The 54,676-nt window shown below is 67.6% G+C and carries 55 protein-coding genes and 1 rRNA gene (1 of these 56 cut by a window edge); 27 read left to right on the forward strand and 29 right to left on the reverse strand.

Features of this window, described 5'->3' with window-relative positions:
• A 16S ribosomal RNA gene (locus tag ACTF4R_RS04765) occupies window positions 1-74 on the reverse strand; the annotation flags it as partial.
• A gap of 992 nt (window positions 75-1,066) precedes the next feature.
• Window positions 1,067-1,375, reverse strand: a complete 309-nt coding sequence (locus ACTF4R_RS04770) for a non-histone chromosomal MC1 family protein (RefSeq protein ID WP_113276055.1) — start codon at window positions 1,373-1,375, stop codon at window positions 1,067-1,069.
• Between the two features lie 248 nt (window positions 1,376-1,623).
• Between ACTF4R_RS04770 and ACTF4R_RS04775 the strand changes: the two genes are divergently transcribed.
• From ACTF4R_RS04775 to ACTF4R_RS04785, 3 genes are read left to right on the forward strand one after another with little or no spacing between them, the layout of a single operon-like run.
• Entirely contained in the window at window positions 1,624-1,821 is a 198-nt protein-coding gene (locus ACTF4R_RS04775; RefSeq protein ID WP_007982308.1) for a hypothetical protein, read from the forward strand.
• Window positions 1,822-1,873: 52 nt separating this feature from the next.
• Window positions 1,874-2,926 carry a quinone-dependent dihydroorotate dehydrogenase gene (locus ACTF4R_RS04780; RefSeq protein WP_440006683.1) on the forward strand — a complete coding sequence of 351 codons (1,053 nt, stop codon included), beginning with the start codon at window positions 1,874-1,876 and terminating at the stop codon, window positions 2,924-2,926.
• Window positions 2,927-2,950: 24 nt separating this feature from the next.
• Window positions 2,951-3,631 (forward strand): haloacid dehalogenase type II, encoded by a 681-nt coding sequence (locus tag ACTF4R_RS04785; RefSeq protein ID WP_440006685.1) that lies wholly within the window; start codon window positions 2,951-2,953, stop codon window positions 3,629-3,631.
• Between the two features lie 8 nt (window positions 3,632-3,639).
• On the opposite strand, the gene pheT is transcribed toward ACTF4R_RS04785, so the two are convergent.
• Window positions 3,640-5,355, reverse strand: a complete 1,716-nt coding sequence (gene pheT / locus ACTF4R_RS04790; protein ID WP_440006686.1) for a phenylalanine--tRNA ligase subunit beta — start codon at window positions 5,353-5,355, stop codon at window positions 3,640-3,642.
• Window positions 5,355-6,863, reverse strand: a complete 1,509-nt coding sequence (gene pheS, locus ACTF4R_RS04795) for a phenylalanine--tRNA ligase subunit alpha (RefSeq protein ID WP_440006688.1) — start codon at window positions 6,861-6,863, stop codon at window positions 5,355-5,357. Before pheS ends, pheT begins: the two co-directional genes overlap by 1 nt.
• A 320-nt stretch (window positions 6,864-7,183) precedes the next feature.
• Here pheS and ACTF4R_RS04800 point away from each other — a divergent pair, with 320 nt between their 5' ends.
• Window positions 7,184-7,819 carry a class I SAM-dependent methyltransferase gene (locus ACTF4R_RS04800; protein ID WP_440006690.1) on the forward strand — a complete coding sequence of 212 codons (636 nt, stop codon included), beginning with the start codon at window positions 7,184-7,186 and terminating at the stop codon, window positions 7,817-7,819.
• A gap of 5 nt (window positions 7,820-7,824) precedes the next feature.
• On the opposite strand, the gene ACTF4R_RS04805 is transcribed toward ACTF4R_RS04800, so the two are convergent.
• Window positions 7,825-8,940, reverse strand: coding sequence for a DUF7118 family protein (locus ACTF4R_RS04805; protein ID WP_440006692.1), 1,116 nt, complete (start codon window positions 8,938-8,940; stop codon window positions 7,825-7,827).
• Window positions 8,933-9,307, reverse strand: coding sequence for a phosphoribosyl-AMP cyclohydrolase (gene hisI / locus ACTF4R_RS04810; RefSeq protein ID WP_113274428.1), 375 nt, complete (start codon window positions 9,305-9,307; stop codon window positions 8,933-8,935). Before hisI ends, ACTF4R_RS04805 begins: the two co-directional genes overlap by 8 nt.
• Before the next feature lie 133 nt (window positions 9,308-9,440).
• On the opposite strand from hisI, the gene ACTF4R_RS04815 reads away from it, so the two are divergent.
• Entirely contained in the window at window positions 9,441-9,896 is a 456-nt protein-coding gene (locus tag ACTF4R_RS04815) for a DUF5814 domain-containing protein (RefSeq protein WP_113274429.1), read from the forward strand.
• Between the two features lie 21 nt (window positions 9,897-9,917).
• Here the strand turns inward: ACTF4R_RS04815 and ACTF4R_RS04820 are convergent, their stop codons facing one another.
• Both ACTF4R_RS04820 and ACTF4R_RS04825 read right to left on the reverse strand, forming a co-directional pair.
• On the reverse strand, window positions 9,918-10,328 hold the full coding sequence (locus tag ACTF4R_RS04820) for a DUF8146 domain-containing protein (protein WP_113274430.1): 411 nt from the start codon (window positions 10,326-10,328) through the stop codon (window positions 9,918-9,920).
• A gap of 116 nt (window positions 10,329-10,444) precedes the next feature.
• Window positions 10,445-10,990, reverse strand: coding sequence for a CDP-2,3-bis-(O-geranylgeranyl)-sn-glycerol synthase (locus tag ACTF4R_RS04825; RefSeq protein ID WP_440006694.1), 546 nt, complete (start codon window positions 10,988-10,990; stop codon window positions 10,445-10,447).
• Between the two features lie 115 nt (window positions 10,991-11,105).
• Here ACTF4R_RS04825 and ACTF4R_RS04830 point away from each other — a divergent pair, with 115 nt between their 5' ends.
• Both ACTF4R_RS04830 and ACTF4R_RS04835 read left to right on the forward strand, forming a co-directional pair.
• Complete coding sequence (locus ACTF4R_RS04830; RefSeq protein WP_440006696.1) at window positions 11,106-11,309, forward strand: hypothetical protein; 204 nt, start codon at window positions 11,106-11,108, stop codon at window positions 11,307-11,309.
• A gap of 73 nt (window positions 11,310-11,382) precedes the next feature.
• Window positions 11,383-11,907: a metal-dependent hydrolase gene (locus tag ACTF4R_RS04835; protein WP_440006697.1), complete on the forward strand. Its 525-nt coding sequence runs from the start codon at window positions 11,383-11,385 to the stop codon at window positions 11,905-11,907.
• Between the two features lie 42 nt (window positions 11,908-11,949).
• Here ACTF4R_RS04835 and ACTF4R_RS04840 read toward each other — a convergent pair whose 3' ends face one another.
• Together ACTF4R_RS04840 and ACTF4R_RS04845 are read right to left on the reverse strand one after the other, a co-directional pair.
• Window positions 11,950-12,459, reverse strand: coding sequence for a twin-arginine translocation signal domain-containing protein (locus ACTF4R_RS04840; RefSeq protein WP_440006698.1), 510 nt, complete (start codon window positions 12,457-12,459; stop codon window positions 11,950-11,952).
• Window positions 12,460-12,493: 34 nt separating this feature from the next.
• Entirely contained in the window at window positions 12,494-12,856 is a 363-nt protein-coding gene (locus tag ACTF4R_RS04845) for a hypothetical protein (protein ID WP_440006700.1), read from the reverse strand.
• A gap of 268 nt (window positions 12,857-13,124) precedes the next feature.
• On the opposite strand from ACTF4R_RS04845, the gene ACTF4R_RS04850 reads away from it, so the two are divergent.
• Complete coding sequence (locus tag ACTF4R_RS04850) at window positions 13,125-13,955, forward strand: proline dehydrogenase family protein (protein WP_440006702.1); 831 nt, start codon at window positions 13,125-13,127, stop codon at window positions 13,953-13,955.
• Between the two features lie 13 nt (window positions 13,956-13,968).
• Here ACTF4R_RS04850 and ACTF4R_RS04855 read toward each other — a convergent pair whose 3' ends face one another.
• The 6 genes from ACTF4R_RS04855 to ACTF4R_RS04880 form a co-directional block, all read right to left on the reverse strand.
• Window positions 13,969-15,336 carry an aryl-sulfate sulfotransferase gene (locus tag ACTF4R_RS04855; protein ID WP_440006704.1) on the reverse strand — a complete coding sequence of 456 codons (1,368 nt, stop codon included), beginning with the start codon at window positions 15,334-15,336 and terminating at the stop codon, window positions 13,969-13,971.
• A gap of 102 nt (window positions 15,337-15,438) precedes the next feature.
• Window positions 15,439-16,848 carry an NCS2 family permease gene (locus ACTF4R_RS04860; RefSeq protein ID WP_440006705.1) on the reverse strand — a complete coding sequence of 470 codons (1,410 nt, stop codon included), beginning with the start codon at window positions 16,846-16,848 and terminating at the stop codon, window positions 15,439-15,441.
• 127 nt (window positions 16,849-16,975) lie between these two features.
• Window positions 16,976-17,692, reverse strand: a complete 717-nt coding sequence (locus ACTF4R_RS04865; RefSeq protein WP_440006707.1) for a phosphoribosyltransferase family protein — start codon at window positions 17,690-17,692, stop codon at window positions 16,976-16,978.
• A 92-nt stretch (window positions 17,693-17,784) separates the two neighbouring features.
• Window positions 17,785-19,734 (reverse strand): threonine--tRNA ligase, encoded by a 1,950-nt coding sequence (gene thrS, locus ACTF4R_RS04870; RefSeq protein ID WP_440006709.1) that lies wholly within the window; start codon window positions 19,732-19,734, stop codon window positions 17,785-17,787.
• 230 nt (window positions 19,735-19,964) lie between these two features.
• Window positions 19,965-21,287: a pyridoxal-phosphate dependent enzyme gene (locus tag ACTF4R_RS04875; protein WP_440006711.1), complete on the reverse strand. Its 1,323-nt coding sequence runs from the start codon at window positions 21,285-21,287 to the stop codon at window positions 19,965-19,967.
• 60 nt (window positions 21,288-21,347) lie between these two features.
• Window positions 21,348-22,304 carry a succinylglutamate desuccinylase/aspartoacylase family protein gene (locus ACTF4R_RS04880; RefSeq protein WP_440006713.1) on the reverse strand — a complete coding sequence of 319 codons (957 nt, stop codon included), beginning with the start codon at window positions 22,302-22,304 and terminating at the stop codon, window positions 21,348-21,350.
• 148 nt (window positions 22,305-22,452) lie between these two features.
• Between ACTF4R_RS04880 and ACTF4R_RS04885 the strand changes: the two genes are divergently transcribed.
• Entirely contained in the window at window positions 22,453-23,823 is a 1,371-nt protein-coding gene (locus tag ACTF4R_RS04885) for an MFS transporter (protein ID WP_440006714.1), read from the forward strand.
• A 47-nt stretch (window positions 23,824-23,870) separates the two neighbouring features.
• Entirely contained in the window at window positions 23,871-24,146 is a 276-nt protein-coding gene (locus ACTF4R_RS04890; protein WP_113274443.1) for a DUF7536 family protein, read from the forward strand.
• Here ACTF4R_RS04890 and ACTF4R_RS04895 read toward each other — a convergent pair.
• On the reverse strand, window positions 24,143-25,330 hold the full coding sequence (locus tag ACTF4R_RS04895; protein WP_440006716.1) for a potassium channel family protein: 1,188 nt from the start codon (window positions 25,328-25,330) through the stop codon (window positions 24,143-24,145). The genes ACTF4R_RS04890 and ACTF4R_RS04895 overlap by 4 nt on opposite strands.
• A 231-nt stretch (window positions 25,331-25,561) precedes the next feature.
• On the opposite strand from ACTF4R_RS04895, the gene citZ reads away from it, so the two are divergent.
• A complete protein-coding gene (gene citZ / locus ACTF4R_RS04900; protein ID WP_440006718.1) occupies window positions 25,562-26,701 on the forward strand; it encodes a citrate synthase in 1,140 nt (379 codons plus the stop codon).
• A 66-nt stretch (window positions 26,702-26,767) separates the two neighbouring features.
• Here the strand turns inward: citZ and ACTF4R_RS04905 are convergent, their stop codons facing one another.
• The 3 genes from ACTF4R_RS04905 to ACTF4R_RS04915 form a co-directional block, all read right to left on the reverse strand.
• A complete protein-coding gene (locus ACTF4R_RS04905; RefSeq protein WP_440006720.1) occupies window positions 26,768-27,439 on the reverse strand; it encodes an alpha/beta hydrolase in 672 nt (223 codons plus the stop codon).
• Window positions 27,440-27,505: 66 nt separating this feature from the next.
• Window positions 27,506-28,810, reverse strand: a complete 1,305-nt coding sequence (locus ACTF4R_RS04910; protein ID WP_440007566.1) for an MATE family efflux transporter — start codon at window positions 28,808-28,810, stop codon at window positions 27,506-27,508.
• 135 nt (window positions 28,811-28,945) lie between these two features.
• A complete protein-coding gene (locus tag ACTF4R_RS04915; protein ID WP_440006722.1) occupies window positions 28,946-29,764 on the reverse strand; it encodes a sulfite exporter TauE/SafE family protein in 819 nt (272 codons plus the stop codon).
• Window positions 29,765-29,844: 80 nt separating this feature from the next.
• Here ACTF4R_RS04915 and ACTF4R_RS04920 point away from each other — a divergent pair, with 80 nt between their 5' ends.
• The gene (locus ACTF4R_RS04920; protein ID WP_440006724.1) at window positions 29,845-30,234 is read left to right on the forward strand and encodes a CopG family ribbon-helix-helix protein; all 390 of its coding nucleotides are present in this window, start codon (window positions 29,845-29,847) and stop codon (window positions 30,232-30,234) included.
• Window positions 30,231-30,623 carry a gamma-glutamylcyclotransferase gene (locus ACTF4R_RS04925; protein WP_433628584.1) on the forward strand — a complete coding sequence of 131 codons (393 nt, stop codon included), beginning with the start codon at window positions 30,231-30,233 and terminating at the stop codon, window positions 30,621-30,623. Before ACTF4R_RS04920 ends, ACTF4R_RS04925 begins: the two co-directional genes overlap by 4 nt.
• A 206-nt stretch (window positions 30,624-30,829) precedes the next feature.
• Here ACTF4R_RS04925 and ACTF4R_RS04930 read toward each other — a convergent pair whose 3' ends face one another.
• A complete protein-coding gene (locus tag ACTF4R_RS04930; RefSeq protein ID WP_440006726.1) occupies window positions 30,830-32,236 on the reverse strand; it encodes an MATE family efflux transporter in 1,407 nt (468 codons plus the stop codon).
• A gap of 255 nt (window positions 32,237-32,491) precedes the next feature.
• The gene (locus ACTF4R_RS04935; RefSeq protein ID WP_440006728.1) at window positions 32,492-32,794 is read right to left on the reverse strand and encodes a DUF378 domain-containing protein; all 303 of its coding nucleotides are present in this window, start codon (window positions 32,792-32,794) and stop codon (window positions 32,492-32,494) included.
• 166 nt (window positions 32,795-32,960) lie between these two features.
• Here ACTF4R_RS04935 and lipA point away from each other — a divergent pair, with 166 nt between their 5' ends.
• The 4 genes from lipA (at window position 32,961) to ACTF4R_RS04955 (ending at window position 37,916) form a co-directional block, all read left to right on the forward strand.
• The gene (gene lipA / locus ACTF4R_RS04940; protein WP_440006729.1) at window positions 32,961-33,959 is read left to right on the forward strand and encodes a lipoyl synthase; all 999 of its coding nucleotides are present in this window, start codon (window positions 32,961-32,963) and stop codon (window positions 33,957-33,959) included.
• 293 nt (window positions 33,960-34,252) lie between these two features.
• Window positions 34,253-35,362, forward strand: a complete 1,110-nt coding sequence (pdhA, locus tag ACTF4R_RS04945; protein ID WP_440006730.1) for a pyruvate dehydrogenase (acetyl-transferring) E1 component subunit alpha — start codon at window positions 34,253-34,255, stop codon at window positions 35,360-35,362.
• A gap of 3 nt (window positions 35,363-35,365) precedes the next feature.
• Entirely contained in the window at window positions 35,366-36,367 is a 1,002-nt protein-coding gene (locus ACTF4R_RS04950) for an alpha-ketoacid dehydrogenase subunit beta (protein WP_440006732.1), read from the forward strand.
• A gap of 1 nt (window position 36,368) precedes the next feature.
• The gene (locus ACTF4R_RS04955) at window positions 36,369-37,916 is read left to right on the forward strand and encodes a dihydrolipoamide acetyltransferase family protein (RefSeq protein WP_440006734.1); all 1,548 of its coding nucleotides are present in this window, start codon (window positions 36,369-36,371) and stop codon (window positions 37,914-37,916) included.
• Between the two features lie 62 nt (window positions 37,917-37,978).
• Here ACTF4R_RS04955 and ACTF4R_RS04960 read toward each other — a convergent pair whose 3' ends face one another.
• Window positions 37,979-39,106 (reverse strand): methyltransferase, encoded by a 1,128-nt coding sequence (locus ACTF4R_RS04960; protein ID WP_440006736.1) that lies wholly within the window; start codon window positions 39,104-39,106, stop codon window positions 37,979-37,981.
• 511 nt (window positions 39,107-39,617) lie between these two features.
• Window positions 39,618-39,812 (reverse strand): hypothetical protein, encoded by a 195-nt coding sequence (locus ACTF4R_RS04965; RefSeq protein WP_440006737.1) that lies wholly within the window; start codon window positions 39,810-39,812, stop codon window positions 39,618-39,620.
• Window positions 39,813-39,929: 117 nt separating this feature from the next.
• Between ACTF4R_RS04965 and lpdA the strand changes: the two genes are divergently transcribed.
• From lpdA to thsB, 3 genes are all read left to right on the forward strand, one after another.
• Window positions 39,930-41,354: a dihydrolipoyl dehydrogenase gene (gene lpdA, locus ACTF4R_RS04970; protein ID WP_440006739.1), complete on the forward strand. Its 1,425-nt coding sequence runs from the start codon at window positions 39,930-39,932 to the stop codon at window positions 41,352-41,354.
• Window positions 41,355-41,493: 139 nt separating this feature from the next.
• The gene (gene pheA, locus ACTF4R_RS04975) at window positions 41,494-42,306 is read left to right on the forward strand and encodes a prephenate dehydratase (protein WP_440006741.1); all 813 of its coding nucleotides are present in this window, start codon (window positions 41,494-41,496) and stop codon (window positions 42,304-42,306) included.
• Window positions 42,307-42,536: 230 nt separating this feature from the next.
• Entirely contained in the window at window positions 42,537-44,186 is a 1,650-nt protein-coding gene (gene thsB, locus ACTF4R_RS04980) for a thermosome subunit beta (protein WP_440006743.1), read from the forward strand.
• Window positions 44,187-44,375: 189 nt separating this feature from the next.
• On the opposite strand, the gene ACTF4R_RS04985 is transcribed toward thsB, so the two are convergent.
• The gene (locus ACTF4R_RS04985; protein ID WP_440006745.1) at window positions 44,376-44,933 is read right to left on the reverse strand and encodes a hypothetical protein; all 558 of its coding nucleotides are present in this window, start codon (window positions 44,931-44,933) and stop codon (window positions 44,376-44,378) included.
• 222 nt (window positions 44,934-45,155) lie between these two features.
• Here ACTF4R_RS04985 and ACTF4R_RS04990 point away from each other — a divergent pair, with 222 nt between their 5' ends.
• Window positions 45,156-46,148, forward strand: coding sequence for an ornithine cyclodeaminase family protein (locus tag ACTF4R_RS04990; RefSeq protein WP_440006747.1), 993 nt, complete (start codon window positions 45,156-45,158; stop codon window positions 46,146-46,148).
• Here the strand turns inward: ACTF4R_RS04990 and ACTF4R_RS04995 are convergent, their stop codons facing one another.
• Window positions 46,149-46,370 carry a DUF7535 family protein gene (locus ACTF4R_RS04995; RefSeq protein WP_440006748.1) on the reverse strand — a complete coding sequence of 74 codons (222 nt, stop codon included), beginning with the start codon at window positions 46,368-46,370 and terminating at the stop codon, window positions 46,149-46,151.
• A gap of 90 nt (window positions 46,371-46,460) precedes the next feature.
• Between ACTF4R_RS04995 and ACTF4R_RS05000 the strand changes: the two genes are divergently transcribed.
• The 4 genes from ACTF4R_RS05000 (at window position 46,461) to ACTF4R_RS05015 (ending at window position 50,676) form a co-directional block, all read left to right on the forward strand.
• Window positions 46,461-46,907, forward strand: coding sequence for an Hsp20/alpha crystallin family protein (locus ACTF4R_RS05000; RefSeq protein ID WP_440006749.1), 447 nt, complete (start codon window positions 46,461-46,463; stop codon window positions 46,905-46,907).
• A gap of 60 nt (window positions 46,908-46,967) precedes the next feature.
• Entirely contained in the window at window positions 46,968-47,420 is a 453-nt protein-coding gene (locus ACTF4R_RS05005) for a peroxiredoxin (RefSeq protein WP_440006751.1), read from the forward strand.
• Between the two features lie 63 nt (window positions 47,421-47,483).
• Window positions 47,484-47,819 carry a DUF8070 family membrane protein gene (locus ACTF4R_RS05010; RefSeq protein WP_440006753.1) on the forward strand — a complete coding sequence of 112 codons (336 nt, stop codon included), beginning with the start codon at window positions 47,484-47,486 and terminating at the stop codon, window positions 47,817-47,819.
• Between the two features lie 166 nt (window positions 47,820-47,985).
• Window positions 47,986-50,676: a PAS domain S-box protein gene (locus ACTF4R_RS05015; RefSeq protein WP_440006755.1), complete on the forward strand. Its 2,691-nt coding sequence runs from the start codon at window positions 47,986-47,988 to the stop codon at window positions 50,674-50,676.
• On the opposite strand, the gene ribB is transcribed toward ACTF4R_RS05015, so the two are convergent.
• Both ribB and ACTF4R_RS05025 read right to left on the reverse strand, forming a co-directional pair.
• Window positions 50,677-51,336, reverse strand: a complete 660-nt coding sequence (ribB, locus tag ACTF4R_RS05020; protein ID WP_440006757.1) for a 3,4-dihydroxy-2-butanone-4-phosphate synthase — start codon at window positions 51,334-51,336, stop codon at window positions 50,677-50,679.
• On the reverse strand, window positions 51,333-52,037 hold the full coding sequence (locus ACTF4R_RS05025; RefSeq protein ID WP_440006759.1) for a DUF120 domain-containing protein: 705 nt from the start codon (window positions 52,035-52,037) through the stop codon (window positions 51,333-51,335). Before ACTF4R_RS05025 ends, ribB begins: the two co-directional genes overlap by 4 nt.
• Window positions 52,038-52,227: 190 nt before the next feature.
• Between ACTF4R_RS05025 and ACTF4R_RS05030 the strand changes: the two genes are divergently transcribed.
• Window positions 52,228-52,590, forward strand: coding sequence for a cupin domain-containing protein (locus ACTF4R_RS05030; RefSeq protein WP_440006761.1), 363 nt, complete (start codon window positions 52,228-52,230; stop codon window positions 52,588-52,590).
• 3 nt (window positions 52,591-52,593) lie between these two features.
• On the opposite strand, the gene twy1 is transcribed toward ACTF4R_RS05030, so the two are convergent.
• Window positions 52,594-53,571 (reverse strand): 4-demethylwyosine synthase TYW1, encoded by a 978-nt coding sequence (gene twy1, locus ACTF4R_RS05035; RefSeq protein ID WP_440006763.1) that lies wholly within the window; start codon window positions 53,569-53,571, stop codon window positions 52,594-52,596.
• Window positions 53,572-54,598: 1,027 nt separating this feature from the next.
• Between twy1 and ACTF4R_RS05040 the strand changes: the two genes are divergently transcribed.
• Window positions 54,599-54,676 carry the 5' portion of a DUF8159 domain-containing protein gene (locus tag ACTF4R_RS05040; RefSeq protein WP_440006765.1) on the forward strand. 261 nt of this gene lie beyond the right edge of the window, so 78 of the gene's 339 nt are visible here — the first part of the coding sequence; it begins with the start codon at window positions 54,599-54,601; its stop codon lies off the right edge, out of view.

Raw genomic sequence — 54,676 nt, forward strand, 5'->3', positions numbered from 1 at the left:
AGTGTGAACTCGTGCGACTAGCATGGCTAAATCGAACTCCGATAGCAATGGCCTCCGGCAGGATCAACCGGAATGGTTTCCGAGCACAAAGGCTCGGTGGGTCTGGCGGAGACACTATGCGTAATGCATGTGCTATGTGGTCCGTCAGTTCGACGACCCCAGACCAAGCTGCTGGTCGGGTGTCACCGAACTGCCAAGGCTAACATCAGATTCCATCGTGTACGGCGGACCGCAGGGGTGGAATCCTCATTTCCTCCGGACTTGAGTAGAGACGAGGAAGGGTATTAAACCCTTCGAAGCGCCTCCAACAGGTGGGCAACCCCCACCTGATCGGCCCGGGATTGCGGAACGAATTGAACGTTCCGCGAATCGCGTCGAGTCTTTCTTCGCGTCCTTATCCAACGCCCCCAGTTTACTTAAGGGCGTCGGATTCCGCTCGCCTTCGACGGAACCGTCGAAGGCGCGTTTCCATCCATTCCGAGTACCCTGTTGTACTTAAGGGCGTCGAATCGAACGTATCGCCGTCCGACGGTTTCGGACGATGATGACAGTTCGGTTGCGCCGTGCGGTCGAGGGCACCGGAACGGTGTGCTTCCGCCCGCCGAGCGCCATTTAAAGGCTCCGGAATCGGGCGGCCACCCGGCGGGGAAAACCACCGGGCGGCGTTCGCATCTGTACGAATGGCAGGGATACATTTAACCTCGTCGAACGAGACTCGCTTCGGGACGTATTGACTAACACCGTCGACCCACCCGCTGGCGAGAGCTCGTCGAGAACGACCCCGTCGTACACGGTGATCGAAGCGGTGTTTGGTGTCGACGTGTGCTGGCGGAGTCGGACCTCCGGAGTCCTCGTCCAGTCACGATGGGGAGATCGTAGAACGATGTTAGTGCGCGGGTGGAGGCCGAACCGATCATCCCACGCGTCGTGCGTTCGGTGCGGTCGGATGTGCCCCGCGCAACGGGTACGTATGCAGGGAGCTCTAAAAAACGCTAGCTGACTGTTCGGTGTGTCTACACGAAGAGAAGTCAGTGAAGGCTCGACTCGGACAGACGAGCGCGGTTCGTCATTCCTCCAGGTGTTCGATACCTTGCTTGGCGACGTTCGCCTCCGTGATCTCGTCGGGCATCCAGTCCGGCTTGTCCGAGGGTGCCTCTTCTTCCCAGGCCCAACCCTCGTAGATGTGGACTTTGTCGGTTCCTTTCTCTCGCAAGCGGAGTTCGATTCGGTCGGCTGCGTCCTCCGAACTCGCTGGTTCGAGACGACGCGCTGCTTTCAGTGCTGCTTGTCGGGGAGTGTTACCCGAGAAGACACTTGATTCGGTACCGTCGGTTTCGCGGAGTGCGAAATTTCGCTTACCATCGTCACGTACCATGGTTTTTCTCCTCCATGCCAACCCAGCACAGGGGCCGTTATAAATATATCGCTGATATGAGCGGTTTCGTTCGATAGGTTTATAATATTTGATGAGCCGCTCGGATACAATACTGCGTTGGCGGCCGAAAAGCCAGACAAAGTAAGTGGTTCGGAACCGTACGCGTGACAGAGGGACGCCAGCGGAGAACAGTATGGTAGAAAACACTTAAGTACATGCTGTAGCGAACCACTGCATACGATACCTCGATGGTACGGAAAAAGAAGCTCAGCCCGAGTGGCGCGAAAGACGAAGACGGCGAATACCACAACGTCCACGTGAACCTCCACGAGGACGAACTGGCCGTCGCCGGCATGGAGATCGGCGACGAGGTGTTCGTCCGCGTCCGGGAAGACAAGATCATCATCCAGAAGGCCGACAAGGACGAGGTCGAGCACGAATTCTGAACTCGTCGTGGAAGGTCCACGCGAGATGTCCGTCGTTTCACCTACGAGATTCATGAACGGATACGACGCCGTCAAACCACTGTTGTTCCGGCTACCGGCCGAAACCGCCCACGGAACCGTCCACGCGCTGCTCCGGGGAGTCCAGGGAACGCCGGTCGAGCGACTGCTCGCGTCGCGGTATCGAGTGGCCGACCCGCGACTCGAGATCGAGGCGTTCGGTCAGTCGTTCCCGAACCCCGTCGGCGTCGCCGCCGGGTTCGACAAGAACGCACAGATTCCCTCGGCGCTGGCCAGCCTCGGCTTCGGTCACGTCGAGGTCGGCGGCGTGACCGCCGAGGCCCAGGAGGGGAACCCTCGTCCGCGGATGTTCCGCTTGCGGGAGGACGACGCCATCGTCAACCGGATGGGGTTCAACAACCACGGTGCGGACCGCATCGGCGCGCGCATGGCGAGCCAGTCGCTCCCGGAGGTGCCGGTCGGCGTGAACATCGGCAAGTCGAAGTCGGCCCCACTGGAGAGCGCCGAGGAGGACTACCGCTACACGTACGAGCGCGTGGCCGCACACGCGGACTACTTCGTCGTCAACGTCTCCAGTCCGAACACGCCGGGGCTCCGGGAACTCCAGAACAGGGAGAACCTCGAACGCATCCTGACGACGCTACAGGACGCCGGCGCGAGTCCGCTGCTCGTCAAGCTCTCGCCCGACCTTCCCGATCCCGCGGTCGAAGACGCGCTGGATCTCGTGGGAGAACTCGGCCTCGACGGCGTCATCGCCACGAACACTACCACCGAGCGCCGGAACCTCCACAGCGAGCACCGCGACGAGGAGGGCGGGCTCTCCGGACGTCCGCTCGAATCCCGGGCGACGGAGATGGTCCGGTTCGTCGCCGAGCGCGTCGACGTCCCCGTCGTCGGCGTCGGCGGCGTGTTCACCGCCGAGGACGCCTATCGGAAGCTACGCGCGGGCGCGCACGTAGTTCAACTGTACACCGGACTGGTCTATCGCGGCCCGTCCATCGCGCGCGACGTCAACGCGGGACTGCTGGAACTGCTGGAGCGCGACGGCTTCGACTCGGTCGAGGACGCCATCGGCGAGGACCTCTAAGGGACTCGGGCGTCTACCGCCGGTATGTTCGACCCGGACGAGGTCACGACCGTCACCTTCGATTCGTACGGCACGCTCGTCGACGTGGACGACGCCGAGCGTGCGCTCGCCGACTACGTCGAGACGCCGGAGTCCGTCTCGCGGCTCTGGCGCACCCGGTCGCTCGAATACTCCTTCCTCGCCGGGCAGATAGACGCCTACGAACCGTTCTACGAGCTGAACCGCCACGCCCTGCAGTACGCGCTCGACTCGCACGGCGTCGACCTCTCGGCGGACGAGCGCGACGAGATTCTCTCGGTGTACCACGAACTCGACGTCTTCGACGACGTTCGCCCCGGAATGGAGCGCCTCCACGAGGCGGGCTACGACCTCTACGTTCTCTCGAACGGCAACCCGGAGATGCTCGATTCGCTGGTCGACCACGCGGATATCGAGGACCTGGTCGAGGACACCATCAGCGCGGACGAGATTCGGCAGTTCAAGCCGGCCGCCGACCTCTATCGCCACGCCGCCGGACGAACGGGGACGCCCATCGACCGGATAGCGCACGTCGCTGGCGGGCAGTTCGACGTGATGGGCGCCGACCACGCCGGAATGAGGACCGTCTGGGTGAACCGCGACGACAGCCCGCCGGAACCGTTCGACGGCGAACCGGACGCGACGGTCGCGGACATCGAGGCGGCCGCGGAGAAACTGACGAACTGAGGTTCACGTTACTCCAGCGCGTCCAGCCGGAACTCGAACGCCGCCACCGGCAGTTCCAGGTCGTGGTCCACGAGCACTGCCGGATGAATCTCGCCGACGACGCCGACCGACCGGCCGTCCAGGACCACTTCCGCGGCGCGACCGTCGATGAAGCTGGGATGGTCGGTGGCCGGCGTCGCCAGTTCGACGTCGAAGTTGCGCGCGACGGCCTGCAGGCGCGCCTTCGCGTCCTCGTAGGAGGCGTCGTGGCGCGCGAGCACGCCGGCCACGGTGCGGTGCTCGGCGACGCCGGTGTTCTCGCTCTCGTCGACGTGGGCCGCCAGTCCGATCTCGGCGAGGTCCTGGGGGTACGAGCGGTGCGTGTTGTTCTCCAGGACGACCAGAAGGGACGGAAGCGCCCACGTGCGGAGCATCGTGTAGTCCTCGCTGTAGGGGTTCTTGATGGTCGCCGGCTCGTCGGCCCCGAGCACGTCGTCCCCGGGCGAGACGTTCATGCGCTCGAAGTTGTCCGCCTCGCTTATCATGTGGAAGTTCAGCATGTCCTCGAAGCCCAGTCCGACGAGCACCTCGCGGGCGGCGTCCTCGAGGTTCGAACGCTCGTGGCGGCCGCCGACGGTCCCCACGTCGGGGTAGCGCGGCGAGAGGTCGTTGAACCCGTACGCCCGCCCCACGTCGTCGACGACGTCGACGGGGTGGAGCACGTCGACGCGGTAGGGCGGAATCTCGACGTCGTAGACGAGGTCGCCGTCCGCGCTCTCGGCCGTCTCGCCGTCGAGGCCGGAGCGTTCGAGCAGGTCGACGACCTCGTCGGGACCGAGGTCGATTCCCAGCGTCCGCTCGACCGCGTCGTGGGTGACCGTCTTCGACCGGACCCGGAGGTCGGGCCGGACCAGGGTGCGGTCCGGATAGTCGACCTCGACCGACTCGACGGTCGCCCCGCGGGCGTCGAGCGCGTAGCAGATGATGGTGCACATGTGGTCGATGGTCCACTGGTCGGTGCCCGTGAGTTCGACGAACAGGTTGCGGGACTCGGTGGACACCTCGGTCCGGCGGCCGTTGATGACCGGCGGGAACGAGAACAGCCCGATGTCGTCGTAGATGGCGGGATACCGGTCGTGCTCCTCGACCAGCGGCGCGTACGTCTCGCCGGTCGGGTGCGAGCGCAGGACCTCGGCGGGCGTCATCTCCGCGTCCGAGTCGAGCGGGACGAACCGGTCGCCGTCGGGGTCGATGCCGCGGTAGGTGATGGAGTTCCCGACGTCGTCGTCGGTCGCCGTCTGCCCTTTCAGCATCGTCAGGTCGTGGATGCCGATGGCGCCCTTGGCGCGCTTGCGGCCCATCGTGGCGTGGAGCTTCTCCTGCAACTGGATGAGCGAGTCGAGCGCGGCCTCGTCCAGGTCGACGCCGCGGACGACCGCGCCGGTGACGTACGGGCGCTCGTCGGGGACGTCCTCGACCTGGATGGTCCAGTCGCCGTCGTTGGTCTCGGGGACGTAGACGCCCCGGTCGTCGCCGTACTGGTAGCGCAGCGAGCGCGCGACGCCCTCGACGGAGAGACGATCGAGGCGGTCCGGGGCGAACTCCAGTTGCATCTCCCCGTCCTCCGTCTCGCCCTCGTACTCCAGGCCGAGCGCGAACAGGTCGTCTTTGAGTTCTTCGTCGTCCTTCTCGCCGTGGCCGGTCAGCGTACGTAGCTCGTCGGGGTCGACGTCGACGACTGGCATCAGTGTAGCACCTCCGTGTCCCGCAGCAGTTCGAGGTCACACAGCGTCCCGTGGACGTCGCGGATGTCCTCGAAACCGTACATCAGCATGAGCAGTCGTTCCAGCGAGAGGCCCCAGGCCATCACGTCGCAGTCGACGCCCAGCGGCTCTAAGACCTCCGGGCGGAACATCCCGCTGTTGCCCACCTCGATGAGTTCTCCGGTCTCCGGGTGGGTGCCGAACAGTTCGAAGCTGGGCTCCGTGTAGGGGTTGTAGTGGGGCTTGTACTGCAGGTCGGTGATGCCGAACTGCTCGTAGAACTCCTCGAACGTCCCCATCAGGTCGCGCACGGAGAGGTCCTCGGCCATCACCCAGCCCTCTATCTGGAAGAACTCCAGCAGGTGGGTCGGGTCGAGCGTGTCGTTGCGGTACACCTTCTCGACGCTGAAGAAGCGCTGAGGCGGTTCGAGGTCCCCCTGCGCGTACCCGGAGAGATAGCGCATCGACAGCGACGTGGTGTGGCCCCGGAGCGCGATGGCCTCGGCGAACTCCTCGCTCCACGGCGAGTGGTAGCCCTCGCCGTCCTCGCCGACGCCCTCGCGGTGGGCGCGCTCGACGCGCTCGACGAGGTCGTCCGGCAGGTCGTCGATGTCGGTCGGGTTCGAGAGGGCGAACCGGTCCCAGTGGGTGCGCGCCGGGTGGTCCTGGGGCATGAACAGGCAGTCGTTTATCCAGAAGTCGGCGTCGGCGTGCGGCCCCTCCATCTCCCGGAAGCCCATGCCGACGAGCACGTCCTTCACGCGGTTCGCCGTCTGGCGGAGGATGTGGACCTTGCCGCCGTCGACGCGCTCGGCGTCGGCCTCGACGTTGTACTCGGCGAACTCGACGTCGCGCCACTCGCCCGAGGTGAGCATCTCGGGGGTCAACTGGCCGACGGTCTCGGCCGCCTCGACCCCTTCCATCATCGCCGTGACGCCATCGTCGGTCAGCGTCACCGAACGGACCGCGGACTCGGAGCGCTCCACCAGTCCCCGGCGTTCGAGTCCGTCGAGCGCGTCCTCGTCCTCGACGGACTCGCCGGCGACGAGCGCTGCCAGGGCGTTCGCCTCGGCGTCGGTTTTCGGGTCCGCGTCGGCGTCGGCGGTTATCTCGCCGCTCTCGATGCTGCCGTACCCCTTCCGGGCGTAGTTCGAGAGGGCGATGTCCACCTGCGGGCCGTCGAGGTCCGACCGTCCGATGACCTCGCCCATCGAGACCGACGAGTCGTCCGCATCCGCGTCCAGCGCCGCGCCGTAGAGGCGGACCTCCGGCAGGCCGTCCTCGGCGTACTCCTCGCCCTCGTCGGTGAGCGAGACCGACGTCTCGGTGCGTTCGTCCACGTCGACCAGTCCGTCCGATTCGAGTTCGAAGACCGCCCCCGTCACCGTCTCCGGTTGGAGGCCCGTCGCCTCGGCCAGTTGGTCGACCGTTCGTTCCTCAGTCGCGCTCGCGGCTTCCAGCACCGCGGCCTGTGATTCTGGTAGCTTCATCTCTCGGTGTAGTCTCTGTTTGTTAGTCCCTGTCCGCCGTTTTAGCCCTTCTGAAGGCGGACCGGTCGACGGTCGCTTCGAAGGCGTCGCGAGCGGTTTCGTGCCCGGCGTCGGGAGTCCCCCGACCGCCGCCGTCGCCGGACGGTCCACCGCTCGCTCAGGCGGCGAAGAAAAACCCGAATCCCGCGGCTGGACGAGTCTCTCGGTCGATACCACCGTGCCGGGATTCGGATGGCATGTTCGGATGATAGCAAGGCACAGACAAAAGCGTTCCGGAGGGGACCGAAGCGACTTCGGCCCCCGCCGTCCAACGCCCGGCCATGATGGACTGGGAGCGGTTCTACGAGGAGGCCGACTACGACCGCTGCGCCTACCTCGGCGGCGAGGCGATGGTCGACCTCGCCGAACGCTTCTTCGAGACGGTCGGCGTCCCCGACGACTTCGCGTCGGTCGGCTGTGGCCCCGCTGTCTGTCCGTTCGCGCTCGCCGACCGCTATCCCGACGCGGAGTTCGTCGGCCTCGACCTCTCGCCGACCGTCGTCGCCGACAACCGCGAGCGTGCCGCCGAGCGGGGTCTGGAGAACCTCGACTTCGCCGTGGACTCCCTGCCGGCCCTCGACGTCGACCTCCGGTTCGACGTGGTGTACTGCGTCGCCACGCTCTACTTCGTCGCCGACGCCGAGCGCGCTGTCGCGGAACTGTACGACCGCGTGCGCGAGGGCGGCCACCTCGTCCTGAACTACCCGAACCGCTACAGCCGGGCGCGGTTCGACCGGGAGTTCGAGGGCCGCAAGCGCGAGGCGTTCGAACTCGTACTGGAGGGCGAGAACCTGCTCTCCTATGAGGCGATTCGGGCGGCGACCGGCGGTCGGCCGCGGAGCTACTGGAAGCTGGTCGACGCCGAGGACCGCGAGTTCGCCGACCGCGCCCGGCCCTGCGTCGTCGTCGAGAAGTAGTCTCTTCAGCGGTCGGGATACTCCTCGAGCGCCGACGTCAGGCTGTCGCGCTCCTCCCTCGTGCGCTCCAGTTCCGCCGCGATTTCGCCGCGTTCGAGACGTCGTCGCTCCTCGTCGGTGAGTTCCTCGCGCGCTCGGGCGGCGGCGCGCAGGCGTTCGAACTCCGCCTCGTCGCGGGCCAGCGCCGCCACGTCGTGCAGTCGCTCGACGACGTCGGGCGGCGCGAACCGGTCGACGACCCGGACGGCCTCCTCGCACCACCACTGCAGTTCCGTCGCGGACGCGGGCGGCCAGCCGACCGCCAGCGGTTCGGCGTCGAGGCGGTCGAGGTACGTCTCGTTGGTCCCAACGCAGCGCTTGAGTTCGGCGGGGTCGTCGACGTAGTGGGCGAGTTTCGACCGCGAGTAGCGGGCGTACTCCAGCAGGTCCGGGATGGTCTCGGTGCCCGCGTCGGCGTCGAGGACGTACTCGCGCAGGTCCTCGGGCGGCGACCGGAAGGAAACGAGGGGGTAGTTCTCCGTCGCGGCGAGGAAGGCGACCACGTCGCGGGCGGGCGTCTCGCGCTTGAACTCGGCGAACGCCGTCGCGACCGCGTCGTCGTACGCCGCGATGGGTTCCCGGAGTCGCTCGACGGGCGCGGAGAGGTCGGCGTCCCCGAGTTCGCGGACGCGTTCGAGGTCGGCGATACGGTCGTCCAGTTCGACCTTCCGCCGGGTGACCGCGCGCCGGGCGTCGCGGTAGCGCTCGCGGGTGGCCCGGCGCTCGTCCAGCAGCGCGGCGACCTCGCCCGCGGCGGCGAGTTCCTCCCGGGCCTGCTCGAAGTGGCGCTCGGCGATGCGCCGACGGTCGACTATCTCCTCGGCGCGCTCGAAGGCCTCGCGCTCCGGGAGGTCCTCGGGGAGGGCCTCGACGAGGTCGGCGAACTCGCCCTGGAACGTCACGAACGCCTCGAAGTCGCCCGTCCCCGTCGCGCGACCCTCGTAGCGGTCCAGCAGGTCGGTCGCGCGCTCGTGGGCGTCGGCGACGCGCTCGACGGTCGCCTGGCCGTACTCCGCGACGGCGGACTCGGCCTCTCGGCAGTCCTCGTCGGCGGTCCGGAGTCGCTCGATGGGGTCAGTCATACACTTCGTCGGGGTCGAACGCTCGCTCGCCGACCGTCTCGCCGTCTAGCGTGCGGTAGAAGCAGGATTCGAAGCCGGTGTGGCACGCGCCGCCCTCCTGGTCGACCCGGTAGAGGAGGGCGTCGCCGTCGCAGTCCACCCGGACCTCCTCGACGCGCTGGACGTGCCCGCTCGTCGCGCCCTTCCGCCAGAGTTCGTCGCGGCTCCGCGAGTAGTAGTGTGCGAACCCGGTCTCGCGCGTCCGCTCGACCGCTTCGGGGGTGACGTAGGCCAGCATCAGAACCTCGCCCGACTCGGCGCTCTGGGCGACCGCGGGCAGCAAGTCGTTCTCGTCGAACGCGAGGTCCACTCCGGACGTGTCGCTCATGGTTGGTGGTTGGCGTTCGCGTGGATATGTTTTGTGTGTCTCCCGACGGACCGTTCGGCCCGCCGAGACGAACGGGCGAATCGCAGCACCGACGACACGCTTATCCGGACCAGTCGAGTAGATTCGGGCAAGCGTGGCCATCACGGACAAGATATACGTCAAGAACCATCGCCAGCTCTCCTCCCAGCTGGAGACGAACATCCCGAAGGGGGCGTTCAAGGGCGCGACCCTGGACCTGCTCTTCCAAGGCGACGGCCTCGAGAAGCTCGACGAGGCGACTCGCGAGCGCGTGCTCGACTTCACCGAGGACTTCCTCGACTGCGGCTGTGACACCAACCCCTACTGCGGCTGTCCGGAGCGAAAGTTCATGCGCTACCTGCTCGAACTGCGCGAGCAGGGCCTCGGCCCGGACGCCATCGTCGACGTGATGAGCGACGACTACATGGTGTACGCCTACTCCGGTGACGTCCTCTCCTTCCTCGACCAGTCGGTCCGGACCCTCGAAGCGGTCGAGGAACTCGCCGACGTCGAGGGCGACGACGAGATGGAACGGCGCGCCCGGCAGAAGAAGGAGTCGCTGTCCGGCTAGAAGCGACGCTTCGACGGACGACTACCCCAGCCGGTAGGTCTCCTCGGTGTCGAGTTCGTCGTCCAGTTCTTCGAGGTTGACGACCTCCTCGTCTCCGGCGTCGCCGTCGACCTGCTCCTGGAGGTGGCGAACGTACTCCTTGTGCTCCTGTAGCTGCTCGCGGAGGTGTTCGGCCTCCAGTTCCAGGCGCTCGTGTTCGCGGACGAAGCTCTTCGGGACCTCGACCTTCGGCGGGAACGACTCGTCGTCCTCGCCCTCCTCGACCTGGTTCTCCGGCACCACGCGGACCTTTCCGTCGTGGGCGACGAGCATGTCGACGTAGTCGCGGAACACCGCGGACAACGAGATGTCGCGTTTCTCGGCGATCTCCCGCAGGGTCTCGAACGAGTCCTCGTTCACCCGGAAGGAGATCGTCTTGTTCTTGTTGCCCATCGTTGACGGATGTATCTAGCTCGACACCACTTAATGGTTCGTCAGACGTTCCCACGACTCCGACCGGGCCCACGCTCGCGGCCCGGCGGTCGGTCACGGTCGTCCGCCGGCGTCTTCTACCACGGCTCGTCTTTCAGACCGAGGGCGTAGGCTCCGGCGTTCGTCGAGACGTGGAGGAGCGGCGTCACGACGACGACGACCGCCAGGACGGAGGGCCAGAACGTCTCGACCGTCCAGGCGGGCGCGACGACCAGCGAGAACAGCAGCGCCAGCGCGACGAAGTCCAGCTGGTCGAGCCCCGGAAAGGCAGCCCCGCGCTGGCGGCCCGTCCGGCGCTTGACGAACGACGCGAGGATGTCGCCGGCCATCGCTCCCGCGGGCATCGCGACGACGACGGCGAGCGGGAACTCGGGGAGCGCGACGCCGATGGCGTCGGCGACCGACGGGCGGACGGCGTTCAGCGCGAGCGCGAGCAGCGCGCCCGCCGCGATTCCGCCCGCGGTACCGCGCCACGTCTTCCCGTCGCCGAGGAGGCGACGCCCGCGCCACGTGCGCCCGCCGTCGATGGGCGGGCCGCCGCCCGCCAGGACGGCGGCGTTGTTCGGCACGTACGCGGGCAGCATCGCCCAGAACGCGACGACCACGACTTCGAGCACGTCCATGTTGGGGTAGGCGGGCGGACGCGTCTTAAGAATCGGAGGTTCGCGTCGACGGGGTCGGAGGACGCGACCGACGCTGGCCCTCTTTTGGTGCTTCGTCCCGTACGTCGGCCGGACAGTGCATCCCTCGCTCACTCCGCTCGCCGTGCTCGGCGGGACGACGCTCGTCTCCTACTGCCTCTGGCAACTCGTCTTCGACCCGTTCCGGGGACCGTTGCCGGGCCGGAGGACGACCGTGGTCGTCCTCGTCGCCGGGACCGTCGCAGGAGTCGCGCTGACGCTGTGGGGGCTGGACCGCCTCGACCTGCTGCGTCGGCCGTAGCGCGGTCGGGCGCCCGCGGAAACGTTAACAACGTCCGCGGCGTACGCCGCTCGTCGCGGTACCGACGGTCGCCATGTACCCGACCGGTCACTACGGCGTCGCGCTGCTCGTCTCCGCGCCGGCGGCGTTCGTCCTCGGTCGCAGAGCCGGGACCGTGTTCTCGGCGTTCGTGCTACTGACGGCGGTGCTTCCCGACGTCGACAAGCACGTTCCGGGGGTCCGGCACCACGGGGTGACGCACACGCTCCTCTTCGGCGTCGCGAGCGGCGTCGTCGTCGGCCTGCTCGCCACCGGCCTCCTCGTCACCTACGTCCGGTTCGCAGGACCGGTACGGTCCTCCCGGCTCACGGCGAGGAACGCGTTCGAGTGGGCGGCCGCCGGCGCGTTCCTCGGGGTCCTGAGCCACGTCACCGCCGACGTTCTCGTCGTCCTCCCCGGAACGCAACCCGTGAGTCCGTTCTGGCCCCTGTTCGAGCGGAAGATTACCGTCGAGACGATTCCACTCGGCGCACCGGCCCGGAACCTGGCGCTTCTGGTCGTGGGACTCGGTGTTCACGTTCTCGTCTACCGACTGACGGGCGACGGAGCCGAGTCCTGACCGCTGGAAAAACGGGCGCGCCGCGGCAAACCGGCGGCCGAGTCAGCCGTCGGTCTGATTACCGGCGGTCTGGTTGCCGGCCTGGGTCGTCGCTCCGCCCTCAACGGGAGTGAACTGCACGCCGACGAGTCCGATCTCTCCCGGATCGTCGAACACGATGTCGTCGTCGACGGCGTTCCCATCGAAGTTGAAGTCCCCGAGACCGGTCTGGAACTCGTAGGTCTGTCCCTCCTGGACGTCGACGCCCGACGGGAGGAACAGCATCGCGTACGCACCCGGCGAGAACTGGTAGTTGATGACTCGCGTGTTGTACTCGTTGCCCTGGGCGTCGTTCTCGATGGGTGCCCACCCGAGCGAGTCGGACGCGATGGAGAACCTCGCACCGCCGGAGAACTGCCGGTTGAGTATCACTGCGCGACGGGTATCGCCATCCTGGGCCCCGCCGACGCCGGAGAGGCCGAGGGCCGCTCCGCCGGAGGCGAGTGCGCTCGTCTTCAGGAACGATCGACGGGACGGTTCGCCGAGGAGTCGTGCTAGCGTGTGTTCTGTCATGGTTCTCTGTCGTCGAATGGATTTTCGCGCGTCGCTACACCGGATTGAACGTGACGTTGACGAAGGTCACCTGGTCTCCGTCGTCGGCCTGCTCCTGGATGTCCTCCCAGTCGCCGCCGAGCGTGTACCGCTGGCCCTCCTGGACCTCTGCGTCGCCGTACGGGAACAGGAAGACGAACTGGTTACGCGCGCCAGTGTACTGGACGATTCGAGTGTTGAACTCGGTCCCCAGTTGCCCTTCGCCGGTGCCCTGGGGCGCCCAGTCGAGAGACGGCGTGACGACCACGAACTGCGCGCCGGGCTGGAACTGGTTGTTGAACATGTACCCCTCACCGCCACGTCCGGAGTCCTGTAGCGACGCCGCGTCGAGGTCGATCTGATTACCGTTGACTGTCATCGTTTCTCACCGTAATTGTCGGCGGTTACTGCGCTCCCAAGTAGCCGAGGAGTCCGGATAACGACCCCGACCGTTCACGCTACGAAGGGAGCTTTACTCGACCGTAAGTTGGATTATGACCGAACGTGGGTTCACAGGTGACCGTCGTACGGTGTGATTCCCGGCGACGGCGGGACGGCAAAACGGGCGATTACCGACCGAATCAAGGTCCCGATTACGGACGGGCGGACTATACACTAATAAGACGCGGGGGTGCAAACCCCCGGTCATGATACCACCGATCGCCAGCAAGTTCGTCGCCGGAGAGTCGCCGGCGACGGCGCTGGACCACGCTCGCTCGCTGAACGAGCGGAACGTCAACGCCATCCTGAACCTGCTCGGCGAACACTACGACGACCGGGGACCGGCCGACGAGGACGCCGAGGCGTACGTCCGACTGCTGGAGGACATCGAGCGGTCGAACGTCTCCGCGTGCGTCTCGGTGAAGCCGTCGCAGGTGGGCCTCGACGTGGGCAAGCACGTCTACCGCGAGAACATGGAGCGCATCGTCGACGCGTCCGGCGACACGTTCGTCTGGATGGACATGGAGGACCACGAGACGACGGACGCGACGCTCGACACCTACGAGCGACTCGCCCACGAACACGACGGCGGCGTCGGCGTCTGCGTCCAGGCGAATCTCGAGCGAACGCGGGAGGACCTCGAACGACTCGCCGACGTCCCCGGCAAGGTCCGACTGGTCAAGGGCGCGTACGACGAACCCGAGGAGATAGCGTACAGGGACAAAGAGCGCGTGAACGAGGCCTACAGGGACGACCTGGCGTTCATGTTCGAGGAGTTCGACGGCGGCATCGCGGTCGGGAGCCACGACCCGGCGATGATAGAGCACGCGACGGAACTCCACGAGGAACACGGCACCGACTTCGAGATTCAGATGCTGATGGGCGTGCGCGAGGACGCCCAGTACGAACTCGCCGAGGAGTACGAGGTGTGGCAGTACGTCCCCTACGGCGACAAGTGGCTGTCGTACTTCTACCGCCGGGTCATGGAGCGCAAGGAGAACCTGCTGTTCGCGGCTCGGGCCGTCCTCTCGGGGTAGGCGGGTCCGACTCTCAGCGCACGTACCGACCGACGGTGCGCCGAATCCGGCCACGCTGGTAGACGAGTTCGCCGACGCTCCAGCCGACGAGGACCCCGAGGCCGACCAGCGCGTACAGGAAGTCCCAGCTCCCCATCCAGACGGGGCGAATCCAGGGCGTGACGTGGGACCACCGACGGGCGAACTCGTCGGCCGCGTTCTCCAGCGGCGTCCCCGAGAAGGTCTCGACCATCCAGAACGAGACGGTGCGTTTCTCTGCGGTCGGCGCGATGCCGGCGCTCCCGTGGACGCTGTAGTTCCCCGTGACGTTCAGGTCGGCCATCGTCGGGCCGCCGGCTTCGTCGCCGTAGGCCGTCCGCTCGACGTCGTACGGCGCCCACGGCGCGTAGAACTCCCAGACCACCTCGCCCTTCGGCGTCACCTCGACGACGCGCTGGTACATGGTGTCGACGACGAGCGTGTTGCCGTTGGGCAGGCGGTCGGCGTCCCGCGGCCAGTTCAGCCCGCCCGAGAGCGTCCAGGTTCGGGTCCAGGTGCCGTTCCGGCGGGCGTACTCGACGACGCGGTCGTTCTCGCTGTCCGCGACGAGTATCGTCGGATCGCCGGACTCGCTTTCGAGGTACTGCGGGTTGTGCTGTTCGTAGAGGACGTCGTGGTCGTCGTCGCTCCCGAGCCGCATCGTTATCTCCTTCGTCGAGCGGTCGACGACGATGACCTGGTCGAAGTTGCGCGGCGAGACGAGGTAGCGCCCCTCGCCGATCTTGTCGACGTCGTTGACGTGCGTCCAGTCGCCCGCGCCGCCGCCGCCCGACGTGGGGAAGTGCTCGTCGAACTGCCAGCGCCAGACCACCTCGTCGTCGCCCAGATCGTAGATGAACAGTCGGTCCCCCTTGTTCGGCACGCGCATGTTGGCGACGAGCAACTGGTCGCCGTTGATGAGGTCGACGTCGTGGGTGTCGTGGATGGGTAGCCGCTGGGTCCAGACGCGCTCGCCGGTCTGTGGGTCGAGTTCGTAGACGAGCGTCGACCCCTTCGCGGTCGAGGTGACGAGCAGGTTGCCGTTCTCCAGCGGGTCCACGTCGTAGAACCACGTGGCGTTGAACCCCGTTCCGTCGTGGACCCACTGTACGGTCCCCTCCGGGCCGACGGCGACGAGGCGGGCCGGCTTCCGGTCGTTGGCGTACCCCCTGAAGTGGAACCCCTGGATGCTGACGACCGTCGTACCGTTCGCGGGCGATTCGACCGACGCGCGGAGGTTCGTCGGGTCGCTCGTCGTCGTGAGGTAGCCGACGCCCGCGGTGACGGCCGGCGCGAACAGGGAGACGACCAGCAGGGCGACGGCACCGCGAACGAGCCATCGCCGCGGCGGGAGGGAGTCCATCGAGGGCGGGTTCGTCGCGGGGAAACGTCAATTGCGGGGAATCACTCGTCGCTCCCGGACGACCGCCGAGCGAGCGAAAAACGACCGCCGGACCGGACGCGGTCAGACCTGCGCCTGGAGGAAGCCGCTGGTCCGGACGAAGAAGTAGAAGACGAACGCGAGCGCGAGCAGCCACTGGCCGAGGCGCACGTCGCGCCACTCGCCGGTCGCGGTCTTCACGATCGGGTAGGAGACGATACCGGCGGCGATGCCGTAGGCGATGGAGAACGTCAGCGGCATGATGAGGATGGTCATGCCCGCGGGGATGGCGTAGGTGACGTCGTCCCACTGGATGTCGGTGACGTTGCCGAGCATGATGATGGCGACGACCACCAGGGCGATGTGGGAGGCGTACAGCGGAATCGCGGCGGCGAGGGGGACGACGGCGAGCGCCGCGAGGAAGAGCAGGCCGACGACGAGCGCAGTCATGCCCGTCCGACCGCCCTCCTCGACGCCCGTCGCGGACTCGACGTACGTCGTCACTGTGGAGGTGCCGAGGATGCCGCCGACCGTGGTGCCGATGGCGTCCGCCATCAGCGGCTTGTCGATGTCCGGCAGGTTGCCGTTCTCGTCGAGGAAACCGGCGACCTGACCGACGCCGGTCAGCGTCCCGGCGGTGTCGAAGAAGTCCACGAAGAAGAAGGTGAACACGACGAGCGAGAACGCGAACGCGTCGACGTTCCGGAACCCGTCGAGGAACGCGCCGAAGAGCGGCGTGATGTCGTACTGGGGGTCAGGGATACTGGGCGCGAGCGGGCTTCCGGGATGCGGACTGACGTACCCCATCGAGGCCGCGACCCAGCCGGCGGCGCTGGTCAGCAGGATGCCGAGGACGATAGCGCCGGGGATGCCCCGGGCGTACAGCGCGAGCGTGAGGAAGAGGCCGGCGACCGACAGCAGCGCGACGGGGTCCTGGGCGATGTTGCCCAGCGTCACCAGCGTCGCCGGGTCGTCGACGACGACGTACATCTCCTCCAGGCCGATGATGGCGAGGAAGAGGCCGATACCGGTCCCGACGGCGAACTTCACCGGTTCGGGGAACAGCCGGATGATGTACTCCCGCGCGCCGATAGCGGTGAGGACGATGAAGATGACGCCCTCCGTCACGACGGCGGCCAGCGCCGTCCGCCACGGGATGCCCAGCGTCCCGACGACGGTGAACGCGAAGAAGGCGTTGAGACCGAGTCCGGGCGCCTGCCCGAACGGTCGGTTGGCGTAGAACGCCATCACGAAGATGGCGACCGCCGACGCCAGGATGGTGACGACGGCGAGCATCTGCTGGACCTCCATGGGGGAGTAGTTCTGGAGCGCGATGCCCGGCTTGCCGTTCTCGCCCGGGAACATCGTCATGATGGCGGGGTTGACCACGACGATGTAGGACATCGTCAGGAACGTGGTGATTCCCGCGAGAACCTCCGTCGCGAGGTCCGTGTCGTGTTCGTCGAACTCGAAGTAGTCAGCTAGCGCGCCCATGATGCACGTTTGAGCAACCAGAACAGAGAGCATTTAACTATTTCCGTCTGAGAACGGATTCGTATACACATATTTGCATATTCCGCTGGTGACGACGGGGCGTCGCCGCCGCCCGGCGACCCGACGCTCACTCCTCGAACGTGGTGAGCGCGCCGACCGGCGCGTCCGTACAGGACTTCGCGCGTTCGATGCCCTCCTCGCCGACGGCGATGAGCGCGAAGACGCCGCCCACGTCGGCGTCGGCGCGCTCGGCGATGTCGAGCAGGAGTTCCTGGGTCTCGCCGGAGCGGACGAGGTCGTCGACGACGAGCACCGTCTCGCCGGGGTCGATGGCCGACGCCGGAAGGTAGTAGGTGAGTTCGATGCCCGACGCGAGGCGCTGGCGCGATTCGATGAACTCCTCGACGGCCGTCTCCTTCGACTTCTTCGCGTACGCCGACCGGGCGCCGAAGTAGCTCGCCATCGCCGACGCGAGCGTGATACCGTCCGTCGCCGCCGTCAGCACCACGTCGGGCCGGCCGAAGTCGAACGTCTCCGCGGCGACGGGCGCGACCAGGTCGAGGAACGACTGGTCGAAGACGACGGCGGAGTTGTCCACGTATCCGTCCGCGTCGAGTCGCGTCCGCGCGTGGAGTTCCTCGGCCAGTTCCTCGCGGCCGACGCCCGACACGACCGTCTCGGCGCGGTCGGCGCTCGGCAGGACGTGACCGTTCACGTACCGGTTCAGGTCGCCGGCCGGGAGTCCCGTCACCGCGGCGAGTTCGTCGTAGGTCCGAGTCTCTTTCAGCATCCGGAGAACGGAGACGGCCTGCAACTGCAGGCTCGCCTTCTCTGCACGGTTCATACCCCGACCCTCACGTTCGCGTAACCTTGAACACGTCGATGCCGAACCGGGAACGACTAGACACGGGCGTGTACCTCGACCGGCGGTGCCGGTCAGCGGTCCGCGAGGAAGTCCGGTTCGAGTCGGCGCTCGTCGCACTCGCGGTCGAGGTGCTCGCAGAACGTGGCGAGGTCGACGCCGCCCGCTTCGCGCTCCGCGCGGTCTCGGACGGAGACGGTTCCCTCGGCGGCCTCCTCGCTACCGACGACGAGCATGTAGGGGACGCGGTCGTCGTGGGCCGCGCGTATCTTCTTGCCGAGCGTCCAGTCGCGGTCCTCGACGTCGACCCGGAACTCGCCGAGCGCGTCCGCGACGTCGCGGGCGTACTCGCGGTCGTCCCCGGTGACGGGGAGCACGCGCACCTGTTCGGGCGCGAGCCACGTCGGGAAGTCGCCGCCGAGATGCTCTATCAGGACGCCCATGAACCGGTCGAGCGACCCGAGCAGGGCGCGGTGGACCGCGACCGGGCGGCGCTCCTCGTTGTCCTCGTCGACGTAGACGAGGTCGAGGCGCTCGGGGATGTTGAAGTCCACCTGCACGGTGCCGATGGTCCACTCCCGGCCGATGGCGTCGCGGACGTCGAGACCGATCTTCGGACCGTAGAACGCGGCCTCGCCCGCCTCGACGTCGTAGGCGAGCCCCTCGGCGTCGAGGGCGGCGCGCAGCGCGTCCGTCGCCGTCTCCCATATCTCGTCGCTGCCCACCGCGTTCTCGCCCTTCGTCTCCAGCTTGTACAGGACTTCGAGGCCGAACTCGTCGTAGATGTCCTCGATGACACGGATGGTCCGCGTCAGTTCGGCTTCGAGTTGGTCGGGGCGGACGAACGCGTGCCCGTCGTCCTGGGTCATCCGGCGCACGCGGAGCAGGCCCGACAGTTCGCCGGACTGCTCGTTGCGATAGACGTCGCCGAACTCCGAGAACCGCACCGGCAGGTCGCGGTAGGAGTAGCGCCGCCGGTCGTAGAGGTGGGCGTGGTTCGCACAGTTCATCGGCTTGAGACCGTACTCGGTTCCCCCTTGCTCCCACGCGAACATCTCGCCCTCCTCGCGGAAGGCGTCGTAGTGCCCCGTCGGCTTCCAGAGGTCGGCCTTGTTGAGTTCGGGCGTCGACACCTCGTCGTAGCCGAGTTCGGCGTTCTTCTCGCGAACGAACTCCGCGAGTTCGCGGCGGACGGTCATCCCGTTCGGGTGGTAGTGGGGACAGCCCGGCGAGTGGTCCGGCACGGAGAACAGGTCGAGTTCCCGGCCGAGCTTCCGGTGGTCGCGCTCCTCGGCCTTCCGCCGCCGGTCGAGGTAGGCGTCGAGGTCGTCGTCGGACTCGAACGCCGTACCGTAGATTCGCGTGAGCATCTGCTCGTCCTCGTCGCCGCGCCAGTACGCTCCCGCGATTTCGAGCAGCGAGAACGCCTCGACGTCGCCCGTCGACGCGACGTGCGGTCCCGCACAGAGGTCGACGAACTCTCCCTGCCGGTAGAACGTGACCGGCTCGCCGGCGTCGACGACGTCGTCGAGCAACTCGCGCTTGTACGGCTGGTCGGCGAGGCGCTCGCGGGCTTCCTCGGGCGAGACCTCCTCGCGGACGATATCGTGGTCGGCCTCGACGACGTCCCGCATCTCGGCCTCGACGGCGTCGAGGTCGTCCTCCGCCACGTCGACGCCGTCGAAGTCGTAGTAGAAGCCCTCGTCCGTCGGCGGACCGATGGCGAGCTTCGCGTCCGGATACAGCCGCAGGACTGCCTGCGCGAGGACGTGCGCAGCGGAGTGACGCAGGACGCGGCGGTAGACCTCCGAGTCGGGGGTGACCACCCGGAGGTCGACGTCGGATTCGATGCGCTGTTCGGGCGCGACCAGCTCGCCGTCCACGAGGCCGGCGACGCAGTCGTCGCCGAGGCCGGGACCGACGTCGTAGGCCACGTCTTCGACCGTGACGGGCTCCGGGAAGGCGCGTTCGGAACCGTCCGGCAGCGATACCACTACCCGTGACTCTGAATCTTGTCGTGACATGTGTCGAGAAGGGTGCCGCGGCTCGCGGTGCGTTCGTGAGCGACGCGAACGGCCCGGAGGCGAGGCTCCGGGGCGTGCGAGAGCGGGCAGGAAGTCGACGATGGCTGGGGCTAGGTGGTTATCGGGCGAACGCCCGGCGTGTAAAGTAGCCACCAGCCATCGTGTGCTCACTCGTGATAGTTACGGAATCGTATAAGTATCTTCCGTCGGTTTCGGCGTCGGGCCGCGACCTACGACTTCAGCCCGCTCCCGGTCAGCGCGACCACGACGTCCTCGTCGTCGCCGAGGACGCCGCGCTCGCGGTAGGCGGACAGTCCGGCGACGGCGACCGCGCTAGTCGGTTCGACGTAGAAGCCCGACCGGCGGAGCGCGTCCAGGGCGTCGTCGGTGACGTCGGCGTCGAGCGCGATGGCGTCGCCGTCGGTCGCCTCGACCGCGTCGAGTATCTGGTCGCGGCGCGCCGGACGGGTTATCTGGATGCCGTCGGCCACGTCGTTGCGCTCGCCGTCGGCGTCGCCGTGCAGTTCCGCGGCGATGGGCGCGACGCCGTTCGCCTGGACGCCGAGCAGGCGCGGCATCTCGTCGGTCCAGCCCGCGTCGACGAGCGCGCGGAACCCGCGGTACGCGCCGAGGAAGAGCGTGCCGTGGCCCAGCGGCGTGACGACGGCGTCGGGCACCGACCAGTCGCGCTGGGCCGCGACCTCCAGGGCGAACGTCATCGTCCCCGCGAAGAAGGCGGGGTTCCAGGCGTGGCTGGCGTACCAGCCCTCGCCCGACTGTCGCGGGTTTCGCCCGCTCTCGCTGTCCGCGGGCCGTCGCCCCGCGCCCTCATCCTCCGCGGGCCGTCGCCCCGCGCCCTCATCCTCCGCGGGCCGTCGCCCCGCGCCCTCATCCTCCGCGGGCCGTCGCCCCGCGCCCTCATCCTCCGCGGGCCGTCGCCCCGCGCCCTCATCCTCCGCGGGCCGTCGCCCCGCGCCCTCATCCTCCGCGGGCCGTCGCCCCGCGCCCTCGACGCTCCGCACGCAGGCGTCGGTCACGTCCTGGCGACTCCCCTCGACTCTCACCGTGGTCGCGCCGGAGCGCTCGATGGCGGCCAGCTTGGACTCCTTGACGTCCGCGGGGACGTAGATGTCGGCGTCGATTCCCGCCCGCGCGGCGTACTGGGCGATGGCCGCGCCGGCGTTGCCCGAGGAGTCTTCGAGCACCCTCTCGACCCCGAGTTCCGCGGCCCGCGAGAGGGTGACGGTCGCGCCGCGGTCCTTGAAGCTCCCGGAGGGGAACACGCAGTCGAGTTTGAACTGCGCGTCCCAGTCGGGGGCGTCGGCCAGGGGCGTGAACCCCTCGCCGAGGCTGACGACGCGGCGGACCGGGAGGAACTCCTCGAACGCCCACAGCCCCTCGCGCGTGTCGAGTTCGGAGAAGTCGGGGGCGGGGCCGTCCGGGAGCGGGCGCTCGGCGAACTCGAGGGGGTGACCGCAGTCGCAGCGCCACGGCTCTCCGGGGCCGGGGTCGTAGGTCGCACCGCAGTCGGGACAGACGAGCGGGGAGGGCATACTCCCGGCTTTCGGCTCCACGTATCAATACTTGTTGGACGCCGGGCGAGAATCGGGCGTTCAGTACTCGTCCACGTCGGTGCCGACGGAACAGACGTACTCGCCGGTGGCGACCTGGGGGAGGCGACGCGCGCGCCAGAAGATGCCCCGCTGGTCCGCCGTCACCTCCGCCTTCAGCGTGCCGAACACGTCGGTCACCTCGAACAGCACGTCGCCCGGTTCCACGGCGTCGCCGAGGTCCTTCTCGAAGTCGACGACGCCGCCGCTGGGCGCGCCGTAGCGGTCGAACCCCGTCGCCCGGGTCTGGGGCTGGAGTTCCACGTCGCCGTCGAGAAAGCCGTAGTGCCGGAGGACGTTGAACACGCCCTCGACGCCGTACCGGATGCTCTCCTCGTCCCAGCCGACGGAGCCGCCGAGTTCGGGGTCGATGGTCGGGATACCCTCGTCCGGCGCGGCGCGGGCGAGCTGGCCGTCCGGCCCTTTCTGGTCCAGGACGTACCCGCAGCCGAACACCTTCGCGAGTTCCAGGCAGGCGTCGTGGAGGCGGTGGCGCGGGCCACAGCGCACTCGCGCCTCGTTGAGCATCCGACTGGTCGAACCCTGGTGGAGGTCGAGAACGAGGTCCGCTCGCGAGGCCACCTCGAAGGTAGCCGCCGCGATGCGTTCGCTCGACGTCCCGGATTCGTTGCCGGGGTAGGTGCGGTTCATCTTCGTGTCGTCGATGGGGTTGCGATGCTCCGCCACCTGGAAGCCGTGGTAGTTGACGACGCCGACCACGAGCACCGTGCCGGCGAGCTGCTTGGGGTCGAGCTGCGGGACGACCCGCTGGACGACGCCGAGACCGTTGAGTTCGTCGCCGTCACTGACCGCCTGGAGGTACAGGGTGTCTCCGTCGTCGGCACCGTTGACGACGGCGACCGGGAGGCCGAACTGGCTCCCGTCGCGCGTCTCACCGACCGCAAGCCGGCCCGTGTCCATCTCCCCGGGGGCCGCGCTCGCCGTTCCGAGCGTTGTCATTACAGTTACACCGTGACCGAACTGCCTTTAGCCGTTCGGTCTACTACGTTCTCGCCCTTTCGTCGGGCGAGGAGATCCCCCTCCGGAGCCAGCCGTGCGTGCGCGTAGCTACCGTATCTTTTTGCCACGGAACGCGCAACTCCCGCACATGGCGACCGACGAGGAGCGCGTCGACGCGCTCGCGCCGTTCCGGCAGTTCCTGGCGCTGGAGCGAGACGTACTCGTCCTCTCGCTGGCGATGTTCGCGTTCAGCCTCGGCTTCCAGATGACCGGCCGGTACATGGGCCGGTACTTCGAGTTCCTGGGCGCGACGAGCGTCGTCATCGGTCTCTACGGGAGCTTCGGCAACCTCATCAGCGCCGTCTACCCTTATCCCGGCGGCGCGCTGTCGGACCGCATCGGCTCGCGAACCGCGCTCACCCTCTTCGGCCTCGCGTCGACGCTCGGCTTCCTGCTGTGGTTCGGCGCGCCCGCCTTCGGCGCGGTTCCGGGCGTTCCGGCGTGGGGCTGGCTCTTCGTCGGCCTCGCGCTCGCGCAGGCCTGGAAGTCGTTCGGACTCGGCGCGACCTTCGCCATCGTGAAACAGAGCGTCCCGCCCACCGAACTCGCGACGGGGTTCGCCAGCACCGAGACGTTCCGGCGGACCGCGTTCCTGCTCGGCCCGCTGCTGGCGGCGGGACTCATCGCGGCCTACGGCTTCGACCCCGGATTCCGGTACGTGCTCGGCGTGGCGGCGGCGTTCGGCCTCGTCGCCACCGTCGCCCAGCGGGTCCTCTACGAGGCGAGCGAGGACTCGCTCGGCAAGTCGTTCGAGGGCGTCTCGCAGGTGGTCGACGACCTGCGGACGATGCCCGCGACGCTCCGGCCCCTGCTCGTCGGCGACACGCTCGTCCGGTTCGGGAACGGGATGGTGTACGTCTTCGTCGTCCTCGTCGTCACGCAGTACCTCGAGGTGTCGGCGACGCTGCCCGTCGTCGGCTACCTCGGCCCGGACGCGTTCTTCGGCGTGCTGCTGGCCGTCGAGATGGCGGTTGCACTGGCGACGATGGTGCCCGTCGCGAAGCTCGCAAAGCGCGTCGGACTCAAGCCGGTCGTCGCGCTCGGGTTCGTCGTCTACGCCGTCTTCCCCGCCCTGCTGGTCACCGCGCCCGACGGCGGGGTCGCGGCCACCGTCCCGCTGCTCGGCGGCGTCTCGCTCTCCGAGACCGCGCTCGTCACGCTGCTCTTTGCCGTCTCCGGCCTGCGGTTCGCCGGCCTGCCCGCGCACAAGGCGCTCATCGTCGGCCCGGCGGAGGCCGACGCCGGCGGCCGCGTGGTGGGGTCGTACTACCTCGTCAGGAACGCGATAACGATTCCGAGCGCGGCGGTCGGCGGCTGGCTCTACGGACTCGAATCGACGCGCGTCGTCGGGGCGACGGTCGGCGGTCCCGCGCTCGCGTTCGGTCTCGCGACGGTGGTCGGACTCGGAGGCGTCGCCTACTTCGTCGCGTTCGGCCGGGAACTGGACGCGTACGCCTGACGTCCCGTGACCGACGTGCCTTTCACCGACCGGACCAACGCTCGCCCATGGAACGGGACGTTCCCGACCGTCCACCGGCGAACAACCTCGTCGAGGCGCTCGACGTCCGCCGGAACGCGGCGGTCGGCTTCGCCGTCGGCGTCGCCGTCGCGGTGCTGCTGTACGCCTTCAGGGTCGGCGTCGTCGGGTCGGTCCGCGGTCAGGCGGGCGGCCCCCTGACCTTCCTCGCCCTCGGCGTCGTGCTGGCGCTGACGCTCGGCGCGCTCGTGACGGCCGTGCTCGTGGCGCTCTCGGCTCGACGGCTGGCCCGCGAGGTCGACTAGCTGGTGAGTTCCCGGAGCCGTTCCGCGCTCGAACGGGTTCCCTTCGCCAGCAGCACGTCGCCGGCGCCGAGTTCCGTCGCCGGTCCCGGCGAGATGACCCAGTCCGCCGGCGGACGGCGCACCGCGATGACGCGCATCCCCGTCTCGGTCTCGACCCGCTCGTCGCCCAGCGTCGTCCCGTCGAACCGGCTGCTGGCCGCGACTTCGACGCGGACGATGACCTCGTCGCTCTCCTCGATGGCCTGCTCGACCACCGGATGGGTTCCCAGTCCGCGGAGCACGCCCTCGCTTATCTCGACCGCCGCGTCGCTGATGACCTCGGTGCTGTTGGCGAGGTGAACGAGTCCGCGCAGCGAGACGGGGTCGTCGGTCTGGGCGGCCGCCCGGAGCACCCACGCCTCGAAGCGCGACTGCAGCGCGTCGACCTCCGCCTCGAGTTCGACGACCTCCTCGGCGACACCCTCGCTGTCGAAGAGGACGCTCCCGTACGCCAGGTCGACCGCGAGTTCGCTCATGTTCTTCATCAGGACGATGGAGTCGACGGCGCGTTCGAGGTCGGCGTCGTCGTCCGTCGGCGGTTCCGGCGACTCGTACGCCGTCCCCGTCGCGGCCTCGTACACCGTCGCGATGCCCTCGTCCGGCCCACGCAACAGCAGGCGGTCGCCGGAGCGAAGGTCGGTGTCCCTGTCCGGGTTGAGCAGCCAGTCGCCGCCGCGGTGGATGGCGATGACCCGGACGCCCGTTTCGGTCTCCAGGTTCAGCGCGCCGAGCGTCGTCCCCTCCAGCTCGGAGCCGTCGACGACTTCGGCGCGCAGGAGCGACTCGATGGCTTCCGGGAGCGACGCGCGCATCGCTTCCGGCAGGCCGATGTCCTCGAGGACGACCTTGGCGATGTCGCCGGCCGCGTCGCTTATCTTCTCCGCCGCGCCGACGACGCCGAGCACCGGCGCGAGCTCTTCGGCGTCGTCCGGGCTCCGCGCCGCCATCAGCAGGCTCATCCGGGCCTGCAACTGGAGCACGTCCATCCGGTCTTCGAGGTCGAGTACCTCGGTCGCGATGTCGTCGCTGCCGTTGAGCACTGCGGAGAACGAGAGGTCGATGAGCAGCTCCGCGGTGTCTTTCATCTCCGCGAGCACCTCCTTGACGCTCCTGGGTTCGTACTCCACCTCGCTCGCGGAATCCATACGTCGGGATTCGTCGGCTGCTCGTAAAAACGTTCGTAGCGCGGTCCCGGGACCGGCGGTGGACCAGCGGTGGACCGCCGGTTCGCGTCGAGCGAGTCGCCCCCGTCCGTCCTCTCGCCGGCGAGAGAGCGGGGCGCACACGGAGATTCCGACGGGAACCGACCTGTTCGCCGAATTCACATCCGCCACGAACGATAATCCTTTTCGGGGTTGCCAATCAACTCTTACAGTATGTCAGACGAGGTCAAGAAAGGTCTGGAGGGCGTGGTAGTCGCTGAGTCGGCTCTCAGTCACATCGACGGTGACGCAGGCAAACTCATCTATCGCGGATACGCCATCGAGGACCTCGCACGAGAGGCGAGCTACGAGGAGGTGCTCTATCTCCTCTGGCACGGCTCCCTCCCGAATCGCGACGAACTCGACTCGTTCAGCGAGTCGATGGCCGACGAGCGTTCCGTCGACGAGGACGTCCTGTCGACGGTCCGCCGACTGGCCGAAGCGGACGCCGACCCGATGGCCGCGCTCCAGACGACCGTCTCGATGCTGTCGGCCTACGACCCCGACGACTCCGAGACGGACCCGGAGGACTACGAGGCCAACCTCCGGAAAGGGCGGCGCATCACCGCCAAGATTCCGACCATCATCGCGGCGTTCGACCGCTTCCGGAACGGCGACGAACCGGTCGAGCCGCGCGAGGACCTCGGCCACGCCGAGAACTTCCTCTACATGCTCAACGGCGAGGAGCCGGACGAGGTGCTCGCGGAGACGTTCGACATGGCGCTCGTGCTCCACGCCGACCACGGCCTGAACGCCTCGACGTTCTCGTCGATGGTCACGTCCAGCACGCTCTCGGGCGTGCACAGCGCTATCACCAGCGCCATCGGGACGCTCGCCGGTCCGCTGCACGGCGGCGCGAACCAGAACGTCATGAAGATGCTCAAGGAGGTCGACGACGCCGACCAGGACCCCGTCGAGTGGGTGAAGAACGCACTGGACCGCGGCGACCGCGTCATGGGCATGGGCCACCGCGTCTACAACGTCAAGGACCCCCGTGCCAAGATTCTCGGCGAGAAGAGCGAGGAACTCGGCGAGGCCGCCGGCGACACGAAGTGGTACGAGATGTCCGTCGCTATCGAGGAGTACATGCAGGAGGAGAAGGGCCTCGCGCCGAACGTCGACTTCTACTCCGCGTCGACGTACTACCAGATGGGCATCCCCATCGACGTCTACACGCCCATCTTCGCCATGTCCCGGGTCGGCGGCTGGGTCGGCCACGTCCTGGAGCAGTACGACGACAATCGCCTCATCCGGCCGCGGGCGAAGTACGTCGGTCCGGAGAACCAGGAGTTCGTTCCGCTCGACGAGCGCTGAACCGGTAACCGCAGGACGACCGCCTATTTTCGACGAGTCGAGTACGCGACCGAGCCTCGCGAGCGCTCACTCGCCGCCGTCGAGCAGGACGTCGAGCATCGCCTCGACCGCGTCGAGTTCCGGCTTGACGACGCCGTGGCCCATCCCCTCGAATATCTGCTCGGTCACGTCGCCGTCCAGGTCGCGGAACGTCGCCGTCGTCTCCTCGACGCGCTCGACGGGGATGTGAGGGTCGCGGTCGCCACAGCCGAGGTAGACGGGCGTCCCGTCGAGCGACCCGTCGTAGTCGCGGGGCGTCCCGTCCGGTCCGATGAGACCGCCGCTGAGTCCGGCGACGCCGCCGTACCGCCGGGCGTTGCGCGCGGCGTACTCCGTCGTCAGGCACGCTCCCTGCGAGAAGCCGGAGAGCAGGATTCGCTCGGGGGCGACGCCCGCCGCCGCGAGGCCGTCGACGACGGTTCCGAACAGCGCCAGCGCGGACGAGAGGTGCGGTTCGTTCGCGTCGATGGACGCGAGGAACGACTGCGGGTACCACTCGTTCCCGGCCGCCTGCGGCGCGACGTACGCCACGTTCTCCCGCCGGAACTCGTCCGCGAGGTCGAGGATGCCCTCGGCCGTCGCGCCGCGGCCGTGGGCGAGCACCACCGCGGCGTCGGCCTCGTCGGGCGACGCGCCGGTGGTGGCGACCGGCTGATTGGCGTGCGGGCCGTCGACGGCGTCGGTGGCGAACCAGGTCATCGGTGCGGGGTTCGCGCTCGCGACACCTACAGTTTCCGCCGCTTCCCCGTTTCCGCTCTCCGCCGGCTACTCCGTGCTTCCGCGCTCCGCCATCATCTTCGCCGCGCGGGGAGCCCAGCCGCCCCAGTAGAAGCCGGCGCCGACGACCGCCGTCGCCCAGACGTAGTACAGCAGGATGCCGGCGTACACCGCGACGACGCGGTAGCCGAGGTAGACGCCGAACAGCCACGAGAAGCCGACCATGAAGCCGAACATGCCGGTCGTCCGCGCGAGGAACGGCGTCTTCGTGTCGCTGCCGCCCTGCAGCGACCCCGCGAGGACCACGTAGGAGACGAGGAACGGCGCGGCGACGCCGTAGGTGCGGGCGAACTCGGCGGCGTAACGCGCGGTTCTCGCGTCCGAGGTGAACAGGCGGACGAGCGGTTCCGCGGCGACGAACAGCGCGACGCCGATGGTACCGACCGTCAGGAGACCGAGCGCGGTCGTCGCCCAGCCCTCGAACCGCGCCCGGTCCGGGTCGCCGTCGCCGAGCGCCTGCCCGACGACGACGCTGGCCGCGACGTTGTACCCTCGCGAGAGCGGTCCGGTCACCTGCTGGTACACCCGGCGACCGATCTGGTAGGCGGCGTTGACCGACGTCCCGAACGACAGCAGGATGGCGTTGAACGGGAACTCGGCGACGGTCGCCGCCAGCCCCTCGGCGATGCGCGGCGCGCTGACGGTGAGCAACTGGCGCGTGATGGTCCAGTCGCGCGGCCGGACGAACGACGCCGCCGTCCACGAGGTGCGCATGGCCAGCAGGAGCGCGACCGCGGTGAAGACGTTGCCGACCGCGGTGGCGGTCCCGACGCCGACGATGCGCCACTCCGGGAACGGACCGAGACCGAGGCCGAGCGCGACCGTGCCCCCGATGTTCAGCAGGTTCGAGACGACGTTGACGTACATCGGGGTGCGCGTGTCGCCGGTGCCCTGGAGCGACCGCGCGCCGATTAGCGCGACGTGGCGGGCGGGCGCGGTGACGAAGATGATGGCGAGGTAGGTGCCGCCCATCGCCGCCACGCGGTCGGGCGCGCCGAGGACGGAGATGGCGAACTCCCCCGCGAGCAGTCCGAACGCGACGAACGGCAGGCCGGTGAGCGCGCCGACGAGGATGGCCTGCGTGACCGCCTCGTCGCGGTTCGCGGTCGCGCCGCTGCCGGTGTCCTGGCTGGAGAGCGCGATGGCACCGCCGCCGAGTCCGAGACCGATGCGGAGCGGGAGGCGCGCGTAGAGGTCTGCGAGACCGATGGCCGCGACCGCGGCGGGCGAGAACAGCCCCGTGACGACGATGTCGGTGGTCCGCATCAGCGTGCGGAGCACCTGCTCGGCCATCACCGGCCACGAGAGGTCGAACACGCGCCGCCAGACCGCCAGCACGCGCGCTCGCAGGGGGCCGGCCTCGGTCGCGTCGGTCGTCACGCAACGTGATTCTCGTGCAGAGGGTTTGGGTGTACTGGAAGGGGTAACCTAGAACAGTCCCGTGACGAACCCGAGGCCCATCAGTATCAGGACCGCCGCGGAGAACGCCGGGAGGTAGTCGGCGTAGCGCTCGGCGCGCTCCTCGTAGCGCTCGTACCCGGCGATGAGCAGCAGCGTCAGGCCGACGATGCCGAAGATGACCGTCAGCGCGTAGATCGTCATGAGTTCGAGGCAGTACTGCGACCCCGAACAGAGCAGGATGATCTCGAACTCCTCCTCGTGGGCGAACCCGAGCAGGAAGGCGAAGCCCGCGATGCCCCACAGGCCGCGGTCGGTCGCCTCGTCCATCGAGCCGTGAGTGTGCCCGCCGACGAACGGGAGCGCCGTCTTCACCGTCGCGAGCAGACCGTCGTCACCGTGGTCGTGGTGGTCGTGAGAGTTCCCGTGGTCGTGAGAGTGGCCGTCGTGAGAGTGGTCGCGATGGCCGTGAGAATCCCCGTGGTCGTGCGAACCGCCATGGTCGTGGGAGTGGCCGTGGAAGTACTCCCGGACCCCCAGCGCGACGAGCAGGACGCCCGCGACGACGCTTACCGGACCGCCGACCTGCACGCCGAACACGGTCAACGGCTCGTTCACCTGCGCGAGGTCGAAGTACCGCTTCGCCCAGAAGAACGCGAGCACCATGGCGATGCTGCTGACGAGGTGGCCGACGCCGATGACGAAACTCGCCGCGAAGCCGTAGAGCCACTTGTTCGTCTGGTCGAGCGCGTAGGAGGCGGCGACCGGCCAGCCGTGGCCCGGTTCGACGCCGTGCGCGAGACCGAGTCCGACCGTCCCGACCAGCACGGCCAGTTCCACGTCGAGCATCGACCACGACTCGGTCCGGTTCCCGGAAAGTGGTTGTTATTATCGAACGTCTGAAGGCGTAATACCGCGAACGCGACACCATGCGAACTAGCCTCAACGTACCGGAGGGCGTGCTGGACGCGTTCGACGACACGTGGCAGCGACAGGGCCTCGACTCCCGCTCGCGTGCGGTGCGGGAAGCCATGCGCGAGTACACCGAGGCCCACTCGCAGTTCGAGGACCTCTCGGGCGACGTGGCCGCCGTGCTGGCGTTCGATTACGAGCACGGGTCCGTCGTCGACGACCTGCACGCCATCCAGCACGAGTTCGACGCCGTCGTGGACGCGACCAGCCACGTCCACCACGGCGACTGGTGTCTCGAAACCGCCTTCTGCCTGGGACCGGCCGAGCGCGTCCGCGAACTAACCTACCGCCTGCGGGACTTCGACGCCGTCGGGCGCGTGAAAGTGCTGTCGCTCCGCCCGCGATGAGGGTCTTCGTCTACGGGACGCTCACCGACCCCGACCGCGTCGCGACGGTCGTCGACTCGTTCGCGTTCGTCGGCGACGCCGTGCTGGAGGGACTCCACCCCGAGGACGGGCGGTACCCGACGCTGGCACCCGGCGGCCGGACCGGCGGTCGCATTCTCGCCACGCCGGACGTCGCTCCCATCGACGCGTACGAGGGCGTCGACAGCGGTCTGTACGTCCGGGTCGACGTTCCGACGACGGCGGGCGAGACGGTCGCCGTCTACGTCGGCGACCCCGACGCCCTCGACGCCGACGCCTCGTGGCCGGGCGACGGGCCGTTCGCCGACCGCGTCCGCCGGTTCGTCGCGGAACGGTCGGTCCGCGTCGACGTGGCGGGCGCGAGCGACTGACGACGGGACGGGCGACCGTCCTCCGCGCGCCGACCGTCAGACGCCGCGCTGACGGAGGGCAGACGGCGAGATTTTCCCGACGCCCTCTTGCGTTTTCACTTTCACCTCGGCCACCGGGAGTTTAAGTAGGCGCGGTCGCTGGACTCCAGTGCGGTCACACGCTCCGCGCTCCTCGTTCTTTCCCCTTCGACCCGGCCGACGAGCCGTCAGTCCGCCGGGCTGGATGCGACCTCGGCCGCGCGTTCCAGCATCCCGTTGGTCGTCGTGTAGTAGTAGTACGCGCCGGTCCCGACTGCGCCGACGACGTTCGAGACGGTGACCGCCCAGAACACGGCGTGAACGCCGACGCCGTCCACCAGCAACACGCCGACCGCGGCGATGGGAAGGCGCACGCCCCAGTATTTCACCAGGTCGGCGACCATGCTCGTCCTGGTCTTTCGAGCGCCGTTGAATCCGGCGTTGAAGAGGGACATCGCCCCGATTCCCCAGTAGCCGAAGACGAGAATCCGGAGGTAGTCGACGGTGAGCGCGAGGCCGTCGGGAGTGAGGTCGGGGACGAAGAGGTTCGCCAGCAGTTCGGGGACGAACCACTGGACGACGCCGATGAGCGAGAGGCCGACGACGGCGATGGCTGCACCGACCCACGTCGTCCGACTGGCCCGCATCGGATTGGCGGCCCCGATGTTCTGTCCGACGACGCTCTGGGCGGCCTGTGCGAGTCCGCTCGCCGGAATGAACGCGACGCTGGCGATGCGAGCGCCGACGGTGTACGCCGCGAGCGCGGCCGACCCCCCGGCGGCGGCCGCGATGCCGATGATGAGGACGCGCACCGACTGGGCGGCGGCGTGCTGGCCGGTCCGCGGAAGCCCGACGTCGACCAGTTCGCGTGCGTCGTCGAGGCGGAGGGTCGCCGAGGCCCTGGTGAGGGTGTAATCGTCGCGGCCCCTGAGCATCATCCCCAGCGCGAGCAGGAACCCGGCACCGTAGCCGAGGCCCGTCGCGAGCGCCGCGCCCTGGATGCCGAGTCCGTCGAAGCCGGGAATCCAGTACCCGAAGATGAGGAACGGGTCGAGGACGACGTTGACGACGACGGCGGTGACGTTGATGTACAGCGCGGCACGGGAGTCGCCCCAGCCGATGAACCCCATCTCGATGGCGTCGCTCATACCCATCACGGGGAACGCGAGCGCGTAGGTGGCGAGGTAGGTGGCCGCCAGCCGGGCGACCGCCGGCTCCGCTCCGAACAGCGCGATGACGTTCGGGGAGAGCGCGAAGACGGTGACGGCCAGCGCCAGTCCGGTGCCGAGCGCGAGGACGATGCCGTGGAACGCCGCCCGGCGCGCGCCGGTGAGGTCGTCGGCACCGACACGCTGGGAGACGAGCACCTGCGTCCCGGCGTTGATGCCGACGAAGATCGCGAGGAGGAACGCGGAGAGCGGGAAGTTCAGTCCGACGGCGGCGACGGCGTTCTCGCCGAGTCGACCGACCCAGAACGTGTCGATGACCTGCTGACCGACCTGCACGAAGTTCTGCATCACCAGCGGAGCGGCGAGAACGAGGAGAGCCCGCGTTAGCGAGCCGTCCGTTATTTCGTCCCGTGAGACGTCGAGCATGGTTTAGGTCTATTAGGATGTTGTAAAATCCCGCTGGTATTTATAGATACGGACGGGTACGTCTGCCACGGTCCGGACGAGGGGCATTTCTCTGCAAGTGACGACTACCCGTCGAATAACTCTTTCCAGTGGCTCGTCAGAGCGAGTCCGGCCGCGTCTCGCGTCCCGGAGAAAAAGTCGGCAGCGCCGTCTGGCGAACCGGACGGCGGAAATCGGCGGTCGGTGCGTCGGTTACCCGGTCTGGTGCCTGGTCCGTTATTCGGTCTGGCGCTGTTCGGCTCCCTGTTCGGCGGTGCGCTCCTGCCGCCGGGCGACTCGTCGATTCATCTTGGACATCTTGTACCCCGTGTAGAGGAGGTACACGCCGGCGAGGCCGACGATCACGTAGACGAGCGCGGCCACGGTCTCGGCGACGCCCGGCTGGAAGACGACCTCGCTCGCCGCATCGACCATGTTGAGTCGCGTGTCCGTCAGACTCGTCACGCCGATGACACCCCAGTTTATCGCGCCCACGATGACCAGCAACAGACTCAGCCAGTCCCACCCGTTTATCCTCATGTCGCTCGCTACGGCGTCGTCGTTCTTTGTTATGCGGGGGTTACGGGAGGGAAACGGAACGAAACCCTGATTTCGCCGGGTAAAGGACGGCGTTCGACCGCCATCGGAGGTCGACGGCGGGCGGACGACGGTAGCGGAACGGCGGTGAACGCTCGGCGGACCCGCCGTGCGGGCGGATACCGCATCCTTTTGTCGGCGCACCTCCAACCCATCATCCATGAGTCGCCGCCGGAAACCCGACTGGCTGAAGATGCAACCCCCGTCCGGCCAGGAGTTCACGGGCATCAAGCAGACGCTCCGGGACCACGACCTCCACACGGTCTGTGAGGAGGCGAACTGTCCGAACCTCGGCGAATGCTGGAGCGGGCGTGGCTCCGACAGCGGCGGTACAGCGACGTTCATGCTGATGGGCGACCAGTGCACGCGCAACTGCGGGTTCTGTGACGTGGACACCGGCGGCGGACAGCCGCTCGACCCCGACGAGCCCGCGAACGTGGCGAGCGCGGTGGCCGAAATCGGCCTCGATTACGTCGTTCTCACGTCCGTGGACCGCGACGACCTCGAGGGGCAGGGTGCGGCCCACTTCGCGCGGACCATCCGGGAGATCAAGGAGCGCGACCCGTCGATTCTCGTCGAGGTGCTGATTCCGGACTTCCAGGGCGACGAGAAGCTCATCGGGAAGATAATCGACGCGAAACCGGACGTCGTCGCTCACAACGTCGAGACGGTCGAGCGCCTCCAGCAACCGGTGCGCGACCCGCGGGCGGGCTACGAGCAGAGCCTCGCCGTGCTCGAACAGGTCGAGCGCGAGTCGGACATCTACACGAAGACGAGCATCATGCTCGGGGTGGGCGAGTACGACCACGAGGTGTACCAGACGCTCTCGGACCTCCGGGAGGTCGAGGTCGACGTCGTCACGCTCGGGCAGTATCTCCAGCCGTCGCGCACCCACCTCGACGTGGAGTCGTACGTCCACCCGGCGAAGTTCGAGACGTGGCGGCGGGTCGCCGAGGACGAACTCGGGTTCCTCTACTGCGCCAGCGGTCCGATGGTGCGCTCGTCGTACAAGGCGGGCGAGCTGTTCGTGGACGCCGTCGTCCGGGACGGGAAGTCGGTCGAGGAGGCCAGAGACGAAGCGCGGCGAGCGGTCTCCGCCAGCGACTAGTCGGACGACTCCTCGTGGACCCGTCGCTGAAAGAGGAGACGAACGGGGCTCTCTCCACCTGGCTGATTCGACGCAATTCTTGCCGTTTGTCCAGCTAATCCCCGGATAACCGCGGCAGGTTCTTCACGAACGCAGATTATATGCGGAGTAATTTTATATTTTCGAGCGTAACTCGGTACTGGGTGGTGATTTCGACGAGAAATTGCCGCCAGAGGGATAGCTATGAAAATTGGTTACGAAAACCCTATAACCCGAGCGAAAGATTTTCTGTACATGTCAGGACGGGTCCGACCGTGAGCATCGTACATCAAGATCCCCGTGAACGCGTACAGGTGCTGGACGTGGACGGTAACGTCGTAGAGGACGCGGACGTACCCGACCTCTCCGACGAGGAGCTAGTGAACATCTACAGCGAGATGAAACTCGCTCGTCGCTTCGACGAGCGGGCGGTCAGCCTCCAGCGGCAGGGTCGGATGGGTACCTACCCGCCGCTCTCCGGGCAGGAGGGGGCACAGATCGGGAGCGCCCACGCGCTGTCCGACGACGACTGGATATTCCCGAGCTACCGCGAACACGGCGCGGCGCTCGTTCGCGGTCTGTCGCTGAAACAGACCCTGCTGTACTGGATGGGCCACGAGCAGGGTAACGCCATCCCCGACGACGCGAACATCTTCACCGTGGCAGTGCCCATCGCCACCCAGATTCCCCACGCGACGGGCGCGTCGTGGGCGTCGAAGCTCAAAGGCGAGGAGAAGGCGTTCCTCTGTTACTTCGGCGACGGCGCGACCAGCGAGGGCGACTTCCACGAGGGGCTGAACTTCGCCGGCGTCTTCGACACGCCGACGGTGTTCTTCTGTAACAACAACCAGTGGGCCATCTCGGTCCCGCGCGAACGCCAGACGGCCAGCGAGACCATCGCCCAGAAGGCCGAGGCGTACGGCTTCGAGGGCGTGCAGGTCGACGGCATGGACCCACTCGCCGTCTACAAGGTCACGCGCGACGCCGTCGAGAAGGCGAAAAATCCCGGCGAGGACGACCTGCGCCCGACGCTCATCGAGGCGGTACAGTACCGCTTCGGCGCGCACACGACGGCCGACGACCCCTCCGTCTACCGGGACGACGACGAGGTCGAGCGCTGGAAGCAGAAAGACCCGATTCCGCGGCTTGAGTCGTTCCTCCGGGACACGGGACGGCTCGACGACGAGAAGGTCGAGGCCATCGAGTCGGAGATAGAGAACCGCGTCGCGGACGCCATCGACGCGGCGGAGGCCGTCGAGCGCCCCGATCCCGAGGAGATGTTCGCGAGCGTCTACGAGGACATGCCCAAGCGGCTACGGGAGCAGCTCGACTGGTTCGAGCAGATTCGCGAGAAGCACGGCGACGAAGCACTTCTGGAGGACTAAATCATGAGCCAGGCCGAAACCACGCAGGAAACCGAGAATCTCACGCTCGTTCAGGCGGTCCGGGACGGACTGTACACGGAGATGGAACAGGACGACGACGTCATCGTCATGGGCGAGGACGTCGGCAAGAACGGCGGCGTGTTCCGCGCCACGGAGGGACTCTACGAGGAGTTCGGCGAGGAGCGCGTCATCGACACGCCGCTGGCGGAGTCCGGCATCGTCGGGACCGCCATCGGGATGGCCGCGTACGGCCTGAAGCCGGTGCCGGAGATGCAGTTCTCCGGGTTCATGTACCCGGCGTTCGACCAGATAGTCTCCCACGCTGCGCGCCTGCGGACGCGCAGTCGCGGTCGGTTCACGTGTCCGATGGTCGTCCGCGCGCCGTACGGCGGCGGTATCCGCGCGCCCGAGCACCACTCCGAGTCGATGGAGGCGATGTACGCCCACCAGCCCGGACTGAAGGTGGTCATGCCGAGCACGCCGTACGACACGAAGGGACTGCTCACGAGCGCCATCCGCGACCCCGACCCGGTCATCTTCCTCGAACCCAAACTCATCTACCGGGCGTTCCGCGACGAGGTGCCCGAGGAGTCCTACGAGGTGCCCATCGGCGAGGCCGCGGTCCGCGATGAGGGCAGCGACATCTCGGTGTTCACCTGGGGTGCGATGGTCCGACCGACGCTGGAGGCCGCCGAGAACCTGGAGGGCGAGATCGACGTCGAGGTCGTCGACCTCCGGACGGTGTCGCCGCTCGACGACGAGACCATCGTCGAGTCGTTCAAGAAGACCGGTCGCGCGGCGGTCGTCCACGAGGCCCCGAAGACCGGCGGTCTCGGCGGCGAAATCGCCGCCACCATCCAGGAGGAGGCACTGCTGTACCAGGAAGCGCCCGTCGAACGCATCACCGGCTTCGACACGCCGTTCCCGCTGTACAGCCTCGAAGACTACTACCTGCCCGAACCGGCCCGTATCGAGGAGGGCATCCGGGACGCGGTGAGCTTCTAACATGGTACGCGAATTCAAGCTTCCGGACGTTGGCGAGGGCGTCGCCGAGGGCGAACTCGTCAGCTGGCTGGTCGAGGAGGGCGACGCCGTCAGCGAGGACCAGCCGGTCGCGGAGGTCGAGACGGACAAGGCCATCGTCGAGGTACCGTCGCCCGTCAACGGGACGGTCCGCGAACTGCGCGCCGAGGAGGGCGACGTCGTCCCCGTCGGCGACGTCCTCATCACGTTCGACGTGGAGGGCGAGGAGAGCGAAGAGTCGACCACCGAGAGCGCCGAGAGCGAGGAGACGACCGAGTCCCAGGAGGAGGTCGCCGAAGAGCCGGCGGTCTCCGAGGAGGGCGAGGCGCAACGGGCCTCGGAAAGCGAGGAGACCGAGACGACCGAGGGACGCGTGTTCGCCGCGCCGAGCGCCCGTCGTCTCGCGCGCGAACTCGGCGTCGACATCGCCGCGGTCGAGGGCACCGGACCGAGCGGTCGCGTGACCGAACAGGACGTGCGCAACGCCGCCGAGGGCGGCGAATCCGGGTCGACGGAACCGGAGACGGTCGAGGCCCCCGCGGAGCCCGAGGCGGGCGACACCGGCGGCGTCGACGCCGAATCCGGCGCGCCGTCCGGGGCCGGAGCGTCGACGCCCGCGCAGCCCGAGTCGGCGGACCGCGAGCGCACGCTGGCCGCGCCCGCGACCCGGCGCATCGCCGAGGAGCAGGGCGTGAACCTGAACGCCGTCCCCGCCACCGAGGAGCGCGACGGCGAGGCGTTCGTCACGCCGGAGGCCGTGATGGAGTACGCCGAAGCGCAGCAGCAGGCCCAGCAGGCCGACGCCGCGGCGGTCGCGACGGGCGAGACGGGACCGCAGGAGGAGCGGGTTCCCTACAGGGGCATCCGGAAGACCATCGGCCAGCAGATGGAGCACTCGAAGTACACCGCTCCCCACGTCACCCACCACGACACCATCGACGTGACGGAACTGGTGGAGACGCGCGCGGAACTCAAGGAGGTCGCGGAGGAGCGCGGCATCCACCTCACGTACATGCCCTTCGTCATGAAGGCCATCGTGGCGGCGCTGAAGGACTTCCCCTACCTCAACTCCGCGCTGGACGAGGAGAACGACGAGATCGTCCTCAAGAACTACTACAACATCGGCGTCGCGGTCGGCACCGACCACGGCCTGATGGTGCCCGTCGTCGAGGGCGTCGACCAGAAGGACATGCTCCAGATAGCCTCGGACATGAACGAGTTGGTCCAGAAGGCCCGCGACCGCACAATCTCCCGCGAGGAGATGCAGGGCGGGACCTTCACCATCACGAACTTCGGGGCCATCGGCGGGGAGTACGCCACGCCCATCATCAACCACCCGGAGGTCGCCATCCTCGGTCTCGGCGAACTGAAACAGCGGCCGACTGTCGTTGACGGCGAGGTGGAGGCGCGCTACACGCTGCCCATCTCGCTCTCCATCGACCACCGCATCATCGACGGCGCGGTGGCGGCGGAGTTCGCCAACCAGGTGCTTGAGTACCTCAACAACCCGAACCTGCTCCTGCTGGAGTAGCGGTCCGACTTCTTTTCCGGTGGGGCGTCCGCGCGTCTCGACGGCGGGACGAGCCCGGGAGGCTACGGCGTCGCAGTGCGGACGACGTGTTCCCGACCGGTGCGGCGGGTTTCGACGTCTCCGAAGGGAGCGAGATGTTCCCGGAGGGTCAGTTCGCGGTGGCGGACGAACGCGAGTTCCCCGTCGGGCGCGAGCACGTCGCGAGCGCCGGCGAACAGCTCCGAGAGCACGTCGCCGCCCGCGTGGGTCGGCGGATTGCAGAGGACCCGGTCGAAGGTCCGGTCCGCGACCCCCGTGAGGCAGTCGGCCGTGACGACGGTCCCCGTCGCCCCCGACGCGCGGAGGCTACGCTCCGCGCACGAGGTGGCGACCGCGTCGTCGTCGCTGAGCCAGACCTCGCAGTCCGCGGCGAGCGAGGCGTACGCGCCGAGCGCGCCGTACCCGCAGGCGAGGTCCAGCACGCGGTCGCCGTCCGAAACCGTACTGGCCTCGGCGAGCAGTCGGGTGCCGTCGTCCAGCCCTCCGGCGGCGAACACGCCGGGAACCGTCGCGAGCGCGAGGTCGACGCCGTCGACGGTGGGGCGGCGCGTCCGCGGCGTGACGTACGACGGCGGGTCGAACGTCTCCGGTCGGATCGCTTCGAGGAGTCGGTAACCGTCTCGTTCGGCGACGGACGTCACGTCCGCCGCGACGTCGCGAAGCTGGTCCTCGTACCGGGCGAGGCCCGTCTCCTTCGACGCCGCCACGTAGGCGCTCCCGCCGGGACGGAGCACCGCGAGCGCGTTCGCGACGCGCTGTTTGCCGACGGCCAGCGGCGCGTACCGCTTCGGAGCGTAGGCGACGGTGTCGAACTCGCCTTCGAGAGTCGTCAGGTCCGCGACGACCGAAACCGACGCCTCGACGCCGTTCTCCCCGGCGTTGCGTTCGCACAGACGGGCCGCGCGGGCGCTCGTCTCGGTCATCTCGACCGCGGCGGCGGCGTCCGCGAGCACGACCCCGGTGACGCCGTAGTTCGCCTGCGGGCACAGGAGCCGACCGAGGTCGCGGTCCCAGAGCGACTCCAGCAGCAGTAGTTCGGGCGTCCGGAACGACCGCTTGGAGACGACGCCGTCGGCGGTTCGGAACCGATACTTCGGGCGCGCGCCGGACACCCGCGATTCGAGCGCCAGTTCGTAGGGCGCGCGCCTCATCGGCGGGTCCGCCTCCCGGTCTGCGGTTCGTTTCGGACGCGGTGCTGTCGGTAGCGATTCGGTCGTGGTGGAGCGGTGTCGTACATCGACGTGGGTTCGGCTGACTCGGACGGTCGGAAGGCGACGCAGCCCACGCCCTGCGCTCGCCGGTCGGGGCCGAGAGAATGCGCTCGCCGGTCGGGGCCGAGAGAAGGGGCTCACGCACGGCTACGCACAGAGCGCGGAGCCGGGTGCCAAGCAGCGTGACCGTCCGACGAGGCCCGCGACCGGTCGCGATTCCGGCCGCGTCGTCGGACGGCCCACAGTTGGCGAGCCAGCCGAACCCGGTCCGTTCCCGGAATCACCGGAACGGCGGAATCGGCCTGGAGCCGCTGTTCAACGTGCGACCCGCTTCTCCCCGAATGGTAATAAAATTGACGTTCGGCCGGGACCGGACGGCGAGAGAAGGGTCCCCGCTCCGCCCGACGCTCCGCCGACGGCCCCGTCCGACCCGGATCGAACCGCTACCGCGTCAGTTCGCGAGCCAGTCGCCCGCCCACGCCGCAGCGCCGATGCCGACCATCGCACCCCCGACGAGGTCCGCGGTCGGCGCGACCACGAGCGTCGCGCCGATGGCTATCAGGAGGGCGGCCAGAATCTCGTCGCGGTACCTCCCGACGACGCGCGCGAGGGTCGGTCCGTCGCCCGGGTCGGTGCTCGTTCCCATCACCTTCCAGTAGCGCCGTCACCCACCCACTACTGTGGGTTGCTATGACATGCCATTTTTCAGTGGGGACGCCCGAATCCGCCTCATTTTTTACCCGGTAGCCTGTCGTTTCGCGTAATGGTCGTCGGAGACATCTCGACCGGAACGGACGTGCTAGTCGTCGGCGCTGGACCGGGTGGCTACGTCGCCGCCATCCGCGCGGGCCAGCTCGACCTCGACGTAACGCTCGTGGAGAAAGACGCCTACGGCGGCACCTGCCTGAACTACGGTTGCATCCCGTCGAAGGCGATGATCACGGCGTCGGGACTCGCCCACGATGCGAACAACGCCGAGGACATGGGCATCTACACGAAACTCGACGTGAACTACGCCGAGATGGTCGACTGGAAGGACGGCGTGGTCGACCAGTTGACCGGCGGCGTCGAGAAGCTCTGCAAGGCCAACGGCGTCGAACTGATGGAGGGCCGCGCCGAGTTCGCGGGCGAGAACTCCGCGCGAGTCGTCCACGGCGGCGAGGGGCAGGGCGCGGAGACCGTCGAGTTCGAGCACGCCATCGTCGCCACGGGGTCGCGGGCCATCCAGGTTCCGGGCTTCGACTTCGGCGACGACCCCGTGCTCGACTCCCGACAGGCCCTGGCGCTCGACGACGTTCCCGAGAGCCTCGTCATCGTCGGCGCGGGCTACATCGGGATGGAACTGGCCGGCGTGTTCGCGCGCCTCGGCTGCGACGTCACCGTCGTCGAGATGCTCGACTCGGTGCTGCCGGGGTACGAGGACGACCTCGCGCGCCCGGTGAGGAAGAAGGCCGACGACCTCGGCATCGACTTCCACTTCGGCGAGGCCGCCAAGGACTGGGAGGAGTCCGGCGGCGGCATCACCGTCAGGACCGAAGACGAAGACGGCGAGATATCGGAGTTCGGTGCGGAGAAGGTCCTCGTGGCGGTCGGACGCGAACCCGTCACCGACACGCTCGAACTGGAGAACGCCGGCATCGAGACGGACGACGGCGGCTTCATCGAGACGGACGACCGCACTCGCACCGAGGTCGAGCACATCCACGCCATCGGCGACGTGGCCGGCGAACCGATGCTCGCGCACAAGGCGAGCACGGAGGGCCAGGTCGCCGCCGAGGTCATCGCCGGGGAGCCCGCGGCCGTCGACTACCAGGCGATGCCCGCCGCGGTGTTCACCGACCCCGAAATCGGCACGGTCGGCATGACCGAGGAGGAGGCAGAAGAGCAGGGCTTCGAGCCGACCGTCGGCCAGTTCCCGTTCCAGGCCAGCGGTCGCGCGCTCACGACCAACCACGCCGAGGGCTTCGTCCGCATCGTCGCCGACGAACCGAGCGGCTTCCTGCTCGGCGCACAGATCGTCGGACCGGAGGCCTCGGAACTCATCGCCGAACTCGGCCTCGCCATCGAGATGGGCGCGACCCTGGAGGACGTCGCCGCGACCGTCCACACGCACCCGACGCTCTCGGAGGCCGTCATGGAGGCCGCCGAGAACGCGCTCGGCCACGCGATTCACACGCTGAACCGGTAGGGCGAGAGCTCTCGCCGTCGCTCTTCTTCTCCTTCGACCTCGCGAGCGCCGACCGCGGACCGTGACCGACCGCGGCGAAAAAAGAACGTCGAGGATTTCCCCGACGCGCTTTTCCCCCCGGGCGCGAAACGGCGAACCGATGCAGGCAGTCACGCTCGGTCCGTCGGGCACCTACTCCCACCGGGCCGCCCGCGCGGTCGCCGACGACGTCGAGTTCCGCGAATCGGTCACGGCCATCGTGGAGTCGGTCGTCTCCGGCGAGTTCCCGCGCGGCGTCGTCCCGATCGAGAACAGTATCGAAGGTAGCGTCACCGAGACGCTGGACGCCCTCGCCGACAACGACGTGGCGGTCGTCCGCGAACTCGTGACGCCCATCCGGCACGCGCTGGTCGCGCAGGGGCCGGAGTTCGAGGTCGTCGCAAGCCACTCCCAGGCGCTCGCGCAGTGCCGGTCGTTCCTCGAGTCCGAGTACCCCGAGGTGTCCCACGAGGCGGTCGCCAGCACCGCCAGGGGCGTCGAGCGCGCCCGCGAAGACCCCTCGATAGCCGCCATCGCCCATCCGGACAGCGCCCGGGGCCTGGACGTGCTCGCGGAGGGCATCCAGGACCGCACGTCGAACGCGACGCGTTTCTTCGTCCTCGCGCCCGCCGAGGAGCGCTCGGAGGCCGGCGGGAAATCCTCGGTGGTCGTCTACCCGAACGCCAACTACCCCGGCCTCCTGCTGGAACTGCTCGAACCGTTCGCCGACCGTAACGTGAACCTCACGCGCGTCGAGTCCCGGCCCAGCGGCGAACGACTCGGCGACTACGTCTTCCACGTCGACTTCTCGGCCGGACTGTACGAGGAGCGCGCCCGGAAAGCGATAGCGGCGATCGAGGAGGTCGCCGAGAAGGGCTGGGTTCGCCGACTGGGGTCGTACGACATCGAACACGTCCTCGTCGGCGACGAGTAACCGACACCTCGCACTTCCTTCACCGGCGGTCGACCCCGACGATTACATTTAAACCCCGGGAAGAGCGACCCGTTCGACGACTAGCATCGTGTCACGAGTTCACACGCTACTCCTCGTTTCTGCCCGCAGTCAGTCGGTTTTTCGGCTCCGCGCGCGGTGAGACGACGACCACACGAACCCGCGTGGTCGTTACATTTATATAGAATCACAATCAATGTCGTGACTGTACTATGAGTCAGCGAATGCAAGGCCAGCCGATGATCGTAATGTCCGAGGAGTCCCAGCGAGTCAAGGACAAGGACGCGCAGGAACATAACATCACGGCGGCCCGTGCGGTCGCGGACGCCGTGCGCTCGACACTCGGCCCGAAAGGGATGGACAAGATGCTCGTCGACTCGATGGGCGACGTCACCATCACGAACGACGGCGTGACCATCCTCAAGGAGATGGACATCGACAACCCGACGGCCGAGATGATCATCGAGGTCGCCGAGACCCAGGAGGACGAAGCGGGTGACGGCACCACGACGGCCGTCGCGGTCACGGGCGAACTCCTGAAGAACGCCGAGGACCTCCTCGAGCAGGACATCCACCCGACCGCGGTCATCAAGGGCTTCCACCTCGCCAGCCAGAAGGCTCGCGAGGAGATCGACAACATCGCGGAGAACGTCGACACCGAGGACGAGGACCTCCTCCGCAAGGTCGCCGAGACCTCCATGACGGGCAAGGGCGCGGAGCTCAACAAGGAGCGCCTGAGCGAGATCATCGTCAACGCGGTCCAGAACGTCACCGTCGACGACACGGTCGACCTGGAGTTCGTCAACATCGAGACCCAGACCGGCCACTCCGCCGGCGAGTCCGAGCTGCTCGAGGGCGCGGTCGTCGACAAGGACCCCGTCCACGACAACATGCCGAGCAGCGTCGAGGACGCGAAGGTCCTCCTGCTTAACGAGGCCATCGAGGTCGAGGAGACCGACGTCGACACCGAGATCTCCATCAACGACCCCGACCAGCTCCAGAACTTCCTCGACCAGGAGGAGAAACAGCTCAAGGAGAAGGTCGAGCAGATCAAGGCCACGGGCGCGAACGTCGTCTTCTGCCAGAAGGGCATCGACGACATGGCCCAGCACTACCTCGCCAAGGAGGGCATCCTGGCCGTCCGTCGCGTGAAGAAGAGCGACGTCCAGTTCCTCCGCGAGGTCCTCAACACGGACATCGTCTCGGACCTCGACAGCGCGAGCGAGGCCAACGTCGCCTCGGGTAGCGTCACCCGCGACGACGACGACGAGATGTTCTACGTCGAGGGCGAGGACTCCCACGGCGTCACCCTGCTCCTGCGCGGCTCCACCGACCACGTCGTCGACGAACTCGAGCGCGGCGTCACGGACGCGCTGGACGTCGTCGCCCAGACCGTCAGCGACGGCCGCGTCGTCGCCGGCGGCGGTGCCATCGAGGTCGAACTCGCCTCTCGCCTCCGCGACTACGCGGACGGCGTCGAAGGCCGCGAACAGCTGGCCGTCGAGGCGTTCGCCGACTCCCTGGAACTCGTTCCGCGCACGCTCGCCGAGAACGCGGGCCTCGACAACATCGACACGCTCGTCGACCTCCGCGCGGCCCACGAGGACGGCGAGGTCCGCTCGGGTCTGAACGTCTTCAGCAGCCAGGTCGAGGACACCTTCGAGGCTGGCGTCGTCGAGCCGGCCCACGCCAAAGAGCAGGCCGTCTCCAGTGCCACCGAGGCCGCGAACCTCGTGCTCAAAATCGACGACATCATCTCCGCCGGCGACCTGTCGACCGACAAGGGCGACGACGAGGCCGGCGGCCCCGGCGGCGGCATGGGCGGCATGGGCGGCATGGGCGGCATGGGCGGCGCAATGTAGAGTAGGCCGCGAGCCCACTGCGCCCACCCCCGATTCACGCCGTACCGCACGACCGCAATCGGCCTGACGGCAGGCCGAAGCGTCGAACCGATTTCGTCTTCCCGACCGATTTCCTGCTTCTTTCGAACCCTGACCGGTCGTTCGCGGACGAGACTCGTCTCAGCTCCGGACCGGGAGAACGTGAGGCCGCTATCGCGTCCCGCCCCAAAGGCCGAACGACGGGGCGAAGTCACGCCCGTGGATGCGCTCCCGGACGCGCTCGACGACCTGTTCGGCTCTGCGAATTACCTTCGGTTCGCACTCGTACGCTACCCCCCGCTTCTCCAGCCACCGCCGCATCTCGGCGGACCCCTCGTGGCGACGAATGTCCTCCTCCTTGGCGTGTTTGAGCGGATGGCGCTTCCAGTTGTACTCCTCGTGGGCGTAGACGTCGACGCGATTCTCGGTCTGAGCGAAGAGCACGACGTGGAGCTGTCGATTGGCGAACTGCGACGGCCGGTACACCCAGCTTCCGTCGGTGGTGCTGCCCGCCGGCGTGTAATGGTACAGGCTCATCGGGTCCCAGACGAACCCCCCGTCGCGTAGCGTCGATTCGACGTCGTCTATCGAACGGTGGACGGTTCCGACGTATCCCGCGGGCCGGACACGGTAGTCCGGTTGGCCGACTCGACGGGCGATTCGGTCGACGACAGGACCGATTCGCTGTCGGATTCGCCGGGGAAGGCTCGGGTAGAACGAGTCGTCCATGATGTCGTGCGAACGTACGGTTTCCAGCCAGGAGAACGTGCTGGGGACGGTGCAGACGCGAGCGAAGCCGAAGCGAGTACCGACTGCGAGAAATCCGCCTCACCACGTCGTTCGCATACGACGGGTCCCGATAAAGCCACTCCGGGAACCCGCATGGCAAGCCCTGCACGATTCGACACCGTTTTAGGTAATTTATAGTGGAGGCGGACGAACTGTTCGGGTATGGAGACGCTCCTGCTGAACCAGGACGACGTGGACGCGAACACGCAGATGGGCGAAGTAATCCGGGCGATCGAGGACGCCTTCGCCGCGTACGCGCGCGGGGACGCCCAGATGCCCGCGAAGTCGTACATCGACCTCCCGCAGTACAACGGCGACTTCCGCTCGATGCCCGCCTACCTGGAAGCGGCGGACTGGGACGCCGCCGGCATCAAGTGGGTGAACGTCCACCCGGACAACCCCGAACGGTTCGACCTGCCGACGGTCATGGGAACGATGGTGTACTCCGACCCCGAGAACGCGTTCCCGCTGGCCATCATGGACGGCACGGAGCTGACGATGAAGCGCACCGGCGCGGCGGCCGCCGTCGCCACGGACCACCTCGCCGTCGAGGACGCCACGTCGATGGGCATCGTCGGCGCGGGCGTCCAGTCGTACACGCAACTTGAGGCCATCTCGGAGATTCGCCCCATCGAGGAGGTCGTCGTCAGCGACCCCGACGAGGAGGCGGTCGCCGAGTTCGTCGACTACTTCGGCGACGAGTTCGACGTGCGCGCGGGCTCCATCGCCGAGGCCGCAGCCTGCGACGTGCTCTCGACGGTGACGCCCGTCGAGGACCCCATCGTCACCCGCGAGGACGTCGGCGAGCACACGCACGTCAACGCGATGGGCGCGGACGCCGAGGGCAAGCACGAACTCGCCGACGAACTCCTGCTCGACGCGAAGATCGTCATCGACGACCACGCCCAGACCACCCACTCCGGCGAGATAAACGTCCCCTACCACGAGGGGACGCTGACGGACGACGACATCCACGGCGAAATCGGCGACATCGTCGTCGGCGACGTGGAGGGTCGCACCGCCGACGACGGCGTCACCGTCTTCGACAGCACCGGCCTGGCCATCCAGGACGTCGCGGCCGCCCACGTCGTCTACGAGCACGCCGACGAGAACGACAACGGCTACGCCTTCGAACTCGTCGGCACCGGACAGTAGTTACTCCTCTCCGCCCACGGGCGATTGCCGGGCCGCCCGCCCGGTCAACTTCGATACCAGCCACACGATGAGGAGGAACGGCAGGAGCGGGACGAGCAGGACGACGAGGCCGAGGAAGTAGACGATTCCGAAGGTCGTCATCTCCGCGTCGGGCCTGCCGCGGTAGTACGGCGTCACGGTTCGGATGGTTTTCTTGACGGCTCCGGGCTCTTCGTCGCTCATGGTTCGTCTCTGTGACCGCAGCGAAGATAAGCGTTCGCCGGGACGTGAGCTTTTAACGCCTGGCCGTCGAACTGCCTGGGGGGAGTTACCATGGCAAGACGAGGGAATCCGTTCGACGAAATCGAAGAGATGTTCGACCGAATGAGCCGGCAGTTCGAGAGCGTCGGCCAGCAGTTCGAGGAGTCCACCGGGAGCCTCGGCTGGCAGGGCGGGACGCAGATGTCGCTCGACGTGGCCGACAGGGGCGAGGAGTTCGTCGTCACCGTCGACCTGCCGGGCTTCGAGAAAGAGGACATCGACGTCCGACTCCACGACGACCGACTCAGCATCGACGCCGAGCGAGAGGAGAAGATAGAGGAAGGAAACGGCGAGTATCTCCGTCGAGAGCGTAGCCAGCAGTCGGTCAGCCGCTCGGTCTCGCTACCCGAACCGGTCGACGGAGAGAACGTCACCGCGGAGTACAACAACGGCGTCCTGTCGGTGACGCTGCCGAAGATAGACGGGACGGAGGAGTCCAGAGAGATCGACATCGGGTGACCGACGGCGGCTGGTTTTCCGACCACAAACGGCTTGTCCCGCGGGCCAATACTGTCGAGTATGACGCTCGAAACAGGCGACGACGCGCCCGAGGTCGAGGCCACCAACCAGCGCGGCGAGACGGTGTCGGTCTCGTTCGAGGCTCCGACCGTGCTCTACTTCTATCCGCGCGACGACACGCCTGGCTGTACCGTCGAGGCGAAACAGTTCAACGAGGAGATGACGTCGTACCGCGACGCCGGCGTGGCGGTGTACGGCGTCTCGACCGACGACGTGGAGAGCCACGAGGCGTTCGCCGACAAGTACGACCTCGAATTCGACCTGCTCGCCGACCCCGACGGCGAGATAGCCGACGCGTTCGGGGTCGACCTCGACGGGAACGCCGCCCCGCGGACCACGTTCGTCCTCGACGAGGGCGAGGTGAAGGCGACGTACCGCGGCGTCGACCCCGACGGCCACGCGCGCGAGGTCCTGCAGGACGTGCTCGACGAGAACCTGGCGACGCTGAACTGACGGCGTTTCGCCGGATACCTGTCCGGACGAAAGCATATGTACGACGGTCGCGTCACGGGTTACATGAACTGGGAGTTTCTCGCCCGGTACGGTGGCCTGTACACGCTGCTCGGCGGCGGCGGAACGGTCGCGGTCGCGTACGTCCTTCCGTCACCGTATCACGCGTACGGCCTCCTCGGTGTCATCGCCGTCGGCGCGCTCCTCATCGGCAAGGCCGCCGTCGACAGCGGCGGCGGCCCGACGACCGGCGGCGACGTCGTCGGGTCCGCTGCCGGCCTCGAAGCCCGAGGGGACGAGACGTTCGCGGCGCGCGACAGCAGACCCGCGAACGCAGGCCAACTGTTCTACGCCGTCGGACTGGTCGCGTTCGGTCTCGCCGCGCTGGTGTCGATTCTGTGACTCCGGGGCGCTCGTCGGGTCTCCGAACGGTCGGTCGACCGCCGTCCTCCGTGGGGAGGCTGCATCGAAGCCTGCGCACAACCGTCCGGTGGCGATAGCTGTTCGGGGGGCAGACTCCGTGAATCGACGCGGAAGGACTTTGTTGGTTCGACCGAGTGGTGGCCCTATGAGTTTCGAGCCGGGTCCGCTCGCCGAGGTCCTCGTGGTCGTCGAGGAGATAGGGGCGACGGGCGAGCCCGTCACAGCGGGCGAGCTCGCGGCGGAACTGGGCTGTTCTCGCGCGGCCACTGCCGACGCGCTCGACGAACTGGCAGCGCGGGGTGACGTAGGGAGCAAGCGGGTCGACGGGACTCGCGTGTGGTGGACCCAGACCGGCCCGAAGGCGTCCGGCGAGACGCAGTTCGAGTCGCTGGTCGAAGCGGTCGAGGAGTACGCCATCTACCTGCTGGACCCCGACGGACGCGTCGCCACGTGGAACGAGGGAGCGAAGCGAATCGAGGGGTACGACGCGGCGGAGATAGTGGGCGAACACTTCTCCACGTTCTACACCGACGAGGACGTCGAGGCAGGCGTTCCGGAGCGGACCCTCGCGGCCGCCACCGAGGGGGACGTCGTGGAGGAGAAGGGGTGGCAGGTTCGAAGCGACGGCTCGCGGTTCCGGGCGAGCGTCACCGTCACCGCGCTCTACGACGACGAGGGGGCGCTGTACGGGTACGCGAAGGTCACGCAGGACCTGACCGACCGACGCGAGCAGGAGCGTGAGCTCCACCGCGAGCGCGACCTCCTCCAGCGGGTGCTGGAAACGAGCCCTGTCGGAATCGCCGTTCTCGCGCCGGACGGGACGATAGAGCGGGCGAACCCCCGGGCCGAGTCGATACTCGGTATCTCGGGTGGGGGAGACGGGAGCCAGTCCGCGGAGTGGTCGGTGTACGACGCCGACGGAGAGCCGCTCCCCCCGGACGAGCGGCCCTTCGCTCGCGCCGTCGAATCGGGCGCGGCGATATACAACGAGGAGGTACAGATAGAGTTCTCCGACGGGGACAGACGCTGGCTCTCGGTGAGCGTCGCTCCCATCGTGGACGACGACGGGACCGTCGAGCGAGTGGTCGCGGCCGGCGAGGACATCACCGCGCTCAAGACGCAGGCGCGGCGACTCGAACGACAGCGCGACGAGCTACGGGCCGAACTCGACGACGTGTTCGAGCGAATCGACGACGCCTTCTTCGCGCTCGACGAGCGGTGGCGGTTCACGTACGCGAACGAACAGGCGGCGGCGGTGTTCGACGGTACGCCCGAGACCCTGGTGGGAGAACCAGTGTGGGAGCGACATCCCGACGTCGTCTCCACGGAGTTCCGCGAGCAGTTCGAACGAGCGATGGACACCCAGGAGCCGCTGGAGTTCGAAGCGTACTATCCGCCGGTCGGTTCGTGGCTCGAGGTCAACGTCTACCCCTCGGCGTCCGGTCTCTCCGTCTACTTCGACGATATCTCGAAGCGAAAGCGACGCGAGTTCGAACTCGAACGGTACGAACTCCTCTTCGAGACCATCGAGGACGGCGTCTACACCGTCGACGAGGAAGGACGGTTCACGCTCGTGAACCGCGCGTACGAGGAGATGACGGGATACGACCGCGAGGAGTTGCTCGGCGCGCACGTCTCGCTCGTCGTCGACGACGAAGCCGCGGAGCGCGGACTGGCGATATACGACGAACTGCTATCGGGCGACAGCGATACCGTCACCGACGAGGCGGAACTGCGGACGAAAAGCGGTGATTCGGTGCCCGCGGAGGCGACGTTCGCCCTGCTCCCGACCGAGTCGGGGCACGAGCGAATCGGCGTCGTCCGCGACGTGACGGAGCGCAAGGAGCGCGAGCGAGCGCTCGAGGAGTCCGAACGGCGCTACCGCACGCTCGCCGAGCACTTCCCGAACGGCGCGGTCGGTCTCTACGACCACGACCTGCGGTACATGCTCGTCGAGGGCGCTATCTGGGACGAACTCGACGTCTCGGCCGACGACCTGGAAGGAGAGACCGTCCGGGACATATTCTCCGGAAAGACGGCCGACCGCCTCGAAGCGCTCTTCCGCACCGCACTCGACGGCGAGACGGACTTCGCCGTGGTCGAGTTCGCCGACCGCATCTTCGAGACGTGGGCGACGCCCGTACGCGACGCCGACGGTGAGATACTCGCCGGTCTGAGCTTCTCGCGGGACGTCACCGACCGCAGGCAGCGCGAGCGGAAACTGGAGCAGTTCGCGAGCGTCGTCTCCCACGACCTCCGGAACCCGCTGTCTATCGCCCAGATGTACCTGACGATGGCGAGGGAGGAGGGCGACCCGGACGACTTCGACGAAGTCGAGCGCGCACACGACCGGATGGAGACCATCATCCAGACCCTGCTGGCGATGGCCCGGGACGGACAGACCATCGGCGAACCGGCGCCGGTCGCGCTGTCGTCCGTCGTCGAGAGCGCGTGGGGGAACGTGGAGACGAGCGACGCGACCCTCGTCCTCGACGTCGCGGACCGGACGCTGTCGGCCGACGGGAACCGACTCCAGACGGTGTTCGAGAACCTGTTCCGCAACGCGGTCGAGCACGGCGACGAGGACGTGGAAATCCGCGTCGGCGTCGTCGACGACGGGTTCTACGTCGAAGACGACGGGCCGGGAATCCCGCCGAACGAACGGCGGGAAGTGTTCGAGTACGGCAACTCCACCTCCGGCGGGACGGGGTTCGGTCTCGCTATCGTCCGAGAGATAGTCGAGGCGCACGGCTGGGACGTCACCGTGACCGACGCGACCGGCGGCGGCGCGCGATTCGAGGTCAGGGGCGTCGAAATCGCTACCGGCGGGCAGTAGTCAGGCGAGCGTCTCGACTATCGCCGCGCCTTCGACGTACGGGAGGTCGTGTCGCTCGGCGTACGTCCGGGCGTCGGCGGGCGAGAGCGCGCCGCCCGTCTCGTCGTCCAGCATCTCGCAGACGACGACGGCGGGTTCGCGGTCCGCGGCGTCGGCGAGCGCGATTCCGAGTTCGGTGTGGCCCTGGCGCTCGTCGAGCAGGTTCGGGGCGGCGCGCAGCAGGTGGACGTGTCCCGGCGCGCGGAACCGCTCGGAGAAGTCGGTGCCGTCGGGGTTCACGGCGGCGCTGGCGAGTTCCGTGATGGTCAACGCGCGGTCTTCGTCGGTGACGCCGGTGTACGTGTCGCGGTGGTTGACCGTCAGCGAGAACGACGACCGCTCGTCGTAGCCGAGTTCGTGCGCCTCGCTCGCGGGGTGGTCGAGTATCTCGTCCATGTACGCCAGTCCGAACGCCTCGGCGACGTCGGCGGTGAGCGCGACGCAGACGAGGCCGCCGGCGTCGTTGCGCAGGTGTGCGACGGCGTCGGCGGTGACGGCGCTCGCGGGGTAGACGAGGTCCGTCTCGCCTTCCCGGTCGGCCGCGTCGTGGACGAGCACGGGCGAACCGTCGCGGAACGCTTCGACTGCGCGCTCGACGCTGCCGGCGGCGGTCTGGCTCATGGTGCCTCCTCGACGTGGACGGTGAGGTGGTCGCCGTCCGCGAGGTCCATCGTCTCGCGGAGCTTCACGGGGGCGATGAGTTCGAGCTGATCCTCGTCGTGGTGGGTCCGCTCGGGCGTAATGACGTGCGCCTCGTCGTACGTCTCGCCCTCCGCGGTCTCCACCGATGCGGGGTAACAGACCGCCGGACCGTAGGTGCGGTCGCCGTCCTCCCAGCCGTCGATGGGGATCGGGTCGAGCGACTCCATCGCCGACCGGGCGCGGATGCTCTCGTCGGTGAGTTCGACGTTCAGTGTGCCGGGGAACGGCTCGTAGCCCAGCCGGTCGACGAACTGCTCGTTGTAGCCCGGCAGCGAGATGTAGTGGCGGCCCTCGCCCATCCCGCCCGTGACCGTCCCCGTGAGGTCGACGCCGGCCACGTTCTCGAAGATGCGCCGGTAGTCCTCGTACTCCCGCTTGAGTTCCCACTCGCCGTCGTCGGTGATGGACACCCACTGACCGTTGCTGACGATCTCGCGGGTGACCAGGCCCGCTTCGTCGAGGCGCTGGAGGCGACGCGAGGCCGTCTGGTTGGAGGCGTCGAGTCGGTCGGCGAGATCGGCACACGAGACCTTCACCTCGCTGTCGAGCGCACCGTCGAGCGCGAGAAGCTTCAGGGCCGCGAGTTCGTCGTACCCCACCACGAGCGATTGGGCTGGCATACCCGACACTCGGACCGGGAGTCGTTTAAGCGTACCGGAAGCGTGATGCGTAACGGAAACGTGATGGTGGCGGGCGCGGCAGGAGCAGTTCGGACAGGAGTAGCGGAGCCTGCCATCTAAGCCTACTGGTTCGCGGAACGGTCTCCCGCGGTAGCCCCAGAGCTTTCCCCGTCGAACGCGACGGGAGCGCATGGAGAAGGTGAACCTCGACGACGGTTTCGATTCGTTCGACGAACGCTGGTCGCCGCGCGTCGCGGCCGAACTGAACGGTCAGGCCGTCAAGTTCGCCAAGCTGGACGGGGAGTTCGTCTGGCACCACCACGACGACGCGGACGAACTGTTCCTCGTGCGGAGCGGGAGGCTCCGCATCGAGTTCCGCGAGGCGGAGGACGTCGTCCTGGACGACGGGGAACTCCTCGTCGTCCCCGCCGGCGTCGAGCATCGTCCGGTCGCGGAGACGGAGACGGAAGTGCTCCTGTTCGAGCCGACCGAGACGACGAACACCGGCAACGTCGAGAGCGAGCGAACCGAGTCGGACCTCGAACGGCTGTGAGAATCAGTCCCCGGTGACGGGGTCGCGCGCCCAGAACTCGCTGCCCTTCTGCAGTTTCGGCACCCAGGTGTCCTCCGTCGTCGAGAGCAGCGCCACCCGGGAGGCCGGCACCTGCTTCAGCACGTCGTGGTCGGGCATGTGTCGCTGCACGTCCTCGGCGAACGCGACGACGTCCTCGTGGTCGAGCATGGCGTCGCGGTCCAGGCGGTCCTGGGAGTGGCCGACGTGCATGTACGCCTTCAGTTCGACGAAGTCGGGGTCGGCGCGCTCGTAGAAGCCGGCGTACCAGTCGGGGTCGTGGACGTTCTCGCCGCCGACGAGCGTGGTCCGGAGGACGGTCCGCGTCTCCTCCTTCTCCGCGAGCACGTCCATCGTGTCCACCAGCTTCTCCCAGGCGTCGTCGTCGACGGCGCGGACGGTGCGGTCGAAGGTGGCGCGGTCGGCGGCGTCGACGCTGACGTACAGCTGGGTGGGGTCGCACTCGGCGAGCACGTCGGGCTTCGTCCCGTTGCTCACGAGAAAGGTGGTGATGTCGCGGTCGTGGAACGCCTCGATGAGTTCCGGCAGGTATGGGTAGAGCGTCGGTTCGCCGTCCAGCGAGATGGCGACGTGGCGCGGCTCCATCGACTCCTCGAACACCTCGCGGGGCACCTCGTCGTTGCCGCCGAACCCCGACAGCAGTTTCCGCTGGAGTCGGATGCTGGCGTCGACGACCGCCTCGGGGTCGTCCCACTCGACGTCCCCGAGTTCGTAGGCGTGGCCCTGGTGGTCCCGCCAGCAGAACACGCAGCGCTCGTTGCACTTCACCACCGGCGTCATCTGGATGCAGCGATGTGACTGAATTCCGTAAAATATATTTTTGTAACACTTTCCTTCGCCGCGAAGCGCGTTCGCCGTCCAGCCACAGGTCTGAGCAGCAGTGTGATTCTCGCTGTGGTAGCTTGGACTATCTACCTGTTTTGGGCCATCCGATTCACTCATTGGAGAACGAATGACTGCCAAGGGTAAAACGTTCTTTCCTCTCTGGCCATCTCCTACAGGTGTCTCTCAGGGATGATCGCGTGACTGACGCGATACGTTATGGGCCATAAGAAGTCCCACAAACGGGACAGTGCGTCCAATGTGACTCAAGCGCTTCTCCACACTCGACACACGAATCCGTCGTCTGGTTCCTCACAGGTGCGCGCTCGGTCTATTGTGAGCGCCCCGCCCGCCAAGGCGCAGAAAAAATACCCACGAGAGGCGTTTCATAATCGGTTTCGCCTGTGCAGAGATCACTACTACGGGTCTAAGCGAGAACGCATCATCCCCTGGCAGTTCATAATCGGCCTCAATCCCCGCAAGGAAGATTGCAATACGCAGATTGTGGGTCAACTAGGACGAAAAATGCGGGTGTCGAGAACGGACGCGTCTGCTCGGCTACGTCGACGTGGGGCTGATGCTCCGCCGTATGAGGATCTGGTTCCGAGGAGTACGAGGAGTCCGAGAATCCAATTATAGACAAAATCGACAGACAGCAACCGATTATGAAAATATACACCGCCGAAACAGGGGAATTTCGACGCCGTTTCCGACATCGGTATTTGCCCCGAGACGCGCTATTTTCGACCCTTCAGCCCCCAATCTGAGCAAACAGCGCACTCTCCGTCTCCCGACCTAGTTCCCCTCCGCGGGTTACTCCGTAGCCTTCTTGCGGGGACCGGGGCCGATTATGAACCAGGTTCGCTCCTTGGAAACCGCTGATACGCCTCGTAGTCCGTTCTCTCGTGCTATCTCCAATTATGAAAAGCGAGGCTGTTCCGAACCTCTCGCTTTCCCTCTCTCACCCCGTGGCATTTGCCTCGACAGCATGCAAAACGTTCTTTCCTCCCGGCCGAGAGTCCGCGCTCCGCGGCGTCCGCCCGGGCAATCCCGACAACCCCCGCCAGCGGACCGGTGCGAATCGGTCGGCGTCCGAATCGACCCCGTCCCACCAAATCCTTTAGGGGTGGACGGTCCTGTCTCGGCCATGGATTTCGACGCCGACCAGCTAGAGGGACGACTGATGAGCCACGGCGTGTACGTCACGTCGCTCGACGCCGATGGG

The organism is Halomicrococcus pelagicus, assembly GCF_051917725.1.
GTDB lineage: Archaea > Halobacteriota > Halobacteria > Halobacteriales > Haladaptataceae > Halomicrococcus.

Bases quoted from the DNA above. Each gene is read 5' to 3' on its own strand.
- ACTF4R_RS04770 (WP_113276055.1), bottom strand. From the start codon at position 1,375: ATGGTACGTGACGATGGTAAGCGAAATTTCGCACTCCGCGAAACCGAC.
- ACTF4R_RS04775 (WP_007982308.1), top strand. From the start codon at position 1,624: ATGGTACGGAAAAAGAAGCTCAGCCCGAGTGGCGCGAAAGACGAAGAC.
- ACTF4R_RS04780 (WP_440006683.1), top strand. From the start codon at position 1,874: ATGAACGGATACGACGCCGTCAAACCACTGTTGTTCCGGCTACCGGCC.
- ACTF4R_RS04785 (WP_440006685.1), top strand. From the start codon at position 2,951: ATGTTCGACCCGGACGAGGTCACGACCGTCACCTTCGATTCGTACGGC.
- pheT (WP_440006686.1), bottom strand. From the start codon at position 5,355: ATGCCAGTCGTCGACGTCGACCCCGACGAGCTACGTACGCTGACCGGC.
- pheS (WP_440006688.1), bottom strand. From the start codon at position 6,863: ATGAAGCTACCAGAATCACAGGCCGCGGTGCTGGAAGCCGCGAGCGCG.
- ACTF4R_RS04800 (WP_440006690.1), top strand. From the start codon at position 7,184: ATGATGGACTGGGAGCGGTTCTACGAGGAGGCCGACTACGACCGCTGC.
- ACTF4R_RS04805 (WP_440006692.1), bottom strand. From the start codon at position 8,940: ATGACTGACCCCATCGAGCGACTCCGGACCGCCGACGAGGACTGCCGA.
- hisI (WP_113274428.1), bottom strand. From the start codon at position 9,307: ATGAGCGACACGTCCGGAGTGGACCTCGCGTTCGACGAGAACGACTTG.
- ACTF4R_RS04820 (WP_113274430.1), bottom strand. From the start codon at position 10,328: ATGGGCAACAAGAACAAGACGATCTCCTTCCGGGTGAACGAGGACTCG.
- ACTF4R_RS04825 (WP_440006694.1), bottom strand. From the start codon at position 10,990: ATGGACGTGCTCGAAGTCGTGGTCGTCGCGTTCTGGGCGATGCTGCCC.
- ACTF4R_RS04835 (WP_440006697.1), top strand. From the start codon at position 11,383: ATGTACCCGACCGGTCACTACGGCGTCGCGCTGCTCGTCTCCGCGCCG.
- ACTF4R_RS04840 (WP_440006698.1), bottom strand. From the start codon at position 12,459: ATGACAGAACACACGCTAGCACGACTCCTCGGCGAACCGTCCCGTCGA.
- ACTF4R_RS04845 (WP_440006700.1), bottom strand. From the start codon at position 12,856: ATGACAGTCAACGGTAATCAGATCGACCTCGACGCGGCGTCGCTACAG.
- ACTF4R_RS04850 (WP_440006702.1), top strand. From the start codon at position 13,125: ATGATACCACCGATCGCCAGCAAGTTCGTCGCCGGAGAGTCGCCGGCG.
- ACTF4R_RS04855 (WP_440006704.1), bottom strand. From the start codon at position 15,336: ATGGACTCCCTCCCGCCGCGGCGATGGCTCGTTCGCGGTGCCGTCGCC.
- ACTF4R_RS04860 (WP_440006705.1), bottom strand. From the start codon at position 16,848: ATGGGCGCGCTAGCTGACTACTTCGAGTTCGACGAACACGACACGGAC.
- ACTF4R_RS04865 (WP_440006707.1), bottom strand. From the start codon at position 17,692: ATGAACCGTGCAGAGAAGGCGAGCCTGCAGTTGCAGGCCGTCTCCGTT.
- thrS (WP_440006709.1), bottom strand. From the start codon at position 19,734: ATGTCACGACAAGATTCAGAGTCACGGGTAGTGGTATCGCTGCCGGAC.
- ACTF4R_RS04875 (WP_440006711.1), bottom strand. From the start codon at position 21,287: ATGCCCTCCCCGCTCGTCTGTCCCGACTGCGGTGCGACCTACGACCCC.
- ACTF4R_RS04880 (WP_440006713.1), bottom strand. From the start codon at position 22,304: ATGACAACGCTCGGAACGGCGAGCGCGGCCCCCGGGGAGATGGACACG.
- ACTF4R_RS04885 (WP_440006714.1), top strand. From the start codon at position 22,453: ATGGCGACCGACGAGGAGCGCGTCGACGCGCTCGCGCCGTTCCGGCAG.
- ACTF4R_RS04890 (WP_113274443.1), top strand. From the start codon at position 23,871: ATGGAACGGGACGTTCCCGACCGTCCACCGGCGAACAACCTCGTCGAG.
- ACTF4R_RS04895 (WP_440006716.1), bottom strand. From the start codon at position 25,330: ATGGATTCCGCGAGCGAGGTGGAGTACGAACCCAGGAGCGTCAAGGAG.
- citZ (WP_440006718.1), top strand. From the start codon at position 25,562: ATGTCAGACGAGGTCAAGAAAGGTCTGGAGGGCGTGGTAGTCGCTGAG.
- ACTF4R_RS04905 (WP_440006720.1), bottom strand. From the start codon at position 27,439: ATGACCTGGTTCGCCACCGACGCCGTCGACGGCCCGCACGCCAATCAG.
- ACTF4R_RS04910 (WP_440007566.1), bottom strand. From the start codon at position 28,810: ATGGCCGAGCAGGTGCTCCGCACGCTGATGCGGACCACCGACATCGTC.
- ACTF4R_RS04915 (WP_440006722.1), bottom strand. From the start codon at position 29,764: ATGCTCGACGTGGAACTGGCCGTGCTGGTCGGGACGGTCGGACTCGGT.
- ACTF4R_RS04920 (WP_440006724.1), top strand. From the start codon at position 29,845: ATGCGAACTAGCCTCAACGTACCGGAGGGCGTGCTGGACGCGTTCGAC.
- ACTF4R_RS04925 (WP_433628584.1), top strand. From the start codon at position 30,231: ATGAGGGTCTTCGTCTACGGGACGCTCACCGACCCCGACCGCGTCGCG.
- ACTF4R_RS04930 (WP_440006726.1), bottom strand. From the start codon at position 32,236: ATGCTCGACGTCTCACGGGACGAAATAACGGACGGCTCGCTAACGCGG.
- ACTF4R_RS04935 (WP_440006728.1), bottom strand. From the start codon at position 32,794: ATGAGGATAAACGGGTGGGACTGGCTGAGTCTGTTGCTGGTCATCGTG.
- ACTF4R_RS04950 (WP_440006732.1), top strand. From the start codon at position 35,366: ATGAGCCAGGCCGAAACCACGCAGGAAACCGAGAATCTCACGCTCGTT.
- ACTF4R_RS04955 (WP_440006734.1), top strand. From the start codon at position 36,369: ATGGTACGCGAATTCAAGCTTCCGGACGTTGGCGAGGGCGTCGCCGAG.
- ACTF4R_RS04960 (WP_440006736.1), bottom strand. From the start codon at position 39,106: ATGAGGCGCGCGCCCTACGAACTGGCGCTCGAATCGCGGGTGTCCGGC.
- ACTF4R_RS04965 (WP_440006737.1), bottom strand. From the start codon at position 39,812: ATGGGAACGAGCACCGACCCGGGCGACGGACCGACCCTCGCGCGCGTC.
- lpdA (WP_440006739.1), top strand. From the start codon at position 39,930: ATGGTCGTCGGAGACATCTCGACCGGAACGGACGTGCTAGTCGTCGGC.
- pheA (WP_440006741.1), top strand. From the start codon at position 41,494: ATGCAGGCAGTCACGCTCGGTCCGTCGGGCACCTACTCCCACCGGGCC.
- thsB (WP_440006743.1), top strand. From the start codon at position 42,537: ATGAGTCAGCGAATGCAAGGCCAGCCGATGATCGTAATGTCCGAGGAG.
- ACTF4R_RS04985 (WP_440006745.1), bottom strand. From the start codon at position 44,933: ATGGACGACTCGTTCTACCCGAGCCTTCCCCGGCGAATCCGACAGCGA.
- ACTF4R_RS04990 (WP_440006747.1), top strand. From the start codon at position 45,156: ATGGAGACGCTCCTGCTGAACCAGGACGACGTGGACGCGAACACGCAG.
- ACTF4R_RS04995 (WP_440006748.1), bottom strand. From the start codon at position 46,370: ATGAGCGACGAAGAGCCCGGAGCCGTCAAGAAAACCATCCGAACCGTG.
- ACTF4R_RS05000 (WP_440006749.1), top strand. From the start codon at position 46,461: ATGGCAAGACGAGGGAATCCGTTCGACGAAATCGAAGAGATGTTCGAC.
- ACTF4R_RS05005 (WP_440006751.1), top strand. From the start codon at position 46,968: ATGACGCTCGAAACAGGCGACGACGCGCCCGAGGTCGAGGCCACCAAC.
- ACTF4R_RS05010 (WP_440006753.1), top strand. From the start codon at position 47,484: ATGAACTGGGAGTTTCTCGCCCGGTACGGTGGCCTGTACACGCTGCTC.
- ACTF4R_RS05015 (WP_440006755.1), top strand. From the start codon at position 47,986: ATGAGTTTCGAGCCGGGTCCGCTCGCCGAGGTCCTCGTGGTCGTCGAG.
- ribB (WP_440006757.1), bottom strand. From the start codon at position 51,336: ATGAGCCAGACCGCCGCCGGCAGCGTCGAGCGCGCAGTCGAAGCGTTC.
- ACTF4R_RS05025 (WP_440006759.1), bottom strand. From the start codon at position 52,037: ATGCCAGCCCAATCGCTCGTGGTGGGGTACGACGAACTCGCGGCCCTG.
- ACTF4R_RS05030 (WP_440006761.1), top strand. From the start codon at position 52,228: ATGGAGAAGGTGAACCTCGACGACGGTTTCGATTCGTTCGACGAACGC.
- twy1 (WP_440006763.1), bottom strand. From the start codon at position 53,571: ATGAGTGAATCGGATGGCCCAAAACAGGTAGATAGTCCAAGCTACCAC.